Annotated in this window: 51 protein-coding genes (1 of these 51 cut by a window edge); 34 read left to right on the top strand and 17 right to left on the bottom strand. The window is 72.3% G+C overall.

Annotated features, from left to right (window positions below):
* Nucleotides 1-264: 264 nt before the first annotated feature.
* Complete coding sequence (locus ABD299_RS07055) at nucleotides 265-2,277, top strand: thioredoxin domain-containing protein (protein WP_344259648.1); 2,013 nt, start codon at nucleotides 265-267, stop codon at nucleotides 2,275-2,277.
* Nucleotides 2,278-2,356: 79 nt separating this feature from the next.
* Here ABD299_RS07055 and trhA read toward each other — a convergent pair whose 3' ends face one another.
* Nucleotides 2,357-3,097, bottom strand: coding sequence for a PAQR family membrane homeostasis protein TrhA (gene trhA / locus ABD299_RS07050; protein ID WP_344259647.1), 741 nt, complete (start codon nucleotides 3,095-3,097; stop codon nucleotides 2,357-2,359).
* 291 nt (nucleotides 3,098-3,388) lie between these two features.
* Between trhA and ABD299_RS07045 the strand changes: the two genes are divergently transcribed.
* Nucleotides 3,389-5,239, top strand: a complete 1,851-nt coding sequence (locus ABD299_RS07045) for a phosphoenolpyruvate carboxykinase (GTP) (protein ID WP_344259646.1) — start codon at nucleotides 3,389-3,391, stop codon at nucleotides 5,237-5,239.
* A gap of 131 nt (nucleotides 5,240-5,370) precedes the next feature.
* On the opposite strand, the gene ABD299_RS07040 is transcribed toward ABD299_RS07045, so the two are convergent.
* Nucleotides 5,371-6,582, bottom strand: a complete 1,212-nt coding sequence (locus ABD299_RS07040) for a pyridoxal phosphate-dependent aminotransferase (RefSeq protein WP_344259645.1) — start codon at nucleotides 6,580-6,582, stop codon at nucleotides 5,371-5,373.
* Nucleotides 6,583-6,796: 214 nt separating this feature from the next.
* Between ABD299_RS07040 and ABD299_RS07035 the strand changes: the two genes are divergently transcribed.
* A complete protein-coding gene (locus tag ABD299_RS07035) occupies nucleotides 6,797-7,774 on the top strand; it encodes an SDR family oxidoreductase (protein WP_344259644.1) in 978 nt (325 codons plus the stop codon).
* A gap of 31 nt (nucleotides 7,775-7,805) precedes the next feature.
* On the opposite strand, the gene ABD299_RS07030 is transcribed toward ABD299_RS07035, so the two are convergent.
* Genes ABD299_RS07030 through ABD299_RS07015 form a run of 4 tightly spaced genes read right to left on the bottom strand, consistent with a single transcriptional unit; the run spans nucleotide 7,806 to nucleotide 11,591 of the window.
* The gene (locus tag ABD299_RS07030) at nucleotides 7,806-9,359 is read right to left on the bottom strand and encodes an N-acyl-D-amino-acid deacylase family protein (protein WP_344259643.1); all 1,554 of its coding nucleotides are present in this window, start codon (nucleotides 9,357-9,359) and stop codon (nucleotides 7,806-7,808) included.
* Between the two features lie 29 nt (nucleotides 9,360-9,388).
* Complete coding sequence (locus ABD299_RS07025) at nucleotides 9,389-9,793, bottom strand: RidA family protein (protein WP_344259642.1); 405 nt, start codon at nucleotides 9,791-9,793, stop codon at nucleotides 9,389-9,391.
* Nucleotides 9,790-10,554, bottom strand: coding sequence for an IclR family transcriptional regulator (locus ABD299_RS07020; protein WP_344259641.1), 765 nt, complete (start codon nucleotides 10,552-10,554; stop codon nucleotides 9,790-9,792). The genes ABD299_RS07025 and ABD299_RS07020 overlap by 4 nt, the downstream gene beginning before the upstream one ends.
* Nucleotides 10,551-11,591: a sugar kinase gene (locus tag ABD299_RS07015; protein WP_344259640.1), complete on the bottom strand. Its 1,041-nt coding sequence runs from the start codon at nucleotides 11,589-11,591 to the stop codon at nucleotides 10,551-10,553. The genes ABD299_RS07020 and ABD299_RS07015 overlap by 4 nt, the downstream gene beginning before the upstream one ends.
* Nucleotides 11,592-11,754: 163 nt before the next feature.
* Between ABD299_RS07015 and ABD299_RS07010 the strand changes: the two genes are divergently transcribed.
* Nucleotides 11,755-13,047, top strand: coding sequence for a type III PLP-dependent enzyme domain-containing protein (locus tag ABD299_RS07010; RefSeq protein WP_344259639.1), 1,293 nt, complete (start codon nucleotides 11,755-11,757; stop codon nucleotides 13,045-13,047).
* A gap of 38 nt (nucleotides 13,048-13,085) precedes the next feature.
* Here ABD299_RS07010 and ABD299_RS07005 read toward each other — a convergent pair whose 3' ends face one another.
* Together ABD299_RS07005 and ABD299_RS07000 are read right to left on the bottom strand one after the other, a co-directional pair.
* On the bottom strand, nucleotides 13,086-13,901 hold the full coding sequence (locus tag ABD299_RS07005) for an ABC transporter permease (RefSeq protein WP_344259638.1): 816 nt from the start codon (nucleotides 13,899-13,901) through the stop codon (nucleotides 13,086-13,088).
* The gene (locus tag ABD299_RS07000) at nucleotides 13,898-14,869 is read right to left on the bottom strand and encodes an ATP-binding cassette domain-containing protein (RefSeq protein ID WP_344259637.1); all 972 of its coding nucleotides are present in this window, start codon (nucleotides 14,867-14,869) and stop codon (nucleotides 13,898-13,900) included. Before ABD299_RS07000 ends, ABD299_RS07005 begins: the two co-directional genes overlap by 4 nt.
* Before the next feature lie 330 nt (nucleotides 14,870-15,199).
* Between ABD299_RS07000 and ABD299_RS06995 the strand changes: the two genes are divergently transcribed.
* From ABD299_RS06995 to ABD299_RS06940, 12 genes are all read left to right on the top strand, one after another.
* The gene (locus ABD299_RS06995; RefSeq protein ID WP_344259636.1) at nucleotides 15,200-16,087 is read left to right on the top strand and encodes a hypothetical protein; all 888 of its coding nucleotides are present in this window, start codon (nucleotides 15,200-15,202) and stop codon (nucleotides 16,085-16,087) included.
* Between the two features lie 58 nt (nucleotides 16,088-16,145).
* Nucleotides 16,146-16,895: a Flp pilus assembly protein CpaB gene (gene cpaB / locus ABD299_RS06990; RefSeq protein ID WP_344259635.1), complete on the top strand. Its 750-nt coding sequence runs from the start codon at nucleotides 16,146-16,148 to the stop codon at nucleotides 16,893-16,895.
* Nucleotides 16,896-16,907: 12 nt separating this feature from the next.
* The gene (locus ABD299_RS06985; protein WP_344259634.1) at nucleotides 16,908-18,134 is read left to right on the top strand and encodes a CpaE/TadZ family protein; all 1,227 of its coding nucleotides are present in this window, start codon (nucleotides 16,908-16,910) and stop codon (nucleotides 18,132-18,134) included.
* An 89-nt stretch (nucleotides 18,135-18,223) separates the two neighbouring features.
* Nucleotides 18,224-18,556, top strand: a complete 333-nt coding sequence (locus ABD299_RS06980; protein ID WP_344259633.1) for a TadE/TadG family type IV pilus assembly protein — start codon at nucleotides 18,224-18,226, stop codon at nucleotides 18,554-18,556.
* A gap of 3 nt (nucleotides 18,557-18,559) precedes the next feature.
* Nucleotides 18,560-18,955 carry a TadE/TadG family type IV pilus assembly protein gene (locus tag ABD299_RS06975; protein ID WP_344259632.1) on the top strand — a complete coding sequence of 132 codons (396 nt, stop codon included), beginning with the start codon at nucleotides 18,560-18,562 and terminating at the stop codon, nucleotides 18,953-18,955.
* Between the two features lie 64 nt (nucleotides 18,956-19,019).
* Nucleotides 19,020-20,366, top strand: a complete 1,347-nt coding sequence (locus ABD299_RS06970; RefSeq protein WP_344259631.1) for a TadA family conjugal transfer-associated ATPase — start codon at nucleotides 19,020-19,022, stop codon at nucleotides 20,364-20,366.
* Entirely contained in the window at nucleotides 20,363-21,346 is a 984-nt protein-coding gene (locus tag ABD299_RS06965) for a type II secretion system F family protein (protein WP_344259630.1), read from the top strand. The genes ABD299_RS06970 and ABD299_RS06965 overlap by 4 nt, the downstream gene beginning before the upstream one ends.
* A 35-nt stretch (nucleotides 21,347-21,381) precedes the next feature.
* The gene (locus ABD299_RS06960) at nucleotides 21,382-22,272 is read left to right on the top strand and encodes a DUF5936 domain-containing protein (RefSeq protein ID WP_344259629.1); all 891 of its coding nucleotides are present in this window, start codon (nucleotides 21,382-21,384) and stop codon (nucleotides 22,270-22,272) included.
* A 337-nt stretch (nucleotides 22,273-22,609) separates the two neighbouring features.
* Nucleotides 22,610-22,819, top strand: a complete 210-nt coding sequence (locus ABD299_RS06955) for a hypothetical protein (protein WP_344259628.1) — start codon at nucleotides 22,610-22,612, stop codon at nucleotides 22,817-22,819.
* Between the two features lie 41 nt (nucleotides 22,820-22,860).
* The gene (locus ABD299_RS06950; protein ID WP_486388906.1) at nucleotides 22,861-23,394 is read left to right on the top strand and encodes a pilus assembly protein TadG-related protein; all 534 of its coding nucleotides are present in this window, start codon (nucleotides 22,861-22,863) and stop codon (nucleotides 23,392-23,394) included.
* A gap of 36 nt (nucleotides 23,395-23,430) precedes the next feature.
* Nucleotides 23,431-24,048, top strand: a complete 618-nt coding sequence (locus ABD299_RS06945) for a hypothetical protein (RefSeq protein WP_344259626.1) — start codon at nucleotides 23,431-23,433, stop codon at nucleotides 24,046-24,048.
* A gap of 50 nt (nucleotides 24,049-24,098) precedes the next feature.
* Entirely contained in the window at nucleotides 24,099-24,788 is a 690-nt protein-coding gene (locus ABD299_RS06940; RefSeq protein WP_344259625.1) for an OmpA family protein, read from the top strand.
* A 30-nt stretch (nucleotides 24,789-24,818) separates the two neighbouring features.
* Here ABD299_RS06940 and ABD299_RS06935 read toward each other — a convergent pair whose 3' ends face one another.
* Nucleotides 24,819-26,621 (bottom strand): serine/threonine-protein kinase, encoded by a 1,803-nt coding sequence (locus tag ABD299_RS06935; RefSeq protein WP_344259624.1) that lies wholly within the window; start codon nucleotides 26,619-26,621, stop codon nucleotides 24,819-24,821.
* A 236-nt stretch (nucleotides 26,622-26,857) separates the two neighbouring features.
* Here ABD299_RS06935 and ABD299_RS06930 point away from each other — a divergent pair, with 236 nt between their 5' ends.
* The 6 genes from ABD299_RS06930 (at nucleotide 26,858) to ABD299_RS06905 (ending at nucleotide 34,399) form a co-directional block, all read left to right on the top strand.
* Nucleotides 26,858-27,736: a DUF4328 domain-containing protein gene (locus ABD299_RS06930; protein WP_344259623.1), complete on the top strand. Its 879-nt coding sequence runs from the start codon at nucleotides 26,858-26,860 to the stop codon at nucleotides 27,734-27,736.
* A gap of 449 nt (nucleotides 27,737-28,185) precedes the next feature.
* Entirely contained in the window at nucleotides 28,186-28,926 is a 741-nt protein-coding gene (locus ABD299_RS06925; RefSeq protein ID WP_344259622.1) for a prepilin peptidase, read from the top strand.
* Nucleotides 28,927-29,159: 233 nt separating this feature from the next.
* Complete coding sequence (locus ABD299_RS06920; RefSeq protein WP_344259621.1) at nucleotides 29,160-29,936, top strand: isoprenyl transferase; 777 nt, start codon at nucleotides 29,160-29,162, stop codon at nucleotides 29,934-29,936.
* Nucleotides 29,937-30,173: 237 nt separating this feature from the next.
* On the top strand, nucleotides 30,174-31,508 hold the full coding sequence (phoH2, locus tag ABD299_RS06915; RefSeq protein ID WP_344259620.1) for an RNA 5'-3' helicase PhoH2: 1,335 nt from the start codon (nucleotides 30,174-30,176) through the stop codon (nucleotides 31,506-31,508).
* Nucleotides 31,509-32,072: 564 nt separating this feature from the next.
* Complete coding sequence (locus ABD299_RS06910; protein WP_425581268.1) at nucleotides 32,073-32,792, top strand: lytic transglycosylase domain-containing protein; 720 nt, start codon at nucleotides 32,073-32,075, stop codon at nucleotides 32,790-32,792.
* A 125-nt stretch (nucleotides 32,793-32,917) separates the two neighbouring features.
* A complete protein-coding gene (locus ABD299_RS06905; protein ID WP_344259618.1) occupies nucleotides 32,918-34,399 on the top strand; it encodes an AI-2E family transporter in 1,482 nt (493 codons plus the stop codon).
* Between the two features lie 18 nt (nucleotides 34,400-34,417).
* Here the strand turns inward: ABD299_RS06905 and ABD299_RS06900 are convergent, their stop codons facing one another.
* Complete coding sequence (locus tag ABD299_RS06900; RefSeq protein ID WP_344259617.1) at nucleotides 34,418-36,229, bottom strand: alpha/beta hydrolase; 1,812 nt, start codon at nucleotides 36,227-36,229, stop codon at nucleotides 34,418-34,420.
* Nucleotides 36,230-36,487: 258 nt separating this feature from the next.
* Here ABD299_RS06900 and ABD299_RS06895 point away from each other — a divergent pair, with 258 nt between their 5' ends.
* The 9 genes from ABD299_RS06895 (at nucleotide 36,488) to ABD299_RS06855 (ending at nucleotide 47,604) form a co-directional block, all read left to right on the top strand.
* Complete coding sequence (locus ABD299_RS06895) at nucleotides 36,488-37,012, top strand: PadR family transcriptional regulator (RefSeq protein WP_344259616.1); 525 nt, start codon at nucleotides 36,488-36,490, stop codon at nucleotides 37,010-37,012.
* Nucleotides 37,009-37,686: an ABC transporter ATP-binding protein gene (locus ABD299_RS06890; RefSeq protein ID WP_344259615.1), complete on the top strand. Its 678-nt coding sequence runs from the start codon at nucleotides 37,009-37,011 to the stop codon at nucleotides 37,684-37,686. The genes ABD299_RS06895 and ABD299_RS06890 overlap by 4 nt, the downstream gene beginning before the upstream one ends.
* Nucleotides 37,683-40,097 (top strand): FtsX-like permease family protein, encoded by a 2,415-nt coding sequence (locus ABD299_RS06885; RefSeq protein WP_344259614.1) that lies wholly within the window; start codon nucleotides 37,683-37,685, stop codon nucleotides 40,095-40,097. The genes ABD299_RS06890 and ABD299_RS06885 overlap by 4 nt, the downstream gene beginning before the upstream one ends.
* Nucleotides 40,098-40,246: 149 nt before the next feature.
* Complete coding sequence (locus ABD299_RS06880; RefSeq protein WP_344259613.1) at nucleotides 40,247-41,929, top strand: fumarate hydratase; 1,683 nt, start codon at nucleotides 40,247-40,249, stop codon at nucleotides 41,927-41,929.
* A gap of 65 nt (nucleotides 41,930-41,994) precedes the next feature.
* Nucleotides 41,995-43,443: a class II fumarate hydratase gene (locus tag ABD299_RS06875; RefSeq protein ID WP_344259612.1), complete on the top strand. Its 1,449-nt coding sequence runs from the start codon at nucleotides 41,995-41,997 to the stop codon at nucleotides 43,441-43,443.
* Nucleotides 43,444-43,452: 9 nt separating this feature from the next.
* Nucleotides 43,453-44,184, top strand: coding sequence for a cytidylyl-2-hydroxypropylphosphonate hydrolase (gene fomD / locus ABD299_RS06870; protein ID WP_344259611.1), 732 nt, complete (start codon nucleotides 43,453-43,455; stop codon nucleotides 44,182-44,184).
* Between the two features lie 118 nt (nucleotides 44,185-44,302).
* Nucleotides 44,303-46,225 (top strand): ATP-binding SpoIIE family protein phosphatase, encoded by a 1,923-nt coding sequence (locus tag ABD299_RS06865; protein ID WP_344259610.1) that lies wholly within the window; start codon nucleotides 44,303-44,305, stop codon nucleotides 46,223-46,225.
* 171 nt (nucleotides 46,226-46,396) lie between these two features.
* On the top strand, nucleotides 46,397-47,056 hold the full coding sequence (locus tag ABD299_RS06860) for a DUF1707 SHOCT-like domain-containing protein (RefSeq protein ID WP_344259609.1): 660 nt from the start codon (nucleotides 46,397-46,399) through the stop codon (nucleotides 47,054-47,056).
* A gap of 188 nt (nucleotides 47,057-47,244) precedes the next feature.
* A complete protein-coding gene (locus ABD299_RS06855; RefSeq protein WP_344259608.1) occupies nucleotides 47,245-47,604 on the top strand; it encodes a WhiB family transcriptional regulator in 360 nt (119 codons plus the stop codon).
* A 76-nt stretch (nucleotides 47,605-47,680) separates the two neighbouring features.
* On the opposite strand, the gene glpX is transcribed toward ABD299_RS06855, so the two are convergent.
* Nucleotides 47,681-48,712 carry a class II fructose-bisphosphatase gene (glpX, locus tag ABD299_RS06850; protein ID WP_344259607.1) on the bottom strand — a complete coding sequence of 344 codons (1,032 nt, stop codon included), beginning with the start codon at nucleotides 48,710-48,712 and terminating at the stop codon, nucleotides 47,681-47,683.
* A 240-nt stretch (nucleotides 48,713-48,952) separates the two neighbouring features.
* Here glpX and ABD299_RS06845 point away from each other — a divergent pair, with 240 nt between their 5' ends.
* On the top strand, nucleotides 48,953-49,501 hold the full coding sequence (locus ABD299_RS06845; RefSeq protein ID WP_344259606.1) for a DUF4245 domain-containing protein: 549 nt from the start codon (nucleotides 48,953-48,955) through the stop codon (nucleotides 49,499-49,501).
* Nucleotides 49,502-49,557: 56 nt separating this feature from the next.
* On the opposite strand, the gene ABD299_RS06840 is transcribed toward ABD299_RS06845, so the two are convergent.
* Genes ABD299_RS06840 through xseA form a run of 3 tightly spaced genes read right to left on the bottom strand, consistent with a single transcriptional unit; the run spans nucleotide 49,558 to nucleotide 51,709 of the window.
* Nucleotides 49,558-50,151, bottom strand: a complete 594-nt coding sequence (locus tag ABD299_RS06840) for a malonic semialdehyde reductase (RefSeq protein ID WP_344259605.1) — start codon at nucleotides 50,149-50,151, stop codon at nucleotides 49,558-49,560.
* 60 nt (nucleotides 50,152-50,211) lie between these two features.
* On the bottom strand, nucleotides 50,212-50,484 hold the full coding sequence (locus tag ABD299_RS06835; RefSeq protein ID WP_344259604.1) for an exodeoxyribonuclease VII small subunit: 273 nt from the start codon (nucleotides 50,482-50,484) through the stop codon (nucleotides 50,212-50,214).
* A gap of 10 nt (nucleotides 50,485-50,494) precedes the next feature.
* Entirely contained in the window at nucleotides 50,495-51,709 is a 1,215-nt protein-coding gene (xseA, locus tag ABD299_RS06830) for an exodeoxyribonuclease VII large subunit (protein WP_344259603.1), read from the bottom strand.
* A 116-nt stretch (nucleotides 51,710-51,825) separates the two neighbouring features.
* Between xseA and ABD299_RS06825 the strand changes: the two genes are divergently transcribed.
* Nucleotides 51,826-52,815, top strand: a complete 990-nt coding sequence (locus ABD299_RS06825; RefSeq protein WP_344259602.1) for a 4-hydroxy-3-methylbut-2-enyl diphosphate reductase — start codon at nucleotides 51,826-51,828, stop codon at nucleotides 52,813-52,815.
* 52 nt (nucleotides 52,816-52,867) lie between these two features.
* Here ABD299_RS06825 and ABD299_RS06820 read toward each other — a convergent pair whose 3' ends face one another.
* Nucleotides 52,868-53,335, bottom strand: coding sequence for a DUF6542 domain-containing protein (locus ABD299_RS06820; protein WP_344259601.1), 468 nt, complete (start codon nucleotides 53,333-53,335; stop codon nucleotides 52,868-52,870).
* A gap of 120 nt (nucleotides 53,336-53,455) precedes the next feature.
* Between ABD299_RS06820 and ychF the strand changes: the two genes are divergently transcribed.
* Nucleotides 53,456-54,544, top strand: a complete 1,089-nt coding sequence (ychF, locus tag ABD299_RS06815) for a redox-regulated ATPase YchF (RefSeq protein ID WP_344259600.1) — start codon at nucleotides 53,456-53,458, stop codon at nucleotides 54,542-54,544.
* 282 nt (nucleotides 54,545-54,826) lie between these two features.
* On the opposite strand, the gene ABD299_RS06810 is transcribed toward ychF, so the two are convergent.
* A complete protein-coding gene (locus ABD299_RS06810; RefSeq protein ID WP_344259599.1) occupies nucleotides 54,827-55,732 on the bottom strand; it encodes a phosphotransferase family protein in 906 nt (301 codons plus the stop codon).
* A gap of 32 nt (nucleotides 55,733-55,764) precedes the next feature.
* A protein-coding gene (locus ABD299_RS06805; RefSeq protein WP_344259598.1) for an NsdA family TPR-like regulatory protein crosses the window boundary here: on the bottom strand, nucleotides 55,765-56,280 show its end. Its footprint extends 867 nt past the window's final position; only the last 516 of its 1,383 coding nucleotides appear in the window; the start codon falls outside the window, past its right edge — the gene reads right to left on this strand; it ends in the stop codon at nucleotides 55,765-55,767.

Raw genomic sequence — 56,280 nt, 5'->3', positions numbered from 1 at the left:
ATTACAACGAGAAGGCTTGAGGTATCGGCACGGACGAAGGGCTGAGGGCGGGGTCGCGGGGCCGCCCGGGGGTGGCTGCGCCAGGTGCGCAGCTCGATGAAGCTGCCAAGGCGGTCAAGCTGTTGTTCGACCAGGGGCGCCTGTACATGTCGCCGGTGACGGAGGCGCACAGCGTGGCCGCTGTGCAGGCCTCCGACACCGCCACCGTGCGGCCGGGCGGGTGTGGTCCGTGGTGAGGCGGGGGTGGTCCGGCAGGATGGACCCATGGCCAACCGACTCGCCCAAGAGACATCGCCGTACCTGCTGCAGCACGCCGAGAACCCGGTCGACTGGTGGCCCTGGTCGCAGGAGGCGTTCGAGGAGGCCCGGCGGCGGGACGTCCCGGTGCTGCTGAGCGTGGGGTACTCCAGCTGCCACTGGTGCCACGTGATGGCGCACGAGTCCTTCGAGGACGAGGAGACCGCCGAGTACCTCAACGCCCACTTCGTCGCGGTGAAGGTGGACCGCGAGGAACGGCCGGACATCGACTCGGTCTACATGGACGCCGTCCAGGCGGCCACCGGGCAGGGCGGCTGGCCGATGACGGTCTTCATGACCGCCGAGGGCGCGCCCTTCTACTTCGGCACCTACTTCCCGCCCCGGCCCCGGCACGGCCTGTTGTCCTTCCGGCAGGTGCTGGAGGGGGTGCGCTCCGCCTGGACGGACCGGCGGGAGGAGATCGGCCAGGTCGCGGGAAGGATCGCCGGGGAGCTCACCGGGCGCGAGCTGGCCTACGACGCGCCCCGGCCGCCCGGGGACGAGGAGCTGGCCCACGCGCTGCTCGGGCTGAGCCGGGACTTCGACGCCAAGCGCGGCGGCTTCGGCGGGGCGCCCAAGTTCCCGCCTTCCATGGTGCTGGAGTTCCTGCTGCGCCACCACGCGCGCACCGGCTCCCAGGGGGCCCTGGACATGGCCGAGCGGACCTGCGAGGCGATGGCCCGCGGGGGCATCTACGACCAGCTCGGCGGCGGCTTCGCCCGGTACGCGGTCGACGCGACCTGGACTGTCCCGCACTTCGAGAAGATGCTCTACGACAACGCCCTGCTGGGCCGGGTCTACACGCACCTGTGGCGGGCCACCGCCTCGCCGATGGCCCGCCGGGTGGCGCTGGAGACCGCCGACTTCATGGTGCGCGAGCTGGGCACGGACCAGGGCGGCTTCGCCTCGGCCCTGGACGCGGACAGCGAGACTCCCGGCGGGGCCCACGAGGAGGGCGCCTTCTACGTGTGGACGCCCGCCCGGCTCCGGGAGGCGCTCGGAGATGAGGACGGCGGGCGGGCGGCGGAGCTGTTCGGTGTGACGGAAGCCGGCACCTTCGAGAAGGGCGCCTCGGTACTCCGGCTGCCGGGGGAGGAGGCGCCGACGGAGCTGCGGGAGCGGCTGCTGGCCGCGCGGGAGACCCGGCCCCGGCCCGGCAGGGACGGCAAGGTCGTCGCCGCCTGGAACGGGCTGGCGATCGCGGCCCTGGCCGAGACCGGCGCCTGCTTCGACCGCCCCGATCTGGTGGAGGCCGCGGTGGCGGCGGCCGACCTGCTGGTCTCGGTGCACCTGGACGACGACGGGCGGCTGGCCCGGACCTCCCTGGAGGGGAAGCGCGGGTCCAGCGCGGGAGTGCTGGAGGACTACGCCGACACGGCCGAGGGGTTCCTCGCGCTGTACTCGGTGACCGGCGAGGGGGCCTGGCTGGAGCTGGCCGGCATGCTGCTGGAGACCGTCCTCACCCGGTTCTCCAGCCCGGAGGGCGCCCTGTACGACACGGCCGACGACGCCGAGAAGCTCATCCGACGGCCGCAGGATCCCAGCGACGGGGCGACCCCGGCGGGCTGGACGGCGGCGGCGGGGGCACTGCTCTCCTACGCCGCCCACACCGGTAGCGGCAGGCACCGGGAGGCCGCCGAGCAGGCCCTGGGCATCGTCCGCGCGCTGGGCGAGCGCGCCCCCCGGTTCATCGGCTGGGGTCTGGCGGTGGCCGAGGCGGCGGTGGACGGCCCCCGCGAGGTGGCGGTGATCGGTGAGCCGGAGGACCCGGCGACCGCCGAGCTGCACCGGACCGCCCTGCGCTCCACGGCGCCCGGCGCGGTGGTGGCGGTGGGTGCGCCCGGCGACGGTGACGTCTCGCCGCTGCTGGCCGGGCGCGGCCTGCTGGAGGGCCGGCCGGCGGCGTACGTGTGCCGGCACTTCACCTGCTCGGTGCCGACATCGGACGCGCGGACGCTGGCTGAGCAGCTGAGCAGCTGAGCAGCTGAGCAGCTGAGCAGCTGAGCAGCTGAGACGGGGGCGGGGCAGGTCCGCGGTGCCGCGCCCCCGCCCCGCCGTGTCAGGCGTTCTGCTGGGCCACGATGAAGATCGCCACGAAGTGGGTGGCGAACGCGGCCACGGTGAGGGTGTGGAACACCTCGTGGAACCCGAACCAGCGAGGGGACGGGTTGGGGCGCTTGATGCCGTAGATGACGCCGCCCGCGCTGTAGAGCAGGCCGCCGATGACCACCAGGGCGAGCACGGTGATGCCGCCGGCCCGCAGGAAGTCGGGCAGGAAGAACACCGCCGCCCAGCCCATCGCGATGTAGCAGGGCGTGTAGAGCCAGCGCGGCGCGCCGACCCAGAAGACCCGGAAGGCGATGCCCGCCACCGCGGCGGCCCAGATCCCCCACAGCAGCGCCCGGCCGCGGCCCCCGTCGACCAGCAGGATCGCCAGCGGGGTGTAGGTCCCGGCGATGATCAGGAAGATGTTGGCGTGATCCAGCCGGCGCAGGACGGCCTCCAGCCGGGGTGACCAGTTGCCCCGGTGGTAGAGGGCGCTGATGCCGAACAGCAGGCAGGCCGTCAGCGTGTACACGGCGCAGGCGATGCGGCCGCGGGTGCTGTCGGCCAGCGCGGTCAGGAACAGGCCTGCGACGAGTGCGGCGGGGAACATGCCCGCGTGCAGCCATCCCCGCAGCCGCGGCTTGAGGGGGATGACGGCGTCCTTGACGAGGCTGACGGGGTTGACCGATCCGATTTCCTCGGCGGGAACGGCATCCCTGTGCCGCTCGGGTGTGCGTTCGAGTGCGCCAGACATGCGGCCATCGTACTTACGGATCCGTAGGTTTCCGCAGTGTTGCGAAAGGGGGGCACGTGGTACCCGTCACCCCGGCTCCGCTGGACAAAGCGGCCTCGGCAGCGGATCATCTCAAATGAGCGTGGTCGGCACCGGATGAGCGTCACCCACCATGGCGCGGCATCCGGGTCGCAGCCCCCACGGGGCCGTGCGCGCAGCACTGACCTGCTGCCATGTCAGCTGTACATCGGAGAACGCCGGATATGGGTGCGCATATCCGGTGTGACACCCTCAACCCTCTGGAGAGCGATCGTGGCGCTCACTGCGGCTTCCGTCCCCGACGTCCCCCCCGGTCCCACACCGCCGACCCGGCACCGGGAGCTCATCGCCTGGGTCGACGAGATCGCGGCCCTCACCCAGCCCGACCGGATCGTCTGGTGCGACGGCTCCGAGGCCGAGTACCAGCGGCTGTGCGACGAACTGGTCGAGAAGGGCACCTTCACCAAACTCGACCCGGTCAAGCGCCCCAACTCCTACTACGCCGCATCCGACCCCACCGACGTCGCCCGGGTGGAGGACCGCACCTTCATCTGCTCGGAGCGCGAGGAGGACGCCGGCCCCACGAACCACTGGATGGCGCCCTCGCAGATGCGCGAGGTCTTCACCGGCAGCGACGGTGAGGGCGGCCTGTTCCGCGGTTCCATGCGCGGCCGCACCATGTACGTGGTGCCGTTCTGCATGGGCCCGCTGGGCTCTCCGCTGTCCGCCCTCGGCGTGGAGATCACCGACTCCGCCTACGTCGCCGTGGCCATGCGCACCATGACCCGGATGGGCAGCGCCGTTCTGGAGCAGCTCGGCGAGGACGGCACCTTCGTCCGCGCCGTGCACTCCGTCGGCGCCCCGCTCGCCGAGGGCGAGCAGGACGTGCCCTGGCCGTGCAACAGCACCAAGTACATCTCGCACTTCCCCGAGACCCGCGAGATCTGGTCCTTCGGCTCCGGCTACGGCGGCAACGCCCTGCTGGGCAAGAAGTGCTACGCGCTGCGCATCGCCTCCGTCATGGCCCGCGACGAGGGCTGGCTGGCCGAGCACATGCTGATCCTGAAGCTCACCCCGCCGCGCGGCGAGGCCCGCTACGTCGCCGCCGCCTTCCCCTCCGCCTGCGGCAAGACCAACCTCGCCATGCTCGAGCCGACCATCCCCGGCTGGACCGTGGAGACCATCGGCGACGACATCGCCTGGATGCGCTTCGGCGAGGACGGCCGGCTGTACGCCATCAACCCGGAGGCCGGCTTCTTCGGCGTGGCCCCGGGCACCGGCGAGCACACCAACGCCAACGCGATGAAGACGCTGTGGGGCAACGCGGTCTTCACCAACGTCGCCCTCACCGACGACGGCGACGTCTGGTGGGAGGACATGACGGACGAGCCCCCGGCCCACCTGACCGACTGGCGGGGCAACGACTGGACCCCCGCCTCGGACACCCCGGCCGCCCACCCCAACGCCCGCTTCACCGTCCCGGCCTCCCAGTGCCCGACCATCGCACCCGAGTGGGAGGACCCGCGCGGCGTGCCGATCTCGGCGATCCTCTTCGGCGGCCGCCGCGCCACCGCGGTGCCGCTGGTCACCGAGTCCTTCGACTGGCAGCACGGCGTCTTCCTCGGCGCCAACGTCGCCTCCGAGAAGACCGCGGCGGCCGAGGGCACGGTCGGTGAGCTGCGCCGTGACCCGTTCGCCATGCTGCCGTTCTGCGGCTACAACATGGGCGACTACTTCGGCCACTGGCTCCGGATGGGCGCCTCCGCGGACCAGGACAAGCTGCCGAAGATCTACTACGTCAACTGGTTCAAGAAGGACGCCCAGGGCCGCTTCGTGTGGCCCGGCTTCGGCGAGAACAGCCGCGTCCTGAAGTGGATCGTCGAGCGCCTCAACGGCGAGGCCGACGGCGTGGAGACCCCCATCGGCGTGCTGCCGGCCAAGGGCGCCCTGGACACCAAGGGCCTGGACCTGCCCGCCGAGGACCTCGACTTCCTGCTGGAGGTCGACCCCGAGGTCTGGCGCCAGGAAGCCGCTCTGGTCCCCGGCCACCTGGAGACCTTCGGCGACCACACCCCCAAGGAGCTGTGGGACGAGTACCGCGCGCTGGTCGAGCGCCTGGGCTGAGCGCCCCCGCTCCCCCCTCGGCCCGACGGGCCCCGCACAACGGCGTGCGGGGCCCGTCCCCTTCCCCGGGGCTCCCGGGCGCCCCGTGGCCCAGGTGCTCTGTCCTGCGCCGAGGGAGGGCCGGGCCCTGCTCAGTACTGGCTGTAGCCGTCCAGGAAGCGCCCGATCCTCGTGACGGCGTCGGAGAGCTGCTCCACCGGGGGAAGCGTGACGATCCGGAAGTGGTCCGGCTCGGGCCAGTTGAAACCGGTGCCGTGCACGATCATGATCTGCTCGGCGCGCAGCAGATCCAGCACCATCTGGCGGTCGTCCTTGATCTTGTAGACCTTCGGGTCGAGCCGCGGGAACGCGTACAGCGCGCCCTTCGGCTTCACACAGGTCACCCCGGGGATGCTGGTCAGCAGGTCGTAGGTGACGTCCCGCTGCTCGCGGATGCGGCCGCCGGGAAGCACCAGATCCTCGATGGACTGGCGGCCGCCGAGGGCGGCGGCCACCGCGTGCTGGGCCGGCATGTTGGCGCACAGCCGCATGTTGGCCAGGATCGTCAGCCCCTCGATGTAGCTGCCGGCGTGCTCCTTGGGGCCGCACACGGCCATCCAGCCGCAGCGGAACCCGGCCACCCGGTAGTTCTTCGACAGGCCGTTGAAGGTGAGCGTGAGCAGGTCGGGGGCGAGCGAGGCGGTCGGGACGTGTCTCGCGTCGTCGTACAGGATGCGGTCGTAGATCTCGTCGGAGCAGACGACCAGCCGGTGCCGGCGCGCGATCTCCGTCAGCTCGCGCAGCATCTCCTCGCTGTAGACCGCACCGGTGGGATTGTTCGGGTTGATGATCACCAGTGCCTTGGTGCGGTCGGTGATCTTCCGCTCGATGTCGGCGAGGTCGGGCATCCAGTCGGACTGCTCGTCGCAGCGGTAGTGCACCGCCGTCCCCCCGGAGAGGGCGACCGAGGCCGTCCACAGCGGGTAGTCCGGGGCCGGCACCAGCACCTCGTCCCCGTCGTCCAGCAGCGCCTGCATGGACATCTGGATGAGTTCCGAGACGCCGTTGCCCAGGTAGATGTCGTCCACCGACAGCTCGACGCCCTGGGTCTGGTAGTGCTGCATCACCGCCCGCCGGGCGGCCAGCAGGCCCTTGGCGTCCCCGTAGCCGTGCGCGTCGGCGACGTTGCGCAGGATGTCCTCGAGGATCTCCGGCGGGCACTCGAAGCCGAAGGCCGCCGGGTTGCCGGTGTTCAGCTTCAGGATGCGGTGTCCGGCCGCCTCAAGACGCTGCGCCTCCTCGAGCACCGGACCGCGGATCTCGTAGCAGACGTTGGCGAGCTTGGTTGACTGGATCACCTGCATGTCGCCACCTTACGAGCCCGTAACACGGAAAGCGCCGTGTTTTCCGCCACGTGGGCGACGGGCCGCCTCCCGGGAGCCGGCGCACGGCAGCCGCTTTCGGGGGCTTCGCTCCAGAATGTCCCGGCCCCTCGTGGGTACCCGGCGATCCGGCGGCCGGGGACAGCCGGAGGAAGCCGCACCGAAGTGAGCAGTGCCGAATCCGAAAGAGGCGATGATGCGCGTACGCGATTCCGTGGTGGTGGTGACAGGAGCGTCGAGCGGTATCGGCCGGGCCACCGCCGAGGCGTTCGCCCGCAAGGGATGCGCGGTGGTGCTCGCCGCGCGCCGCGCGGAGGCACTGGCGGCGGTCGTCGGTGAGTGCGAGAAGCATCCGGGCGCGCGGGCCCTCGCGGTCCCCACGGACGTCACCGATCCGGACGCCGTCGAGAACCTCGCCCGGCAGGCCGTGCGGCACTTCGGCCGGATCGACGTGTGGGTCAACAACGCCGCCGTGACGGCCTTCGGCACCATCGAGGAAGTCCCGCTGGAGGACATCCGCAAGGTCATGGACACCAATGTCATGGGCTATGTGCACGGGATGCGAGCCGCCCTGCCCGTCATGCGCGGGCAGGGACAGGGAACGATCGTCAACGTCTCCTCCGTGGTCGCGGTCGTCAGCCAGCCCTACACCCCCGCCTACAGCATGTCCAAGGCCGCCATCCGGTCGCTGAGCGCCGGCGTGCGGCAGGAGCTGCGGACCGAGGGCGAGGAGGGGATCCAGGTGTGCACGGTGCTGCCGGCCGCCATCGACACCCCGCTCTTCGAACAGGGCGCCAACTACACGGGCCGCAAGGTGCTGGCGATGCCGCCGGTGTACACGCCCGAGCGGGTCGCCCACGCCATCGTCAAACTGGTCCGCAGGCCCTGCCGCGAGGTGATCGTCGGGACGGCGGGCCACGGGCTGGCGAAGCAGGCGAAGCGGATGCCCGGCCTGGCCGAGAAAGCCATGGCCAGGCAGGTCGACCGCAACCACCTCTCCCGCAAGGAGTCGGCGCCGGTCACCGACGGCAACCTGTTCGAGCCGCTGCCCGGGGAGGGCGCGGCCCACGGCGGCTGGCACGGCAGGCGCCGCACCGCGGTGCGGCGCCTGGTCACGGCGGCGCTGCTGGCCGGCACCGTCGTCCAGGTCGGCCGCCGGGTGCGGTCCCACTGAGCACCCGGCCGGACGCGGCCGGGGCCCTCGCTCAGCGCCCCGGCCGCACCGACCGGCCGGCCAGGACGTCGGTGCGGCGGCCGTCGCGGATCGCGAACCGGCCGTCGATCAGCACGTGCGGGATGCCCGCCGGCAGCGCACGGGGCTCGGCGTACGTCGCCCCCGGCGCGACCGTCTCCGGATCGAAGAGCACCAGGTCGGCACGGTAGCCCTCGTGCACCAGCCCCCGGTCGGGCAGCCGCAGCCGGCGGGCCGGGCGGCCGGTCAGCCGGGCCACGCACTCCTCCAGCGACAGCACGCCCAGCTCCCGCACGTAGCGGCCCAGGTACTGCGGGAAGGTGCCGTGCGCCCGCGGATGCGGCTTGTCCCCCTGGAGGATCCCGTCGCTGCCGCCGGTGTGCGTGCGGTGCCGCATGATGGCCCGCACGTTCCCCTCGTGGCCGACATGCTGCAGAACCGTGGTGCCCAGCCGGTCCCGCAGCAGCAGCCGCCGGGCCTCGGCGAAGCCGGTCAGCCGCCGGCCCACGTGCCCGGACAGCTCCGGGTCGCGCACACCGGAGATCTCGACGTCGGACCAGTCCACCGGCACCCCGTGGCAGCCGTCGGAACCGGTCACCTCCAGCGCGTGCCGGATGGCCGCCGCCGGTCCGTCGTCCCGCAGCCGCCCCAGCAGCGCCTCCGGTCCGCCCTCGTGGGCCCAGCTGGGCAGCAGCGCCGCCAGGCCGGTGCACCCGGCCAGGTAGGGATAAGTGTCCAGGGAGATGTCCGCCCCGGCGGCCAGCTCCTCGTCCAGCAGGTCCAGCAGCTCACCGGCCCGTCCCGCGTTCACGCCGAAGTTCATGGTGGCGTGCGCCAGGTGCAGGGCGCAGCCGGTCTGCCGGGCCAGCCGGGTCATCTCCGCGTACGCCTCCAGCGCGCCGGCGCCGTAGGAGCGGTGGTGCGGGCAGAAGTAACCACCGTGCCCGGCCACCACCTCGCACAGCGCGGCGAGTTCCGCGGTCGGGGCGTACATGCCGGGCGCGTAGGTGAGCCCGGCGGACAGCCCGGCCGCGCCCTCCCGCATCCCCAGGTCGACCAGCCGCCGCATCTCCGCCAGCTCCGGTCCGGTCGCGGGGCGGTTCTCCCAGCCCACGACCAGGGCCCGGACCGTGCCGTGCGGGATCAGATAGGCGGCGTTGACGGCGATGCCCTCGTCCAGTCTGTCCAGGTAGCCGCCGACGCTCCGCCAGTCGAACCGGATGCCGTCGCCGTCGCCGTTCCAGCCGGCGACGGCCTGCCCGACCTCCGCCAGTGTGCGGTCGTCCACCGGCGCGTACGACAGGCCGTCCTGGCCGATGACCTCCAGCGTCACCCCCTGGGCCAGCTTGGCGAGGTGCCCGGGGTCGCGCAGCAGGGCCAGGTCGCTGTGCGCGTGCATGTCGATGAAGCCGGGAGCCAGGACGAGGCCGGTGGCGTCCAGCTGCCGGGCTCCGCCGAGCCGGGGGCCGATCTCGGCGATCCGCCCCCCGGAGATCCGGACATCGGCACGGTAGGACGGGCCCCCGGTTCCGTCGGCTATCCGGGCCCCCCGGACGACTGTGTCCACTCCCTCTCCCGCCTCCCCGTCCGCGCGGCTCAGCCCAGCACGGCCAGCGCGTCGATCTCCACCAGCAGGCCGGCGGGCAGGCCGACATAGACGGTGGTGCGGGCCGCCGGCGGCTGGTCCAGCACGGCGAAGTACTCGTCGTAGATCGCGTTGAACTCGGAGAAGTGGGCGGTGTCGGTGAGGTAGACCCGGACCATCATCGCGTCCTCCCAGCTCGCGCCGCCCTCCTCCAGCACGGCCCGGACGTTCTCCAGGGTCTGGAGGGTCTGCTCGCGCAGCCCCGGGCCCACCGGCTGCGGCGGCCGGCCCTCCTCCGCCGGGCCGAACCCGACCTGGCCGGCGACCTGCAGGATGCCGCCCTTGCGCACGCCGTGCGAGAAGCGGGCGGGCGGAGCGGTGTGGCGGGCGGGGGTGAGGGCGGTCTTGTCGGTCACGAGAGGGTGTCCTTCCTGGGGGTACGGCCGCAGTACTCGGCGCTGACGGCTTCGGCGGTGCGGCGGACCTGCGGAAGCAGCGCCAGGACCTCGGCCTCGCCGGCCACCACGCTCGGCGCGGAGACCGACAGCGCCGCCACCACCCGCCCGTCCGGCCCGCGGACCGGCGCGGCGACGCAGTTGATCGACTCCTCGTGGCCGCCGAGGTCGGCGGCCCAGCCCTGCTCGCGGACCCGGGCCAGTTCGGCGAGCAGCGCCGCCGGCCCGGTGAGGGAGCGGGCCGTGTACCGAGGGTAGCGGAGCCGGTGCGCCAGGGCCCGGCGCTCGGGCTCCGGCAGGTCGGCCAGCAGCAGCTTGGCGACGGCGGCCACCGTCACCGCCACCGGTTTCCCGATGCCGGAGTACATCCGCACCGGGTAGCGGCTCTCCATCTTGTCGATGTAGATCACCGCTTCGTCCTCCCGGACGGCCAGGTGCACGGTGTGTCCGGTCAGCTCGTTCAGAGCGGCCAGGTGCGGGTGGGCGATCTCGCGGACGTCCAGCTGCTCCACCGCCTCCTGGGCGAGAGTGAACAGCCGGGCGCCCAGCCGGTAGCGGTGGTCGGCCTGGCGGTACACCAGCCCGTGCTCGTGCAGGGTGCGCAGCAGCCGCAGGGCGGTGGACTTGTGGGCGTCGATGTGCCGCGCGGTCTCCTCCAGCGTCGCCGGGCCCTGGGCGAGCAGGGGCAGGATGCGCAGCGCGCGGTCCAGACTCTGGCTCATGACGGCTCTCCGTCCGCGGGGCGGGCCGGGGCCGGGACGCCGCCGGTGGTCCAGCCGGGGGCCAGGCGCAGGGCCGCCCAGTCGTCGTCGCCGAGCGCGCACAGCCCGTCGGCGAGCGCCCAAGGGGCGGGCCGGCGGGCCAGGTCGCCGGGGGAGGTGAGCGCGGCGGCGGCCTGCAGGTGGCCGTGGCGCAGCCGGGCGGCCACCGGCAGGCCGCGCAGCAGCGCGGACAGGTAGCCCGCGGCGAACGCGTCGCCCGCGCCGGTCGGGTCGGTCACCTCGACGGCCGGGGCGGGCCGGTGCTCGACCCCGGCGGCGGTGAAGGCGGTGGCACCGGCGGCGTCCTGCTTGACGACCAGTGCGGCGGGTTCCGGCAGCAGGGCCCGCACGGCCCGGGGCCCTCCGGTGGTGCCCCAGGCGGACGCCGCCTCGTCCTCGCCGACGAACACCAGGTCGCAGCGGCGGGCCAGGTCCAGCAGGACCCCCGGGTCCCGGTCCCGCCACAGGGCGGGCCGGAAGTTGACGTCGAAGGACACCAGCGGCCGGCCGGGTGCCGGAGCGGTGAGCCGCCGCAGCAGGGCCAGGCAGCCGTCGGAGAGGGCCGCGGTGATGCCGGTCAGGTGGAGCACCCGGGCTCCCGCCCACGCGGTGGCGTCCACAGTGCCCGGGGACATCGCGGAGGCAGCCGAGCCGGCCCGGTAGTAGGCGGTCCGCGGCGCCGTCCGCTGCCCGCTGCCGTCCGCGGGCCGTCCGGCGGTGCGCAGGTACAGGCCGGTGGGCCGGCGCGGGTCGCGCGTCACCCGGGAGACGTCCACGCCGTGCCGGGAGATCAGGGCGAGCAGACGGTCACCGAGATCGTCGGTGCCGAGCCGGCTGACCCAGCGGACCGGGTGGCCGAGCGCGGCCAGTGCGCAGGCGACGTTGGCCTCCGCGCCGCCGGCGCCCGGGCGGAACGCGGTCGCGTCGCCCAGGGCGGCCGTGCCGCCTTCGGCGGTCAGGACGTACAGGGCCTCGCCCAGGCACACCACCTCGGGCATCTCGGCGTGCTCCCCTCGTTCCGGTGCCGCCGGGCGTTGACCGGCTCTGCGGCGGATGTTAGACAGGGGGCTTCACCAGGCGCAATGAACATTGCGCTATGTGCAACGTCTGTGCCCGGGTCCGTCCGTCGCCACCGTCCCGCCGAACTCTCCGGAGTCACCCATGGCCACCGCACTCGATCAGCTCGCGGACGAGATCGTCGACCACCGGTTCAAGGGGCTGCCTCCCGACGCGGCCGGCCGCACGGTGGGGGAGCTGGCCGCCGAGCGCCGGAATCTGTTCGGAGGCGGCTACCTCACGCCGGTGCTGACGCTCTCCGCGGAGGCGGTCGAGCACAATCTGGCCGCCCTGGAGGGCTTCACCGCCCGGCACGGGCTCGCCTTCGCGCCGCACGGCAAGACCTCGATGGCTCCCCGGCTCTTCCAGCAGCAGCTCGACCGCGGCGCCTGGGGGATCACCCTGGCCGTGCCGCACCAGGTGCGGGTGGCCCGGGCCTTCGGCGTGCCGCGGGTGTTCCTGGCCAACGAGCTGGTGGACCCGGCCGCGCTGACCTGGCTCGCCGCCGAGCAGGACGCGGACCCGGACTTCCGCTGCGTGTGCTACGCGGACTCGGTGCGCGGAGTGGAGCTGATGGACACGGCGCTGCGGGCGGCCGGTGCCCGGCGGCCCGTCGAGGTCGTCGTCGAGCTCGGCTGCCCCGGCGGCCGCACGGGGGTGCGCGGTGCCCGGCAGGCGGAGGAGGTCGCCGACGCCGTCGCGGCGGCCGGCACGCTGCGGTTGTGCGGCGTGGCCGGGTACGAGGGGGAGATTCCCGGTGCCGACGCGGACGCGGTGCGTGCCTGGATGCGGGAGCTGACCACGCTGGCCGTCGCCTTCGACGGGGCGGGACGGTTCGGCCCGGCCGGCGCCGGCACCCCGGGAGCGCCCGGCGAGATCATCGTGAGCGCGGGCGGCAGCGCCTGGTTCGACGTGGTGGCGGAGGTCCTGGGGGAGCTGCCCGAGCTGTCCCGGCCGGTGTGCCGGCTGCTGCGGTCCGGGGCGTACGTGAGCCACGACGACGGCCGGTACCGGGAGGTGACGCCGTTCAACCGGATCCCCGGGGAGGGGTCGCTGCGGCCGGCGTTCCGGCTGTGGACGCAGGTCGTCTCCCGGCCCGAGCCGGGTCTGGCGCTGGTCAACGCCGGGAAGCGGGACATCGCCTACGACCTGGGGATGCCGCAGGTCCAGGCGGTCCGGGACCCGGCGGGCAGCGAGCGGGACGGCGCCGGGCTGCGGGTGGACAGGCTCGCGGACCAGCACGCGTTCGTCCGGTCGGACGGCGGGCAGGCGCCGGACGTGGGTGACTGGCTGGCGCTGGGGATGTCGCACCCGTGCACGATCTTCGAGAAGTGGCCGCTGATCCCGCTGGTCACCGGCGACGGCACGGTGACGGACTACGTCCGCACGTTCTTCTGAGGCTCCGGGCCCGGGCCTCCCGCGGGCCCGGTCCCGGGTCACAGCCGGTGCTTGAGCGCCAGGACCGACAGCGGGGCGAACACCGCGGCGATACCGGCCGCCCACAGCAGGGACTGGATCACCTCGGTGGCCACCGGGCCGCCCTGCAGCAGTCCGCGGCAGGCGTCGGCCAGGATGCTCACCGGATTGGCGTTCACGAAGCCCTGGAGCCAGCCGGGCATGGTCTCGGCGGGCACGAATACGTCGCTGACGAAGGTGAGGGGGAACAGCGCGGTGAAGCCGAAGATCTGGACCCGTTCCGCGTCCTTGGCCAGGATGCCCACCAGCACCGCCACCCAGGAGAAGGCCAGAGCGAAGACCAGCAGCAGCACCACCGTCGCCAGCAGGCCCGGAAGGCCCGGGTCGCCCAGCCGGAATCCCATGATCATCCCGACCGCGAGCACCAGCACGATGGACCAGGTCTGCTTCACCTGGTCCGCCGCGATCCGCCCGGCCAGGGGCGCCCAGCGGGCGATCGGCAGGGCCCGCAGCCGGTCGAAGACGCCCTTGGTGAGGTCCGTGTTCAGCCCCTGGCCCACATACATCGTCACGAACAGCATGTTCATCACGATCAGACCCGGCAGCATGAATGTCAGATAGTCGCTGGTCGAGCCCGCGATCGCGCCGCCGAACACATAGGTGAACAGCAGCACGAACATGATCGGCTGAATGCTGAAGTCGCTCATCTCCCAGGGGTTGTGCCGGACCTGCACCACCGTGCGCCAGGCCAGGGTCATGCTCTGGCGCACGCCGTCCAGCAGCCCCACCCTGGGAGGCAGTTCCGCCGCGGGACGTGTGGTGGTCTCCTGACTCATGACGCACTCCCTTCGGGCGGCCGGTCCTCCGCCTCGTCCGGCGTGGGGCGACCGGTCAGGTGCAGAAAGACCTCGTTGAGACTGGAACCGCGCAGCTCCAGCTCGGTGACGACCACGCCGGCGTCGTCCAGCCGGCGGACCACCGCGGGCAGCAGCGCCGGATCGGACACCCGCGTGCTCACCCGATCGCCCTTGACCAGCACAGTGGCGCCGGTCAGCTCCGCGACCACCGCCCGGACCGTCTCCGTGCCGTCCCCGTCCGCCGGGCGCACGGTCAGCGTCTGGGCGCCGGCCCTGGCCTTGAGGTCCTCCGGGGTGCCGTCGGCGATGACCATGCCCCGGTCGATGACCACGATGCTGTCCGCCAGATGATCGGCCTCGTCCAGATACTGGGTGGTGAGCAGCACCGTGGTGCCCTCGGTGACCAGGCCGCGGATGAGCTCCCACAGGTCGGCGCGGGCCCGCGGGTCCAGGCCCGTGGTGGGCTCGTCCAGGAACAGCACGGGCGGGCGGCCCACCAGACTGGCGGCCAGGTCCAGCCGCCGGTGCATGCCGCCGGAGTACGTCTGGACCGCCCGGGAGGCGGCCTCGGCCAGCTCGAACCGGTCGAGCAGTTCCCGGGCCCGCTGCTTGGCCTCGGCCCGGGGGAACCCCAGCAGCCGGCCGATCAGCAGCAGATTCTCCAGGCCGGTGAGCTGCGGGTCCACCGAGGCGTACTGGCCGGTGAGCCCGATCAGCTGCCGCACCCGGTGCGCGTCGCGGCACACGTCGTGACCCTTGACCGTCGCCCGGCCCTCGTCGGGCTCCAGCAGGGTGGCCAGCACCCGTACGGCGGTGGTCTTCCCCGCGCCGTTCGGCCCGAGCATTCCGAGCACCGTGCCGGGCGGGACGGCCAGATCCACCCCGGCCAGCGCCGTGGTCTCGCCGAACCTCTTGACCAGCCCTTCCGCCCAGATCGCATTGTCCATGGCAAGACACCTTCATCTCGTGGCACATCCCACTATGCGGGGCGAGCCGGGCGCGACGCGACTTGGCGCGCGGGGCCGGACACACGTACGCCGCCGCGCGACCCGCGCGAGAAGCCCTCGCACGGCGCTCGTGGCAGGCGAGCGCCCAGGAGATACGCCCGGCACAACGGACGGACGGCCGGGGCGGACGCGCAGGCGGCGCCCGCCCTCACGGCCGTGCGGAAACCGGAGGCTTCGCTGCGACGCTGTTCTCCGCGGCAGTGCTGTCGATAAGCTGACCGACCGGCAGACATCCACAGGACACGGGCAGTTCGGCCCGGGGGGAGCGGCATGCCCATCGCCATCGCGGTGACCAGCGCCGACCTGGTGCTCACGGCCACCGACCAGCACACCCCCGGTGCCCACGTCCTGAGCCCGCCCGAGGGGCAGGACTTCGCCGGCGCCCTCGCCGAGATGGGCCGGCTGCTGGACCGGCAGGGCTACTGCGTCGCCGTCTACCCCGCCTCCACCCCGCCGGCCCACGTCCGGCGGATGCACGCGGTGCGGGCCATGCTGGAGTCCGACCGGATCGCGCTGCTCCCCAGCGGCCTGCCCCCGCTGGGCACCGCCGTCCTGGTGCGGCAGCTCCGCCAGCTGTCCGTGTGCGACTTCAGCCCCGGCGTGCTGGGCGCGGCGGTCCGGCTCCTGGCGCACTACATCTACGCCGGCGCGCTGCTGCCCTCCGCGAACCGTCTGGACCGCCTTCCCGTCGAACTGCCCCGCACCCGCAGCAAACCGGGCAGCGGCCCGTGCGCCGTACTCGCCGCCCCCAACCGCCAGCTGGTGCGGGCCGGGGGCGAGGTCACCCCGGCCGGCCCGCAGTTCGCCACCTCCCTGACCTACGCCGCCGGCCAGGCCGCCAGCGACTGGGTCACCGGGCGGCTCGCCCGCCAGTGGCAGGTCCAGGCCCTGCACCCGGTCCCGCTGCCCGCCGAGTCCGCCGCCTGGTGGGGAACCGGCAAGCTCGTCGAGTTCGCCGCCGCCGTGCCCGAGGTGTCCCTGCTCTACCAGATGGTCGGTTCGATGCGGCAGGAGGCCTGCCACTGGTGCGGGCTGGCGCTCATCGGTGACCGCTGCGCCTTCTGCTCCTGCCCCGTGGTGCCGCCCGAGCAGCGCCGGCAGCAGGCCGCGCTGAAACCCGCCGACCGCCGCGCCCTGGCCCCCGGCAGCGGCAACTGACGCAAGTCCACCCCCGCTGCCACGATTTCGCACGCGACCGAAGAGGTAGACAGGCCCTATGAACGCTCGTCAGCGACGCGGCACCATCCTGCTGGTCGTCTCCGCCCTGCTCGCCCTCGGTGCATTCGCCGCGGTGCTCGCGGTGATCAGCGACGTCGAGTCGAAGGTCGGCCCGGAGGCCACCGCGTACGAGCTGGCCCAGGACATGGAACCCCACCAGGAGTTCCGGCCCGAGCACGTGCGGGAGGTCAGCATGCCCGAGCGCTACATACCGCGATCGGCCGTCACCGATCTCGCCGAGCTCGAGGGCAAGGTGGCCCTCACACCCCTCCGGGAGGGCTCCCTGCTGCAGACGGACATGATGTCCGACCGCCCTGAGCTGGAGCCGGGCCGCCAGGAGATCGCCATCATGATCGACGCCGCGACCGGCGTGGCCGGCAAGATCTATCCCGGCGCCACCATCAACATGTACGCGGCCTACCGCGTGACCGACCGCAGCGGGGACGACGACGAGGAGTTCGAGATCGTCCGTCTCATGGTCAACAACGCGACCGTCATCGAGGTGGGCGACCTCACCGAGACCGACGAGGACCGCACCCGCCGCCAGGTGGTGCCCATCACCTTCTCCCTGGACAACACCGACGCCCACCGCGTCACCTTCGCCGAAGCCTTCGCCGAACAGGTACGGCTGGCGCTGGTCGCACCCGGCGACGAGGAGGACATCCCGGAGAGCGAGCGGACCTACACCATCATCGGCGACATCCTCGGCAGCCCTCATGCCCCTGTCGCGGACCTCTTCCAGGACTGAGAGCGGCACACGATGACCACGCGCATCCTTCCCGCGGTGAGCGATCCGGACGCCGCCCGGGCCATGATCAACTTGCTGAGCCAGCTGCCCGGTACCGAGCCGATGCGCTCCGCCCCCGACTCCACCGCACTGCTGGACACCCTCGCCACCCTCTCCCACGAGTCCGTCGGTGACCTGCCCGAAGTCGTGCTGGTCCACGAACAGATCGGGCCGCTGCCGGCGCTGGAACTGATCCGCGAGGTCGCCCTGCGCTTCCCCGCCGTCGGTGTCGTGCTCGTCTCCGCCGACCCCACGGCGGGCCTCTACTCGGCCGCCATGGACGCCGGCGCCCGGGGCCTGGCCGGCATCCCCCTCACCTACGACGAACTCGCCGCCCGGGTCGGCGCCGCCGCCCAGTGGGCCGCGGGCATGCGCCGCCACCTCGGGGGAGCGGAGATCGCCCCCGCCGGCCCCGGCGGCCGCCTCGTCACGGTCTCCGGAGCCAAGGGCGGCGTGGGCGCGACCCTGCTCGCCGGACAACTGGCGCTGGCCGCCCAGACCTCCGGACCGGAGGAACGCCGCACCATCCTGATCGACCTGGACCTGCTCGCCGGGGACGTCGGCTCCTACTTCGACGTGCAGTTCCGCCGCTCGGTGGCCGACCTCGCCGGGATCACGGACATCTCCCCCCAGCTGCTGGCCGAAGCGGTCTTCGTGCACGAGACGGGACTGTCGATGCTCCTGGCACCCGCCGAGGGCGAACGCGGCGAGGACGTCAGCGAGACCACCGTCCGGCACCTGCTCACCGCCGTCCGCGCCCGCTACGACGTGGTCGTCGTGGACTGCGGCTCCCAGATGCACAGCGCCGGCGCCACCGCCGTCGAGACCGCCGACACCGCCCTCCTGGTCACCACCCCCGACGTGATCTCGGTGCGCGCCGTCAACCGCCTGGTCCGCATGTGGGACCGGCTGCAGATCCGCAAGGCGGAGAACACCCTGACGGTGGTGAACCGGCTCGGCCGCAGCGGGCACATCCAGCCCGAGCTCATCGCCCGGATCACCGGCACGACCGTCGCCCGCAGCGTCATCCCGGCCAACTTCCGCGAACTCCAGGAGGCCCAGGACGCCGGCCGCATCCAGGACCTGGACGAACGCGGGCCGGTCCGCCGCGGCATGTGGGCGCTGGCCGCCGAACTGGGCCTGGCCGCCCCGCCGCAGGCCCCCGCCGGCCTCGGCCGCCGGAAGGGGAAACGCCCATGACACCGCAACCGCCCCCCACCGGGGCCGCCCTCCCCGCCCCGGGCGAAGCACCGGACCGCCCGGCCGGGCGCCGTGACCGCGGGGCCGTCATGATCGAATTCGCAGGCATGTTCCCACTGATCCTGCTGATGATGGCGGTCATCTGGCAGTGCATCCTCATCGGTTACACCTTCTCCCTGGCCGGCAACGCCGCCGACCAGGGCGCCCGGGCGGCCGCCGCCGCGCGCGGCGACCCGCAGGGCGCCTGCCACGCCGCCGCCACCCGGCACCTGCCTCCCGCCTGGCAGGCCGACGTGTCCTGCCCCCTGCGCGGACCGGTGCGCACCGCCGAGGTGGCGCTGCGCGTCCCGGTGCTGTTCCCCGGAGCCCTGAACCTGCCGTTCACCGTGCGGGGCACCGCGGGCGCCGCGGAGGAGGGCTGAGCCATGCGCACCCCGTACCGGGCCGCCCGGCCCGCACCGGCCCGCCGGTCCCCGCGCTCCGACCGCGGGGCGACCGCCGTCGAGTTCGCCGGCTGGCTGCCCCTGCTCGTCCTCGTCGCGCTGGCCGCCCTGCAGCTCGGGTTCATCGGCTACGCCGCCCAGCAGGCCGGCTCCGCCGCCCGGGCCGCCGCGCGCGTCGCCTCCCAGCAGGAGACCGAGGACCAGTACCAGTCGGCCGGCCGGGCAGCGGCCAGCAGCTGGCTCCAGGTCGCCTTCACCCGGCAGCCGTGCGGCGAGGAGGTCACCGTGACCGCGAGCGTCACCGTCCCCTCCGTCCTGCCGTTCATGGGAGGCGCGCTGGGAGAAGCCAGCAAGTCCGTGACGATGCCGTGCGACTGACCGGGCGGCAGGAGCAGACAGCCGGCCGGTGCCCCCCGGGAACCGGCCGAGTGAGGAGTGAGCGATGGGCCTGAGGTCCCGTATCCCGGCCCGGGAGGAGCCGGCCGCGGCCGGTGTGGGCGACAGCAGGCTGGTGGCCGTCTACCGGGCCAAGCTGCTTCAGGAGATCGACCTGGCCGAGATGTCCTCACTGGCCATGGCCGACCGCCGGGACCGGCTCGAACGCGTCCTCGGCCACATCCTCAGCCGCGAGGGACCGGTGCTCTCCCCTCAGCAGCGCGCGCTGCTCATCCGGCGCGTCGTCGACGAGGCACTGGGCCTGGGCATCCTGGAACCGCTGCTGGAGGACCCCTCGGTCACCGAGATCATGGTCAACGGCCCCGAGCAGATCTTCGTCGAGCGCTCCGGGCGCGTCGAGCAACTGCCGATGCGCTTCGCCTCCGAGGAACAGCTCATGCAGACCATCGAGCGGATCGTGTCCACCGTCAACCGCCGGGTGGACGAGTCCAACCCGATGGTCGACGCCCGCCTGCCCAGCGGGGAACGCGTCAACGTCATCATCCCCCCGCTGTCCCTCAGCGGCGCCACCCTCACCATCCGGCGCTTCCCCCGCGCCTACACGCTGCCCGAACTCGTCGGGTTCGGCAGCGTCGACGACCACCTGGTGCTCCTGCTGGCCGGCCTGGTCCGGGCGAAGTTCAACATCATCGTCTCGGGCGGCACCGGCTCGGGGAAGACGACCCTCCTCAACGCGCTCAGCGCGCTCATCCCGGAGGGCGAGCGCATCGTCACCGTGGAGGACGCGGCCGAACTCCAGCTCCAGCAGAACCACGTCATCCGCCTGGAGTCCAGGCCCCCCAACGTCGAGGGCAAGGGCGAAGTCACCATCCGGGACCTGGTGCGCAACTCCCTGCGGATGAGGCCGGACCGCATCATCGTCGGCGAGGTCCGCGGCGGCGAGACGCTGGACATGCTCCAGGCCATGTCCACCGGCCACGACGGATCGCTCGCCACCGTCCACGCCAACAACGCCGAGGACGCGCTGATGCGCCTGCAGACCCTCGCCTCGATGTCCGAACTGCAGGTGCCCTTCGAGGCCTTGCGCGACCAGATCAACAGCGCCGTGGACATCCTCGTCCAGCTGGTGCGCCACCCGGACGGCACCCGCCGCGTCGCCGAGGTCGCCGCGCTGGTCAGCAACGGCCGGGAGCCGTTCCGCACCGCTACCGTCGCCCGCTTCCGGGCCGAACCGATGGACAGGGACGGCAAGGTGAACGGCAGCTTCGAACACCTCCCCGTCCCGCGCGAGGTCGCCGACCGGCTGCGCCTGGCCGGAGAACAGGTCCCGCAGGCCTTCGGTGCCCGCCCCGAGGCCCTCCGGCCGCACGTGCCCAGGCCCGGTATCCGGTGAGCCCGCTCGCACAGCTCGCGCTCGGGCTCACCCTGCTCGCCACGGTCGTGGCCATCGCCGGCATTCAGCTGTACACGTCCGGCAGGGCACGCCGGCGCGCCCTGCTGAACCGGCTCGCCGGCCCCGACCCGGCCCCGGCCGACCCTCTGCCCACAGCACTGGTGCTCGCCGGGCAGCGGCCCGAGGAGACCCGCCGACGCCGCTTCGGCGCCGTGGACCGCAGACTGCGCGGTACCACACTCGGCCGGGGTCTGCACACCAGACTCCGGGCCACCGGTCTGGACCTGACACCCGGCGAGTACGCCGTCTACGTTCTCACCGTCGTCGCCGCCCTGTGGCTGATCGGTGCCGCGGCGCTCGCCCCGTTCTTCGGACCCGTCTTCGCGCTGATCGGTCTCTGGGCCGGCAACGCCTTCCTGAACTGGCAACGCGTCAAGCGCACCGAGCGATTCATCAACCAGCTGCCCGAACTGTCCCGGCTCATCGCCAACGGCACCGCCGCCGGACTGGCGCTGCGCACTGCCCTGGCCATGGCCGCGGAGGAGATGGACGACCCGGCCGGTGCCGAACTCGCCACCGTGGCCGACCAGCTCGCCGTCGGCCGGCCCCTGGAGGAGGCCCTGGGCGAACTCGGCGAACGGCTGCCCTCCCGTGAGCTGAACGTCCTGGTCACCACCCTCATCCTCGCCAACCGGGCGGGCGGCACCATCGTCGCCTCGCTGCGCAATCTGACCGCGACGCTGGAGGAACGCAAGGAGACCCGGCGCGAGGTGCGCACCATGCTCGCCGAGATCAACGCCACCGCGGTGACCGTCCCGCTGCTCGGGCTCGGCGCCCTGCTGATGATCGGCACCATGGCCCCCGGGGCACTGGAGCGGGTCACCTCCAGCGGCGTCGGCCAGCTCGCCATGGCTGTCGCGCTCGGCATGTACGCCGTCGGGTTCGTCGTGGTGCGCCGGTTCGGCCGGATCGATGTCTGACCGCGGCCCGGTGCCGCTGAGGAGGAACACACGACATGTGGGGTCTGCTGCTCGGGCTCGTGATGGGGGCCGCCGTCTTCGGCATGCTCAAGGGCCTGCGCATGATCCGCTCGTCGGCACCACTGCCCGCGGACCTGCAACTCGCGCTGGAGATCGGGTCCAGCCGGGTGTCGGCGGGAGGGTCGGCGATCGACCGGATGGGCATGAGGTACGCCCCCACCGTGCTGCGGCTGATGGGGCAGAAGGCCGTGGACCGCAAGCGGCGGCGCATCGACCAGGCGGGCAACCCCGGAGGCCTGACCATCGACCGGTACGCCGCACGGCGGGCCGTCTACGGGGCGTTCGGACTGTTCGCCGCCTTCGTGTTCTTCGTCAGCGGCTGGCCCCTCTTCGGGCTGTTCGCCCTGGCTTTCGGGGTGTTCGCGGCCGACGCGGTGATCTGGCAGGGAGTGCGGGAACGCAAGGAGGTCATCGAACGCACCCTTCCGGACTTCCTGGACGTCCTCGCCGTGGTGGTCTCCGCGGGCCTCGGTTTCCGGCAGGCGCTGGAGCGCGTCTCGGCCCGATACGAGGGGCCGTGGGCGGACGAGATCCGCATCACCCTGCGGCAGATGGACATGGGTGTCTCCCGGCGGCAGGCGTTCGACGAACTGCGCCGCCGCAACGACTCCGAGGCGGTCAACCAGTTCGTCACGGCCCTCCAGCAGGGGGAGGAACTGGGCGCGCCCATTGCCGACACCCTCATCCAGATCGCCGACGACATGCGTCGCACCGACGCCCAGAACGCCCGGCGGCGTGCCGCGAAGGCCATCCCCAAGGCCACCATGGCCACCCTGGTCTTCATGGTTCCCGCCACCATGATCATCATCATCACCGGCATGATCCTCGGCTCCGGCACGGACTTCACCGGCATCCTCGGCGACTGAGGGAACTGACGGCGACCCGGCCGCCGGGCCACGTCGGCCCTCGTCCCCGTGGGTGCCTCGTGTTGTTGATGGCGCATCATCACCGCATGGGGTGTCTGTCGAGTGACTCTCTGCCCAACTGCTTCCGGTTGTGGGACAGTCAGTCCGGAAGGTGTTGGGCAGGCCCGCTGAGAGGGGGCGAGCGTGGTGTACCCCGGCTTCAACCGGTCGACGGCAGGGCAGAGTCACCCCCAGCACCCCGTACCCGGATGCGTCGGACAGCAGTACCGTATGAACCGGCGGACAAGGGGCGCGGGCGGGACATCCCGCCCAGGTCCGAGCGGAGAAGAGAGGCACCATGAAAAGGTACCTTCGGAAGTGGAGACACGCCGTCGGCACGCGACTGCGGGGCCGGGAGGCCGACCGCGGCGCCGGCTTCGTGGAGTACGCCGGCCTCCTGGTGCTGATAGCCCTGGTCGTGGTGGCCGTCTTCAGTCTGGGGATCGACGACCTGGTGGCCAATGCCGTGCAGAGGGCAGTGAACCAGATCACAGGCGGGGGCGGATAGCCGACGGTTCTCGCGGGGCAGCGTTTCCGCTGTACATCTGGATGGTGAGCGGCCTTCTGCTCATCGCCTTCCTCTTCTTTGTCTTTGCGCAAGCGGCCTTCACTCGCAGCGGTGCGCAGTCTGCTGCGGACGCTGCCGCCCTCGCTGCGGCTCACGAGGCGAGGGACCGCCTGCACGAACGCTTCGTCGAGGCGTTGGAAGGTGAGGAGAATCTCGACGAAGTGCTGGACGCCCGGGACTTCGCGGTCGTTACGGCATGCAGCGAGGCGGCTCCCCGACTGGCGGGCCGCAACAATGCGGATGTGATCTCCTGTACTCCGGTCGGCGAGCGTACCGGCTACACGGTCGGCGTCGAGACGAGGTACACGGTGGGCCGGTCGGTCCTGCCAGGCACCGAGACGCAGACAGCCCAGGCGCAGGCCACTGCAGTTCTCGAGCCTCTTTGCGAGGCCACCACTGAGGAAGACGATCACATCGAACTGAGCTGCGAGGAAGGGGACTGGACCTTCGCGCCGGATGACGAAGACGCTCGCCCCGAGCCTCGTGATCTCTTCCAGGTTCACTTGGAAGACTGACCGCTGACGAGTTGAGTTCCCTAAGGACAATCATCGATGGACCTTCGTGACAGCAAGTCCCGTCTTATCCTGATCATTATCGGGCTCGGAGCGGCCTTGGTTATTGCCGTGGCCAGTTGCGGCGGTTCCGGAGGTGACAACGACGGGGCGGACAACTCGACCAGTGGCGCTGAGACACCGGAGGACGACGGCAAGGCCAACGATGGGTCCGGTGCGGACGATCGGACAGCACCTGCTGAAGGTGATGAGTCGCCGATTCTTGCCGAGATCTCCGATGGGGGCACAGTCTCGTTGACCGTCAACTCAGCCGTCCGGGAAGAGGGTGGGTTCCTGACAGTTGCCGGGACTCTCACCAACCAGAGTTCGGAGAACTTCTTCGACCGCCGTTGGAGGGGGGAGGAGAACGAACTGGCCAACAACGGTTTCTCGATGGCCGGGGCCGCGGTCACGGACAAGATCGAAGGCAAGCGCCACCTCATCCTCCGGGATACCTCGGGACGATGCCTTTGCACGCAGTTCGGTTCGGACGGGATCGATCCCGGCGAGACCGTTTCGTGGTTCGCGCAGTTCCCCGCACCTGCGGAGAGCACCAGCGAAGTCGACTTCCAGGTCGCTGATCTTCCGCCCGCCACCATCGACATCTCCCAGAGGTGACTATGTCTGCGCTTTCCGTGCATTCCGTACGACGTTGCGCCCGTGGTGCGGTGATCGCCGCCGCATGTGGTGCGTTGGTCGGCATGACGACGTCCGCGCTGGCCGACGACGGGGAGGAGTTCGAGCAGCCGCCTGGCTACGAGGCGCCTCCGGTCCCTGAGATCGATGCCAACTCGCCGGGCCTCAAGTTGGGAGACGGCGCCACGCTCGCCGAGCCCCGAGTCCTGGACATCAAGTTCGTGACGGAAGACCTCGGGAGTGCGACACCGGCCCCGGAGACAGGGACCGGTGAGGACAGCAGCGGTGACGGCGGGAACCCGGGCGGGGGAGGCGGAGGGCCGGAAAGCATCGGCGGCGAGCAGCGAGAGGAGCGCACCGGAGGACAGCGCAAGTTCACGCTGCAGACCGACGTGATCTTCGGCAAGGACAGCGATGAGGTTTCGCCCGAGACACGGGAGGCACTGAAGGAGGTCGCCGCCGCCATCGACGAGTCCAGGCCGGAACGGGTCAATGTCTTCGGTTTCACGGACAATCTCGGTTCGTACGAGCACGGCATCGGCCTGTCGAACAACCGGGCCAAGAACACGCATGAGGTGTTGGTCGAACTGCTCAACGACCCCTCGGGCATCGAGTTCAACGTGCGGGGCTACAGCGAGGACTACCCGCTGTACGACAATGCGACCGAGGAGGGTCGGCAGAAGAACCGCAGAGTGGAGATTTCCTGGCCCAGCGGGAACTGACTTTCGTCGGCGCCTTCCGGAGGGGGCCTCTCACTCCTGAGGGGTCCACCGCGTAGCTGTCATCGTGTAGGAGCGGAGGTCCTCGTTGTGCGGGTCCGCCTGCACCCGGTCGATCCGGAGGAGGACCAGACTCTTCTCCCTGGTCTCTGCGCAGATCGCCGTGCTTTCCCGGAGTGTTCTGTCCTCCAGGATGTCGTCCACGGGGATGGGGTTGGGCAGGGTGGCTGAGCGTGCGGCCTCGAAGCACTGCTCGGGCGTCGGCGAAAGGGTGTCCACAGCGCCGGCGTGGAGATCCTTGTGAAAGGAGATTCCCTGGTCGAGCAGCCCTTCGTGGTCACAGTGGATGTACCGGATGTCGTTCTCGTCCCGCCTGTCGTCCATGCTGCCCGACCGGACCCCTGTGGTGACGGTGAGTGTGTCCAGCCGGACCGTTGTCAGATCAGCACCGAGACAGTCCCGGACCACCTGCTGGGTCTCCCGGTGGAAGCGGGGAGCCTTGATGATCAACTCGACGTCGCTCTCGGCCAGGCGGTAGGCGGAGTCGGAGTCCGGCTGCCCGTCCGGGTCCGGGGCCGTGCCGGGGGACTCCGCGGCGTCCGTGTCGGCCGGGCCCTCGGGGGCCGAGGCTTCCGTTTCGGCGGGGGGAGTGGTGTTGCCGACGGCCTCGCCCGCACGGTCGCCGGCGTCCTCACTGCTGTCGCCGAGGAGGAAGTACGTCGCCGCGCCGCCGAGTACGGCGGTCGCCACGGCGGGCGCGGCGAGGAGCGCGGCGGTCCGACGGGCGCCGCGGGCCGGCGGTGAGGCGGGCGGGGACTGCGGAGTGTCGCCCGGGGCCATGGGGGCAGCGGCGGGCGGCGCGCCGGGGGTGCGCGGGGGCTGTCCGTCGGAGGCGAGCTGTGCGGCCGGTGGGGGAGGAGCCTGGGTGCGCCGGGCGACCTCGGCCGCCACCGGTGCGGGCAGCCACCCTTCCCGGCGCCGGAGATCACCGTCCGGGAGCAGCGCCCGGCACATCTCGATCACCTGTGCCGGCTGGGGACGCTGGGACGGATCCTTGGCGAGGCAGGCGTGGATCAGGTCGAGCAGTCCTGCCGGGGTTCCGGACAGGTCGGGCGCCTCCTGGACGATGCGGTACATCACCGCGTGCGCCGTGCCCTCGCCGAACGGGTGGCCGCCGGTGGCCGCGTGGTGGGCGATCAGACCCAGGGCGAAGACGTCCGCCGCCGGGGTGGCGGAGACCCCGGTCACCTGCTCCGGCGCCATGTAGGCAGGGGTGCCGACCCGGACGTCGGACCCGGTCAGCGGAGTGGTGTCGGCGGCCCGGGCGATGCCGAAGTCGATCACCTTGGGCCCGTCCGCCGACAGCAGTACGTTCCCCGGCTTCAGGTCCCGGTGGATGACTCCCGCCGCGTGGATGGACTGCAGGGCCTCGGCGACGCCCGCGGCCAGCAGCAGCACCGTGGGCAGGGGCAGCCTGCCGTGTGTCCGCACGGCGTCCGCGAGCGACAGCCCGGGGATGTAGGCGGTGGCGAGCCACGGCGCCGCACCCTCCGTGTTGCTGTCCAGCACCGGCACCGTGTAGAGCCCCTGCACCCGTCGCGCCGCCTTGACCTCCTGGGCGAACCGGCGGCGGAACTCCGGATCCTCGGCGAACTCCGCGCGCACGACCTTGACCGCGATCGGCTGGCCGCCGCGGGTGTAGGACAGATAGACGCTTCCCATCCCGCCCGACCCGAGCCGGGCCCGCAGTTCGTACCCCGCCACCTCACGGGGGTCGGCCGGTCCCAGCGGACTGTACGGCGGTGGTGCGGCGTGTGGCGAGTCGTACGGTGCCATGCTTCCCCCCTGCGTTCGCAGGCAACACGAAAAACGTTCCCGCGCATGGTAGTTGCCCGGTACGGCAGCCGGGGTCACGGGCGGGAGGAGGTGCCGCGGCGTGGCCCGCCGGTGCTGTCATGGACGATGCTGGGGCGAGGCGAGGGGAGAGACCGATACGCTGCTGGAACTGCCGGTCCGGGCCTGCGGACGGGACGACCGGTGTCTGCGCCCGGTGTGCTGGAGCGCGCGGCCATGTGAGCCCACGCCCGTGGGCCTGGCTGGTGACGGTACTGCTGGCCGGGTGTGTCGTGGCGGCCGGGCACCGGATCCTGGCCGCCCGCGAAATGCTGGCGCACCTGGACACAGCCGGACGGCCCGGCACGGCCGGCGGCACGGTGGAGCGGTATCTCGCGCAGCGGGAGGCGCTGGTCGCCGAGGACGTCAGGGTCTCCGGTCTGGTCGAGGCGGCGACACTGCCGCACCTGGCCGTGCTCGTCGCGGCGTGCTGTGCCTTCCTGATGTGGTTCCGCCGGGTGCGGCTCAACGCCGAACTCTTCGCGCCGCGGGCGCACCGGGTGCCGCGCACCTGGCTGGTCGGCGGCTGGCTGGTGCCGGGGCTGAATCTCTACCTTCCCCGGCGCATCACCGAGGACATCTGGCGGGCGAGTCGGCCGCGGTCCCCCGATGGCGACGAGCCGGCTCCGGTCCGGCGGACGGTCGTCCATCTGTGGTGGGTGCTGTGGGCCGCGGCCTTCCTGACCGGTGCCAACAGCATGCGGATGTACTGGGAGACGCAACCCCGGATGGGAAGCAGGCTTGCCTCGGAGGCGGTGCCGGCGGCGGCACCGGTGGAGGGCGCCCTCCGGCATCTCGTCGTGGCGGACGCGCTCCTGGCCGCCTGTTCGGTGGCAGCCGCTCTCCTGGTGTGGAAGCTGAGCCGGATGCAGCAGAGGCTGCTTCTCCAGGGACCGCCTGCCGGACCCGTGGAGCCCGGCACGGGGGACCTCAACCGCGCACAACTCGTCGGCCGGGTCGTGGCCCGGTGGTCGGCGGAGACGGACGGTGTGCCGCGACCGGACCGCCCGGCGGGGAGAACCGGCCGGTTCCGGAACCCAGGACGGTCCGTGGGCTGATGCCCGGCACATGAGCCGGGCATCGGACGGGCTTCCGCCGGGTGGTACCGCCGGGTCGGGAGCGGATGGCCTCGTGCGGGAGGACGTGCGTGCCTGTCCGGTGCCCCGTGGGCTGTTCTCCCCTCTGCCCGGCGGAGGGGACCAGAGCTTCCCACTCTGTTGAACCTGTGGTGACCTGCGGGAAACCGTGCGTACACGACGGTGGATCAGGGGAAGGTCAGGGCTCGACGGGCCCGGTGTGTGCGGTATGGTTCCCCCCGTGTCGGCACCAGTCGGCACTCCTTGACGCCAGCGCCGCCATTCCCACCCCGGCGGCGGCTGGCGGGGCGGACCGTGAGCCACCCCCCCCGCTCCGGTCCTGCCTCTTTCGAGGCCGGTCTGCCCTCTCCCCCCACCTGGGCAGGCCGGCCCGCCAAATCCTCCGTGCCGGTGCCCCGTACGCTCGGCGCGTGCATCTTCTGATTGCCGCCGCCGCGGCGGTGTACGGCGCAGCCGTCGGCCTGTTGCTGGTGCGTCCCGCCTACCGGCTGTCCGTGGAGCCCGAGGAGTCCTGGCGTGCCGCGTGTCCCGCCGGCCATCCGCTGACCGGACCGCTCCGTGGCTGGCTGGGGGGTGCCCGGTGCGGCGACTGCGCGCCGCCCGGTGGCTACGGAGGCCGGGCACCCCGGTTCGCCGTTCCGACCGCGGGCTGCTGCGCGGCGCTGGCCGCAGCCGCCGGGCCCCGCCCGGAGCTGGCCGTCTGGCTTCTGGCCGCTCCGGTGGTGGTGCTGCTGGCGGCGGTGGATCTGCGGGTGCAGCGGCTTCCCGACGTCCTCACCCTGCCGCTGGCCGTCGCCGTGCCGGCCGGCCTGGGGGCAGCCGCGCTGCTGCCGGAGGCGGCGGGCAGCTGGCCGCGGGCGCTGCTCGGCGGCCTGGTTCTGGGCGCCGGTTACTTCCTGCTGTTCCTCGTCAATCCCCGTGGCATGGGGTTCGGGGACGTCAAGCTGGCCCTCGCCCTCGGGGCGGCTCTGGGGTGGTACGGCTGGGACGTGCTGTTCGCCGGGACGTTCGGCGGGTTCCTGCTGGCCGCCGGCTACGGGGGCTGGCTGATGGCGGCGCGCGGGGCGAGCCGCCGGACGGCAGTGCCGTTCGGCCCGTTCATGGCTCTCGGGGCGTTGGCCGGACTGATGCTGGGAGGACTCGCCGCGTAATTATTTCCCCGGATGCACCCAGCACGGCCGTGGATGCGTTACGGTGGAAACCCCCCCTCGGGCCGGTCCGTATCCCCCCCCACGGACCGGCCCGCTTTTTCTTTCCCGCGTCCGTGTCCTCGCCGGCCACCGCCGCGGCCGGGATTCCACCAGGTGGACGGCGCGGCAGTACAGTGCAGGGATCGAGGCGCCGGTCCGGCAGCCGGTGCGCATGGAGGGGCTGAACACACGCGATGAACGCGATCAGGACGACGCTGCGCCGGCTGGCCGTGAAGCTGTACGCGCGGCGGGTGGAGGGCCGCCTCGACACCGACCGCGCCCCCAAGCACATCGGTGTCATCCTCGACGGGAACCGCCGGTGGGCCAAGGCGGCCGGCGGCACCACCAAGGAGGGGCACGAGGCGGGCGCGGCCAAGATCCAGGAGCTGCTGGGCTGGTGCGAGGAGACGGACGTCGAGGTGGTGACGCTCTGGCTGCTCTCCACCGACAACCTGAACCGGCCGCAGGAGGAACTGGTCCCGTTGCTGTCCATCGTCGAGGGGGCGGTGCGCGATCTCGCGCAGGACGGCCGCTGGCGGGTGCATCACGTCGGCACGCTGGACGGGCTTCCCGAACGGACCCGCCGGGTTCTGCGGGAGGCCGAGGAACTCGCCGGGAACCGGGACGGGATACTGGTCAATGTCGCGGTCGGCTACGGCGGTCGCCAGGAGATCACCGACGCGGTCCGTTCCCTGCTCGCCAAGCGCGCCGCCGACGGCCAGACCCTGGAAGAGGTGGCCGAAACCCTTGAGGTCGAGGACATCGCCGAGCACCTGTACACGCGCGGGCAGCCCGACCCCGACCTGGTGATCCGCACCAGTGGCGAGCAGCGCCTGTCCGGCTTCATGCTCTGGCAGAGCGCCCACTCGGAGTACTACTTCTGCGAGGTCTACTGGCCCGCCTTCCGCAAGGTGGACTTCCTGCGGGCGCTGCGGGACTACGCCGCGCGGCACCGGAGGTACGGCACCTGACGGGCCGGCAGCACGCGGCCGTACCGGCGGCCGGCCGGGGCGTTTAACCGCGGCTGATCACTGGGCATATCTCCCGCGGGTCCGCGCATATGCGAGGACCCGCCGGGAGGCCCGATTGCGCACCACGCAGTTCGCGAAGGGCCGGTCCGCGGCCCGCGCTCGGGTCCGGTCCGGCCAGACCCCCGGCGCCCGGCGCGCCGGGACGCCGCTACCTCTTCCGAGGGGGTTCGTCCTCACGTGGTGACCAGCAAGAAGCGCCCGGACGCCAGGCGCATGTATGTCCTCGACACCAGTGTTCTGCTCGCCGATCCGTCGGCGATGACGCGCTTCGACGAACACGAGGTGGTCCTGCCCGTCGTCGTCATCTCCGAACTGGAGGCGAAACGGCACCATCCCGAGCTCGGCTACTTCGCCCGGCAGGCGCTGCGGCGGCTGGACGAGTACCGCGTGCGGCACGGCCGGCTCGACACGCCGCTGCCGATCGGTGATCTCGGCGGCACCCTGAGGGTCGAACTGAACCACTCGGATCCGGCCATACTTCCCAGAGCGATGCTCAACGACCGGGGCGGGCTCGGTGACAACGACACGCGGATTCTGGCCGTCGCCCGCAACCTCCAGGCGGAGGGGCACGACGTCACGGTGGTCTCCAAGGACCTGCCGCTGCGGATCAAGGCGTCGTCGATCGGCCTGGCGGCCGAGGAGTACCGGGCGGAACTGGCCATCACCGACTCCGGCTGGACGGGCATGGCGGAGATCACCCTGCCGGGCGAGGCCGTCGACGAGCTGTTCGCCGCCGAGACGGTGGACGATCCGCTGGCCGCCGGGCTCCCGGTGCATACCGGGCTGGTCATCTCCTCGGAGAAGGGCCGCGCGCTGGGCCGGGTGACGGCCGACGGCCGCATCAGGCTGGTGCGCGGCGACCGGGAGGCGTTCGGTATCCACGGGCGCAGCGCCGAGCAGCGCGTCGCCCTCGACCTGCTGCTCGATCCGGACGTGGGCATCGTCTCGATGGGCGGCCGGGCGGGCACCGGCAAGTCGGCGCTGGCCCTGTGCGCCGGGCTGGAGGCGGTGCTGGAGCGGCGTCAGCACCGCAAGGTGATGGTCTTCCGGCCGCTGTACGCGGTGGGCGGGCAGGACCTGGGCTATCTGCCGGGCTCCGAGGCCGAGAAGATGAGCCCGTGGGCGCAGGCGGTCTTCGACACGCTCTCTGCGGTGACGAGCCGTGAGGTGATCGAGGAGGTGGTGGCGCGCGGCATGCTGGAGGTGCTGCCGCTCACCCACATCCGGGGCCGGTCGCTGCATGACGCGTTCGTGATCGTCGACGAGGCGCAGTCCCTGGAGCGCAATGTTCTGCTGACCGTGCTCTCGCGGATCGGCCAGGACTCCCGGGTGGTGCTGACGCACGACGTGGCGCAGCGGGACAACCTGCGGGTGGGCCGGTACGACGGTGTGGTGGCGGTGGTCGAGAAGCTGAAGGGGCACCCGCTGTTCGCCCACGTGACCCTGAACCGCTCGGAGAGGTCTCCGATCGCCGCCCTGGTCACCGAAATGCTGGAGGAGGGCCGCATCTAGCGCCGGGCGCGAACCCGCGCCGCGGGCCGGTGTCCGCCCGCCCCGACAGGGCGGGCGGACACGTGTGTGCGGGGGGCGCGCGGCGGTTCGGTCACTCCGGCGGGCGGTGGACCGAGGGGGCTTTCCGGGAGAAGAGGCCGATACGGTACAACCGGCCGAAAGGGTCCATTCGCGGTGAACGGGGTGGTACTGTCGCAGGTCGTCGGGGGGTTGCCCGCCGGTTGGTCAACCCCTGCTGATTCTCCGGGGAATGGCAACCCCAAACGCCATGTGAGCTTTCCCACACTGAGCTGAATTGCCTCGGACTGGTCGTGTCCGGCAGTGTGTGCGTCTGTCAGGCCCCGCATACGGCACCGCTGCCCGCGACGGCAGCGGAAGCGCACCGGACGGACAACTGAACAGATGCCCGCCGTATGCCGCCCGAAGAACCACGCGGACCCCGCGCAACGCCGCTCGGGGTCCCACGGGCCAGTGCCTCCCGTGACCGGACAGAGGGAGGCCCGTGTCAGGGGCACGATTGCGCCCGCGGGGTCACCCGGGCGGGCGATGTTGGAAGGAAACCGTGTGAGCCGGATTTCGGTCCGGGGATTCGCAGTGGCTTCTGCTACCGCGGTAACGACCGTCGGTGCGGCCGTCGGCGTTGCCTCGGGAGACGAGCAAGGCGGTACCTACGACCTGGAGGTCGTCGCCGCCGACGCAACGCTGCTTGCCGAGATACCCGCTGGACAGAATGCCCAGCTGCACACTGCGTCCCTTTCGGTTCAGGCCGAGACGCAGTCCACCGCCGCCGACGCGGCGGTGAAGAGGGCCGCGGAGGAGTCCGCGCGCAAGAAGGCGGCTGAGGACGCGGCGGCCAAGAAGGCGGCTGCCGAGCAGGCGGCCAAGGAGAAGGCCGAGCGCGAGCGCGCCGAGCGGGAGGCCGCCGAGGCGGCCAGCCGCAGCAGTGAGCGGACCGACATCGCGTCGGCGTCGGCGCCGGTGCAGTCCTCCTACACCAAGGCCGAGATCCAGGCGATCGCCCGCGGGATCGTCGCCGCCGACCAGTTCCAGTGCTTCTCCGACATCGTCGAGCGCGAGAGCGGCTGGAACCACAGAGCTACCAACCCCTCATCGGGGGCCTACGGTCTGATGCAGGCGCTGCCCGGGTCCAAGATGGCCTCGGCGGGCGCCGACTGGCAGACCAACCCGGCCACGCAGATCAGGTGGGGCGTCAAGTACATGAACGAGCGCTACGGCAGCCCCTGCGGCGCCTGGCAGTTCTGGCAGGCCAACCACTGGTACTGACGGACCCGGTACCGGCACAGCGAAGGTCCCCGNCCCCTTCCCCGTGCCGGGAGGTGCCGTGCCGGCGGCCGCACAGGGTAACGTCGGGCGCGCCGGGTGAGGAAACCGGGGGCGGAGGGAACGGAATGTCACGACTGAACCGGCTCAGAGCCGGTTTGGGGCGCGTCGGCCTGCGGCTGGAGGCGTACCGCAGGGCGGCCGAGCGCGAGCGGGATCGCCGGGAGCGCGAGGCCGAGGAACGCGCCGTTGCCGAGGCGCACGCCCCGTCCCCGCCCCCCGCCTCCTTCCCGGCCCGCACCCGCCGCACGGTGGTGACCGACGCCCTGCCGCCCGCACCGGACCCGGAGGCCGCCGGCGGGGCCGGTGATGTCCCGCCGCCTCCCGGCGGGACGCCGGCCGAGCAGCGGCCGGCTCCGGCCGAGGCGCTGCCGTGGGGGGTGCGGGTGGCGGCCGAGGCGGGGTGGCGGCTGCTCGTGCTGGCGGCCGTGGTGTGGGTGCTCATCCAGGCGGTGAGCGCCGTCAGCCTCATCGTGATCGCCTTCGCCGCCGGCTTGCTGGTCACCGCGCTGCTGCAGCCGATGGTCGGCCGGCTCAAGAGGTGGGGGGTCGGCCGCGGGGCCGCCACGGCCATCACCTCGCTCGGTGGATTCGGTGTGATCGGGCTGAGCGGCTGGTTCGTCGTATGGCAGGTCATGGAGAACATCGACGACCTGGTGCAGAGCGTCCAGGAGGGTATCGACGAGTTCCGCAACTGGCTGCTGGAGAGCCCCTTCGGCGTCACCGACGACCAACTGAACGAGGTCGTCGACAATCTCAACGCCTGGATCGGGGACAACAGCGCGGCGCTGACCTCTGCCGGGTTCGAGGGCGTCACCTATCTCGTGCAGTTCCTGACCGGAGCCGGTATCGCGCTGTTCGTGGTGCTCTTCCTGCTCTACGACGGCCGCAACATCTGGTACTGGTTCCTGAAGTTCATCCCCGCCGCGGCCCGCGAGGGGGTGGCCGGGGCCGGACCCCGCGCCTGGATCACGCTCACCGGTTATGTGCGCGGTACTGTCCTGGTGGCGCTCATCGACGCCGTCGGGATCTGGATCGGTCTGTACTTCCTGGATGTCCCGATGGCGGTGCCGCTGGCGGTCATCGTCTTCCTCTCGGCCTTTGTGCCGATCGTGGGCGCCATCGCCTCGGGCGCGCTGGCCACGGTGGTGGCGTTCGTCACCGACGGGTTCGTGACGGCGATGCTGGTGCTGATGGTGGTGCTGATCGTCCAGCAGGTGGAGAGCCAGATCCTCCAGCCCTTCATCCTGGGCCGGATGGTGCGGGTCCACCCGCTGGCGGTGGTGCTCTCGGTGACCGGTGGCACCCTGCTGGCGGGCATCCCGGGTGCGGTGGTGGCGGTGCCGCTGGTGGCGGTGGTCAACACGGTGGTGACCTATCTGCGCGCCTATCACGCGGGCGCGGCCATGAGGCTGGCCCCCTCCCGCGCCGGGGCCACCATCGCGCCGCTGGCGCCGACACCTCCCCGTCCGTCGCGCGACCGGGACGAGGAGGCGCCGCGGCCGGAGACCGGACCGGGGAGCGGGGGCGACGGCGAGGAGCGCGGCTAGGCGGGAGCGGGCCGGGGTTCACTCGGGCGTCCCGGCCCAGCCGGACCGTGGCGGATGACGCTCCTCCAGCAGGTGCTTGAGCCGGGAGGTGTCCTCGGCGGTCCAGCCCGCGGGCGGGATGATCACCGCCCACGCGTCCACGGGGTTCGAGCCGTACCGGTGGCCGTGCGGGGCCGGCGCCCCGTAGGAGACGGCCATGTCCACCGTGGTCTGCCAGAAGGTGACGAAGGGGAACCAGTCGACGGCCGAGGTGACATCGGGCCCCAAGGGCTCCCGCAGCCACTCCGGGCGCTGGAAGAGCAGCCGGGGCGACCACCAGACCACCGGGTCCGAGGCGTTCTGCAGGTAGACGACCCGAGGGTGCTCCCACGGAGCGCCCGGCGGCAGCCGCAGGTCCTGCTCGGGGAACTGCCCGAAGCGCACGTGCCTGCCCCCGTCGTGGACCGGCCGCCACACGGGGCTGCCAGGATCGCGGCCCGCGGTCAGCTCGCGGTGCAGGGGGCTGCCGTCCGGCGGGCCGATGAGCAGCGCGCCGTCGGTTCTGGCCAGCATGTCGTCCAGGCTGTCGAAGGAGTCCTCGATGGCGGTGACGGCGAGGCTCTCCCCGAAGACCACGAGCTTGGGGCGCCGTTCCTCCGGCTCCTGTTCCCAGCGTGCGTGTACGGCATCGGTCAGCGCCCGGGTCGCCTCGCCCGCCTCCTCGCGGTCGACGACGAACGAAGCCCAGCTCGGCAGGTAGGAGTACTGCATGGTGACCACGGCGGTGTCCCCGCCGTACATGTACTCCAGTGCTTCGACGGTGGTCGGGTTCACCCACCCGGTGCCCGTCGTGCCCGCGATGGCGAGCACCGAGCGGTCGAAGGCGCCGGTGCGCTCCAGTTCCCGCACGGCCAGCTCCGCGCCCTCCCGGTATCCGTCGTAGGCGGCCCGGCCGACGTACACCCGCACCGGCTCGGTCGCAGGCGACGCGGTGAAGGCGGAGATCTCGTCCCGGGAGAGCACCTTCCCGGTGAAGGTCCGGCCCTTGTTGCCGAGGTCCTCCCAGGCGATGAGCGAGTCCGGGCTGCCGGAGACGAGAGGGGAGTAGGGCCGCAGTACGCCGGGATCGGTGCTGCGGTCCTTGGCCGCGGCGATGCGGTCGGCGATCTCCAGGATGCCCCGGTCGAAGACCACGTCACGGGTGCCGAACACGACAATGGCGCTGCTCAGCAGCAGCCCCAGGGCCACGGCCACCGGCCAGGGGACGAACCGCCCCAGCAGCCGCATCAGGGTCCGGGTGCCCAGCCGGATCACCCTGGCGGTCAGCAGCAGCGCCCCCGCGGTGGCCAGGGCGATCAGAGTGATCATCAGGGAGTGCCAGGTGAGTGTGGGGGGCAGTTCCTGGAGCCGGCGCAGCTCGCGCTGCATGTCGGCGCTGCGTGACAGCAGGAAGATGACCAGCGGCGGGGAGATCAGGTAGAAGGCGAGCCAGGCACGGGCGCGCAGGACCGGGCCGGGGTGCCAGGGCAGGGCCATCCGGGCCAGCGTGCTCAGCAGCGCGCCCAGACCGTAGCCGATGGCCGCGGTGATGCCGCCGATGACCCCCTGGAAGTACCAGGGCCGGGGGACCAGCGACGGCGTGAGCGAGAGCCAGAAGAAGAAGGTGGCGACCAGACAGGCCGTCAGATCGGGCCAGCGGCGGACCAGCCAGTCGGACGACGGGCGCTCCCAGAAAGGCTGGTTCAGGACGGTCCTCGCGCGCTGCCCCGCCCGCCGGGCCGCCGCCCGGCCCGCGGAGCGCCCGGGACCCGGCCGGGGTCCGGACATGACTTCCCCCGCGGTCTGCAGCATGGACTTGTCTCCCCCGACCCCTCGGCCTTCGGTGAGCGTGCCGTGTGTGAGCCCTCACGCTAAGGGATGGGACGCGGCCACGGGGCACCGGCGTTGCCTCCGCCGCCGGCCGCCACCCGGCGGCCGGCGGGTGAGCCGGGCCGGGGCCGGGCCGGACGAGGGCCTCACCCTGCGGGGACGGGCTGCCCGGACGTGTGCACGAGAAGTAGAGACGGCATGTATACACGGCAGGTATACATCTCATGTATAGTCGCCGCCATGTCCATCAGTCACACGCTCCTCGGCCTGCTGGAAGGCGGACCGCGGCACGGCTACGACCTCAAGCGCGCCTTCGACCGCCGCTTCGGCAACGACCGCCCGCTGCACTACGGGCAGGTCTACTCGACGATGTCCCGACTCCTGAAGAACGGCCTGGTCGAGGTCGACGGCATCGAGGCCGGAGAAGGCCCCGAGCGCAAGCGCTACGCCATCACCGAGGCCGGCATCACCGATGTCGCGCAGTGGCTCGCCCGGCCCGAGAAGCCCGAGCCCTACCTCCAGAGCACGCTGTACACCAAGGTCGTCCTCGCCCTGCTCTCCGGGCGCGACGCCGCCGCGCTGCTCGACACCCAGCGGGCCGAGCACCTGCGGCTGATGCGCGAGCTCACCCGCCGCAAGAGCGGCGGCGACCTCGCCGACCAGCTCATCTGCGATCACGCCCTGTTCCATCTCGAAGCCGACCTGCGCTGGCTGGAGCTGACCGCCGCGCGCCTGGACCGGCTCGCCTCGGAGGTCCGCGCATGACACCCCTGCTCACCGCCACGGACCTGCACAAGTCCTACGGCAGCACGCCCGCCCTGGCCGGCGCCTCGTTCGCCGTGGCCGCCGGAGAGGTCGTCGCCGTCATGGGCCCCTCCGGCTCCGGCAAGTCCACCCTGCTGCACTGCCTGGCCGGCATCGTCCTGCCCGACTCGGGAGCCGTCCACTACGCCGGGCGCGAGCTGTCCGCGCTCTCCGACTCCGGACGCAGCGCGCTGCGCCGCTCCGACTTCGGGTTCGTGTTCCAGTTCGGCCAGCTCGTCCCCGAACTGACCTGCCTGGAGAACGCGGCGCTGCCGCTCCGCCTGGCCGGTGCGGGCCGCAAGGAGGCCGAGGCGCGGGCCGCCGGGTGGCTGGAGCGGCTGGAGGTCGACGACGTCCGCCACCACCGCCCCGGCCAGGTCTCCGGCGGGCAGGGCCAGCGCGTCGCCGTCGCCCGGGCGCTGGTCAACAACCCCAGGGTGCTCTTCGCCGACGAACCCACCGGAGCCCTGGACTCGCTCAACGGCGAACGGGTGATGGAACTGCTCACCCAGGCGGCCCGGGAGGCCGGCAGCGCCGTCGTCCTGGTCACCCACGAGTCCAGGGTCGCCGCCTACTCCGACCGCGAGGTCGTCGTCCGTGACGGGAAGTCCCGGGATCTGGCGGGCGCCGTATGACCGCCACCGAGGAACGCACCCGGCCGCCTGTCGCCGTCCCCGACGGCGACGGGTCCGGGCCGGCCGGGCTGCGCCGCTGGGCCGCCGATCTGCTGATGGGCGTCCGCTTCGCGCTGGCCGGGGGCCGGGAGGGCTGGGCCCGCACCCTGCTGACCGCGGTCGGCACGGGCCTGGGAGTGGCGGTGCTGCTGCTGGCCGCCGCCGTGCCCACCATGCTCGACGCCCGGGACCAGCGGACCGAGAGCCGGGAGAACTGGGGCATCGGGCAGGAATTCCTGGAACCCGGGCCGGACACCCTGGTCTACGGGCACATCGACACCGGCTACCGGCACGAGGCCGTCCGCGGCCGGGTGCTGAACCCCGACGGCGCCCGCCCTCCCCTCCCGCCCGGCCTGCGGGAGATCCCCGCCCACGGCGAGATGGTGGTCTCGCCCGCCCTGCGGGACCTGCTCACCTCGCCGGACGGCGAACTCCTGCGCGAGCGCCTGCACTGGCCGGTGGCCGGAACGATCGGTGACGATGGGCTGGCCGGACCGGGAGAGCTCGCCTTCTACCTGGGTGCGGACATCACCCCCGGCGACGCCGACGCCTACCGCATCGACACCTTCGACACCGGCGGCAACGTGAGCCCTCCGCTCAACGCCGAACTGCTGCTGCTGGTCATCGTGGTCTGTGTGGTCCTGCTCGTGCCGGTGGGGGCATTCGTCGCCATGGCCGTCCGGCTCGGCGGGGAACGCCGCGACAAGCGGCTGGCGGCTCTGCGGCTGGTCGGGGCCGACACCGCGATGACCCATCGGATCGCGTCCGGCGAGGCACTGGTGGGAGCGCTGCTGGGCCTTGTCCTGGGGGCGGTGTTCTTCGTGCTCGGGCAGCAGTCGATCTCCGGGATACGGCTGTCCTCCCTCAGCGTCTTCCCCTCGGACGTCACGCCGCACCCGCTGATCGCCGCCCTGATCCTGCTCGCCGTCCCCGTCTGCGCGGTGGCCGTCACCATCGGCGCCCTGCGTCGCATCTCCATAGAGCCGCTCGGCGTGGTGCGCAACGCCGAACCGCGCCGGCGCCGGCTGTGGTGGAGGCTGCTGCTGCCGGCGGCCGGACTGCTTCTGCTGATGCCGCTGTTCGGCGAGGTCGACGCCACGCAGACCTCGGTGGACACCTGGCAGATCACCGCCGGGATCGTCGCCCTGCTGATCGGTGTCACGGCGGTGCTGCCCTGGCTGGTGGAGACCGTCGTCCGGCGACTGCGCGGCGGGCCGCTCCCGCTCCAGATGGCCGGCCGCAGACTCCAGCTGGACAGCGGCACGGCGGCCCGCGCGGTCAGCGGCATCACCGTGGCCGTGGCCGGAGCCATCGCGGTGCAGATGCTGCTCGGCCCGGTGGCCATGGGCCACACCGAGGAGACCGGACAGGACCTCGACCGGGCGGACGCCCTGGTGTACACCAGGGACGCCGACCCGGACCGGATGCCGGAGCTGGCCGCCGAGGTCGCCTCCCTCCCCGGGGTCACCGCCACCCTGGGCACCGTCACCGCACATGCCTTCATCCCCGCGGAGCACAATGAGGAGGACTACCTCTCGGTCACTCTCACCATCGCCGACTGCGCCACGCTCGCCGAGCTGGCCCGCCTGCCGGACGGCGGCTGCCGGGAGGGCGACGTGTTCCTCGTCAACGGCTCCGACGTGGGCGTGGATGTGGAGCCCGGCACGGAACTGAACCTCGCCCCGCCGCGGTGGTCCCTGGACGGCACCCTCATCCCCACGGATCCGCAGATGTGGACCGTGCCCGGGAACGCCGCGGAGGCCACCGCACGGCTCAGCCCGATGGGGGACCACACCTACGGAGTACTGGCCACCCCCTCGGCCGTGGACACCGGCCGGATGACCGACAGCAGCGTCTCGGTGCTGGTGAAGCTCGACCGTTCCGAGCCCGACGCCGTGGAGCACCTCCGGAACACCGCGGCCGGGTACTCCCTCGGCACCAGGGTCTCGGAGATGCGGAGCACCGAAGTGGATTCCGCTTTCGCCTCGATCCGGAAGGCGTTCCACGCGGGGGCCGTCGTGGTGCTGCTGCTCATCGGCTCGACGCTGCTGGTCTCCACCCTGGAACAGCTGCGTGAGCGGCGGCGGCTGCTGTCCGTGCTGGACGCCTTCGGGACGCCGCGGTCGGTGCTGGGGCTGTCCGTCCTCTGGCAGACGGTGCTGCCCGTGGCACTGGGGATGACACTGGCGGTGGCCGGAGGCATCGGCCTCGGCGCGGTCCTGCTGAAGATGATCTCCCAGCCGGTCAGCGTCGACATCGCCGGCCTGGCGGTCATGGCAGGGATGGGAGCGGGGGTGGTCGTGCTGGTCACGGCGGTCAGCCTGCCGGTTCTGTGGCGCATGATGCGCGCGGAGGGGCTGCGCACCGAGTGACCGCGGGGGCGGAGGCCGGGCCCTTCCGGCCTCCGCCCTTCCGGCCGCCCCGCCGCGAAGTGCGCGCGAAGGTGGCGTACCCCACGGCGCCCGCCCGCCGGGGCGTTCTACTCTGGGGGCGCCGTCCGGTCCGTCGAGGGAGATGACCCATGCCCGAGTTCGCCTACACCGACCTGCTTCCCGTGGGCGAGGACACCACCCCGTACCGGCTGGTGACCGCCGAGGGCGTCAGCACCTTCGAGGCCGGGGGGCGGACCTTCCTGCGGGTGGAGCCCGAGGCGCTGCGGAAGCTGGCCGCCGAGGCGCTGCACGACATCTCGCACTACCTGCGGCCCGGGCACCTGGCGCAGCTGCGCCGCATCCTGGACGACCCGGAGGCCTCCCCGAACGACCGGTTCGTCGCCCTGGACCTGCTGAAGAACGCCAACATCTCCGCCGCGGGCGTGCTTCCGATGTGCCAGGACACCGGCACGGCCATCGTGATGGGCAAGCGGGGCCAGAACGTGCTGACCGCCGGCCGGGACGAGGAGGCGCTCTCCCGGGGCATCTACGACGCCTACACCCAGCTCAACCTGCGGTACTCGCAGATGGCCCCGCTCACCATGTGGGAGGAGCGGAACACCGGCACCAACCTGCCGGCCCAGATCGAGCTGTACGCGACCGACGGCGACGCCTACCGCTTCCTCTTCATGGCCAAGGGCGGCGGCTCGGCCAACAAGTCCTTCCTGTTCCAGGAGACCAAGGCGGTGCTCAACGAGGCGTCCCTGATGCGCTTCCTGGAGCAGAAGATCCGCTCCCTGGGCACGGCCGCCTGCCCGCCGTACCACCTGGCCGTGGTGGTGGGCGGCACGTCCGCCGAGTACGCGCTGAAGACCGCCAAGTACGCCTCCGCCCACTACCTCGACGAGCTGCCGGCCGCCGGCTCCGCGACGGGACACGGGTTCCGCGACCGGGAGCTGGAGGAGAAGGTCTTCCGGCTCACCCAGCAGATCGGCATCGGCGCTCAGTTCGGCGGCAAGTACTTCTGCCACGACGTGCGGGTGGTCCGGCTGCCGCGGCACGGGGCGTCCTGCCCCGTCGCGATCGCGGTCTCCTGCTCGGCCGACCGGCAGGCCAGGGCGAAGATCACCGCCGAGGGCGTCTTCCTGGAGCAGCTGGAGAAGGACCCGGCGCGCTTCCTGCCGGAGACCACCGAGGCCGAGCTGGTCAGCGGGGCCGGCGCCGACCAGGGCGGCGACGTGGTGCGCATCGACCTCAACCGGCCGATGTCCGAGATCCGCGAGGAGCTGAGCAGGCACCCGGTGAAGACCCGGCTGTCGCTGACCGGCCCGCTGGTGGTCGCCCGCGACATCGCACACGCCAAGATCAAGGAGCGGCTGGACGCCGGCGAGGAGATGCCGCACTATCTGCGCGACCACGCCGTCTACTACGCCGGCCCGGCCAAGACCCCGGAGGGTTACGCCTCCGGTTCCTTCGGCCCGACCACCGCCGGGCGGATGGACGCCTATGTCGAGCAGTTCCAGGCCGCCGGCGGTTCCCTCGTGATGCTGGCCAAGGGCAACCGCTCCCAGCAGGTGACCGACGCGTGCGCGGCGCACGGCGGGTTCTACCTCGGCTCGATCGGCGGGCCGGCCGCCCGGCTGGCCCAGGACTGCATCAAGAAGGTCGAGGTGCTGGAGTACCCCGAGCTGGGCATGGAGGCGGTCTGGCGGATCGAGGTCGAGGACTTCCCGGCCTTCGTCGTGGTGGACGACAAGGGCAATGACTTCTTCGCGCCGGACGACGCCGGGCAGACCTTCGTGACGTCCATCCCGGTGCGGCCCGCGACGTAACGGGCCGACGGGCGGGCGTGTTCCTTCCCCGGGCGGGACTGCCCGGGGAAGGTAGATTCGTCCCCATGAGCGGCACGAGCGAGCACCGGATCGAACACGACTCGATGGGCGCGGTGCGGGTGCCCGCCGATGCCAAGTGGAGGGCGCAGACCCAGCGCGCCGTGGAGAACTTCCCGGTCTCCGGGCAGCGGCTGGAGCGCGACCACATCGCCGCGCTCGCCCGGATCAAGGCGGCGGCGGCCACCGTCAACGCCCGGCTGGGCGTCCTGGACCGGGAGCGGGCCGCCGCCATCGCGGCCGCCGCCGGCGAGGTCGCGGAGGGACACTGGGACGACCAGTTCCCGGTGGACGTCTTCCAGACCGGCTCGGGCACCTCGTCCAACATGAACATGAACGAGGTGGTGGCGACGCTGGCCGCCGAGCGGCTGGGCACCGATGTCCACCCCAACGATCACGTCAACGCCAGTCAGTCCTCCAACGACGTCTTCCCCTCCTCGATCCACATCGCGGCCACCGACGCCGTCACCCACCGGCTCGTACCCGCACTGGTCCGTCTCGCGGAGGCGCTGGAGCGCAAGAGCGAGGAGTTCGCCGAGGTGGTGAAGGCGGGGCGCACGCACCTGATGGACGCGACCCCCGTCACCCTCGGCCAGGAGTTCGGGGGCTACGCCGCGCAGGTGCGGCTGGGCGTGGAGCGGCTGCGGGCCGTGCTGCCCCGGCTCGCCGAACTGCCGCTGGGCGCCACCGCCGTGGGCACCGGCATCAACACCCCGCCCGGCTTCCCGGCCGAGGTGATCTCCGAGCTGGCCCGGGCCACCGGACTGCCGCTGACCGAGGCCCGCGACCATTTCGAGGCCCAGGGCGCCAGGGACGCCCTGGTCGAGACCTCCGGCCAGCTGCGGACCGTCGCCGTCTCCCTGACCAAGATCTGCAACGACCTGCGGTGGATGGCCTCGGGGCCGCGCACCGGCCTCGCCGAGATCACCCTGCCCGACCTGCAGCCCGGTTCGTCGATCATGCCCGGCAAGGTGAACCCGGTGATCCCCGAGGTGGTGCTGATGGTCGGCGCGCAGGTCACCGGGAACGACGCCGCGGTCGCCGCGGCGGGTGCCTCCGGGAGCTTCGAGCTCAACGTGATGCTGCCGCTGATGGGCAAGAACCTGCTGGAGTCGGTGCGGCTGCTCACCAACGCCTCCCGGCTGCTGGCGGACCGGACTGTGGACGGCATCACCGCGGACACCGGACGCTGCCGCGAGTACGCGGAGTCCTCGCCCGCCGTGGTGACCCCCCTCAACCGGTATCTCGGGTACGAGGAGGCGGCCCGGATCGCCAAGCGGGCGATGGAGGAGCGCACGACCATCCGACAGGCGGTGCTGGACGCCGGTCATGTGGAGAGCGGACGGCTCACCGAGGAGGAGCTGGACCGGGCGCTGGACGTGCTGCGCATGACCCGGCCCCTGAGCCGTCCGGGTGATCTGCCGGGACGTGCCCCCAAGGGTCCTGGGTGCGCCTAAACTTCGCATATGCCGACGAACTCCGAGAAGGGTGCCGCGGCCCGGGCGCCCGGACGCTGGCGGCCCGGGGAACACATTCTGTGGCGGTACCGGGCGAACGGCACCGGTGAGGTGCACATCTGCCGTCCCGTCACCGTCGTCCGCGACAGCGACGACCTGCTGGCCGTGTGGATGGCGCCGGGCACCGAGTGCGTCCGGCCGGAGCTCGCGGACGGCACCCCGGTGCACGCCGAGCCGCTGGCGACCAGGTACACCAAGCCGCGCACCACGGTGGTGAGCCGCTGGAGCGGGGCCGGGGTGCTGAAGCTCGCCCGTCCCGGCGAGCCGTGGTCGGTGTGGCTGTTCTGGGAGCCGGGCTGGCGCTTCCGGAACTGGTACGTCAACCTCGAGGAGCCCCGGGTGCGCTGGCCGGGCGGTGTGGACTCCGAGGACCACTTCCTCGATCTGTCCGTCTATCCGGACCGCAGCCGCCGGTGGCACGACGAGGACGAGTTCGACCAGGCGCGGCGGGCCGGGCTGCTCGGTGACGACCAGGCCCGGCGCATCCGGGAAGCGGGGGAGGAGGCCGCCCGGCTGGTGGATGCCTGGGGCCGTCCGTTCTCCGAGGACTGGCCGTCCTGGCGGCCCGATCCCGGCTGGGCGGTCCCCCGGCTGCCGGCCGACTGGCACCGTCCCGTCCGCGCGCGGCACGCGGTGCCGGGCGCCGGGGCGCGGGCGCCGCGGCGCCCGGGAACGGGCTGATGGGGCCCGGTAAGCCGTGGAGGGGTGCCCCGGCGCGGGTGCCAACCGTAGGATCGTGCTCCACGACCATCGCATCACGGCGCAACCCGCCGACACCGCATGCCAGTTCCCCGCTCGGATGGACGGACATCCCCTCGTGACGGACCCGACCCCACCACCACCCGTGGCTCGTACGGCGGACGCCACCGCGCACACCGACGGCTCGGCGATTCCGCATGCCCGCCCCGAGCAGGGCCCCGCGGCACACGAACCGGTCCGGCCCGGTGGCCCGCCTGAGAGAAGCGCCCGGCACAGACCTTCCGGGGCGGAATTCGGCTCGCTCGAGGGCGAACGGCTGCGCTTCGTGGGCTCGGCGACCCGGCGCATCGCCCGCGGCATCGACCTGGACGAGACCGTCCTGGGTCTGTGCCGGGCCAGCGTGCCCACCTTCTCCGACGCGATCCTGGTCTACCTGAGCGAGCCCCTGCTGATCGGCGACGAGCAGCCGGTGAGTCCGCAGGTTCTCAAGCTCCGCCGCACCGACCGCATCCCGGTCGCGCTGGTGCCCGGCGGCGAGGGGACCGGTGGCGCACGGCCCCGGTCCTTCCCGCTGCCGGCCGGGTCGGCCCCGCTGGGCTCCTGCACGGTGCGCGGCAACGGCCCGCTGGCGGAGGTGCTGCGGGGCGTGCGGCCCGTCTTCACCGATTCGGGTGTGCCGCGCGCCGCGCTGCGCGAACTGTCCGGGAGCGAGCTGCTGCCGGAGAGCCGCCGGGCGGTGCTGGCGCCGCTGCGCGGGCGGCGTCGGGTGATAGGGGCGGCCGTCTTCCTGCGCAGGCCGGAGCGTGAGCCGTTCGGCGAGGAGGACCTCCAGGTGGCCGCGCAGCTGGCCACCCACTCGGCACTGGGCGTGGACAAGGCGATCCTGTACGACCGCGAGGCGTCGATCGCCGACGAACTGCAGCGCACCATGCTGCCCGATGAGCTGCCGCAGCCCACCGGTGTGCGGCTGGCCAGCCGGTATCTGCCCGCGGCGCAGTCCGCCCGGGTCGGCGGGGACTGGTACGACGCGATCCCGCTGCCCGGCAGCCGGGTGGCCCTGGTGGTGGGCGACGTGATGGGCCACTCGACCACCTCCGCCGCGATCATGGGGCAGCTCCGGACGACCGTGCAGACCCTGGCCGGACTCGACCTTCCCCCGCAGGAGGTCCTGCACCACCTGGACGAGCAGGCCCAGCGGCTGGGCCAGGACCGCATGGCGACCTGCCTGTACGCGGTGTACGACCCGGTCGCCCACCGCATCACCGCGGCGAACGCCGGCCACCCGCCGCCCGTGCTGCTGTATCCGGACAGCAGCACGGACCTCGTGCAGCTGCCGCCGAACGCTCCGATCGGCGTCGGCGGCGTCGACTTCGAGACCGTGGAGTTCGACGCACCGGCCGGCGCCACGCTCGTGCTGTACACCGACGGCCTGGTGGAGTCCCGGACCCGGGACATCTGGGCCGGCGTGGAGCACCTGCGGGAGAAGCTGACCGAGACGGTCCGGCTGACCAGGCCCGATGCCGCGGCCCCGCTGGAGCCGCTGTGCGACGAGGTGCTGGACATCGTGGGCCCGGGGGACCGGGACGACGACATCGCCCTGCTCGCCGCGCGCTTCGAGGGCATCGCTCCCCAGGACGTGGCGGTCACCGAGCTCGAACCGCGCGCGGAGTCGGTGCGCGAGGCGCGCAGGCTGGTGCGCGCCATGCTGGCGGACTGGGACCTGGGGGAGATCGAGGAGTCGGTGGAGCTCCTGGTCAGCGAGGTGGTCACCAATGCCGTGCGGTATGCCGAGCGTCCGGTGACGCTGCGGCTGCTGCGCACCGATGTGGTGCGCTGCGAGGTCGGCGACGACGTGCCGCAGCTGCCCCGGATGAGGCAGGCCGGTCCTGCCGACGAGGGCGGACGCGGCCTGTACCTGGTGCAGCGGCTGGCACGCCGCTGGGGGGCGACCCGGCTGGGCACCGGCAAGCTCGTCTGGTTCGAGGTGGCGTGTCCGGCCCCGTCGGCGCCGGCGCAGTCCTGACCACCGTGGCGCGGGGCTCGCCGGCGCCGGCCCGCTCCGGCGCACAGAGGCGCGACGGGCCGACAGGAGCGCGCGGGGCCGGCTCCGTGGCGCGGGGGACGGCGTGCGGCGTGACGTCTGTCCGTTCCACACCCCTGTTCGCGATGTATCGCGATTGGGTAGGCTGGCCGCGTGAGTGCTGAGCGCGCGCCCTCCGTGGCGCTGGAGAAGTCCACCCCGCCCCGCCCGGCGCAGCCCGTCCGGGCCTCCGACGCGGACCGCGACCGGATCGCGGACCTCCTCGGGCAGGCGCTGGCCGAGGGCCGGCTCGACGCCGAGGAGCACGCGGAACGCGTCGACGCGGTCTACCGGGCGAAGACCCTCGCGGAGCTCGACCGCCTGATCCGGGATCTTCCGGCGGGCCAGGGCGCGGTACCCAGGCCCGGGCCGGGGCCCGCGGCCGGCCCGGCGGCAGGCCCCGGGGCGCGGTCGCAGAACGTGATCGCGGTACTCGGGGGTGCCACCCGGCGGGGGCGCCGCCGGGTCGGCGGTGCGATCAATGTGGTGGCGTTCTGCGGCGGGGTGGACCTCGACCTCACCGAGGCGGTCTTCGAGCAGCCGCAGGTCGTCGTCACCGTGCTGGCGCTGTGCGGCGGAGTGGACATCACCGTGCCGGAGAACGTGGCGCTGCGCGGTGCGGGCAGCGGAATTCTCGGCGGATTCGACGTGGGGGAGACCGAGGCCACGGACCCGGACGCCCCCGTGGTGATCGTCAGAGGGGTGGCTGTCTGCGGCGGGGTGGACGCAAGGCCGGTCCCCGGCAAACGGGTGAAGAACCTGCGCGAGGGCTGACGCTCCGGGGGGCGAGGCGCGAGTGGGCCAACACCGTGTGCATAAGCGTGCGTACAGCGGGTAGGCCTCCGTGGACCATCACTCGTATGGCCGCAGGTGGGATGATGAGCATCGCGGTGCAGAGCGAGACGGGTGAGGGTCCTACAGCCGAGCAGAGCGACACCGTAGCCGTCGTCAGGAGTTTGACCGTGCTGCAACCGCCACAGGAGCCTCAGTGGTCCACAGCCGTCCCCGTACAGCGCTCACCGCAGGATCTCGCGGGTCCCTGGCACGCGGAGGCCGCGTGCCGACGGGATGAGGCCGGGTTGTTCTTCGCTCCCTCCCAGGAGCCCACCGCCTCCCGCCTTTCCCGGGAGCAAGCCGCGAAGTCGGTGTGCTCGCGGTGCCCGGTGCTCGTGGAGTGCCGGGAGCACGCCCTCCTCCAACCGGAGCCCTACGGGGTCTGGGGCGGGCTCACGGCCGCGGAGCGCCGGGTGGTGCTCAGCCGCCGGCGCCGCCGGGAGGCCGCCGAGGCCACCGCCCAGCGGGACGTGACCCGGATCGCCTGAGCCGGGCGCTCCCGGTCCTGTCCCGTGGGAACCACCGGTGCGGCGGCTGCCCGCCCCACCGGTGGCCGCGCGGAGGTCACGTGCCGCGGTCGAAGTCCACCGCGCTGTAGGCCCGGAGCTTGGCCAGCCGGTGCTGGGAGTCGATCCGCCGGATGGTGCCCGAACGCGAACGCATCACCAGCGACTGCGTGGTAGCGGTGTCGCCGCGGTAGCGGACACCCCGCAGCAGGTCGCCGTCGGTGATGCCGGTTGCGACGAAGAAGACGTTCTCGCCCCGGACCAGGTCGTCGGTGTGCAGCACCCGGTCGAGGTCGTGCCCGGCATCGAGCGCGGCGCGCCGCTCGGCCTCGTCCTTGGGCCACAGCTTGCCCTGGATGGTGCCGCCCAGGCACTTGATGGCGCACGCCGCGATGATGCCTTCGGGGGTGCCGCCGATGCCCAGCAGCAGGTCGACCCCGGCCTCCTCGCGCGCGCTCATGATGGCCCCGGCCACGTCGCCGTCCTGGATGAACTTGATGCGCGCGCCGCTCTCGCGGACCTCCCGCACGAGGTCCTCGTGGCGCGGGCGGTCCAGGATGACCACCGTCACGTCCTCCGGGGTGCCGCCCTTGGCCTTGGCTACGCGGCGCACGTTCACCGCGGGGGGCGCGTCGATGTCCACGAACTCGGCCGCTTCCGGCCCGGTGGCCAGCTTGTTCATGTAGAACACGGCGCTCGGGTCGAACATCGAGCCGCGCTCGGCGACGGCGAGCACGGAGACGGCGTTGGACATGCCCTTGGCGGTGAGGGTGGTGCCCTCCACCGGGTCCACCGCCACGTCGCACTCGGCGCCCGAGCCGTCCCCGACCCGTTCGCCGTTGTAGAGCATCGGCGCCTCGTCCTTCTCGCCCTCGCCGATGACGACCACGCCGTTCATCGAGACAGTGGAGACAAGAGTGCGCATCGCCCGGACCGCGGCGCCGTCGGCGCCGTTCTTGTCGCCGCGGCCGACCCACCGTCCGGAGGCCATCGCGCCGGCTTCGGTGACCCGGACGAGCTCCAGGGCGAGGTTCCGGTCGGGTGCTTCGGGGCTGACCTCGAGTGCGGGCGGAAGATGGTTGTCGGTCATCGGTTCGCACCTTTCTGCACGGCGGGGCCGTGGAATGAGGGTGCTCACGACTCTATCGGGCGTTGATACAAGTGAGCATGTCGGCCTACGGATGAGCGCCCCGATTCGTTCCGCCACGTCCGGAAGGGCCGGTGGTGGTGCGGATGTTCCGCCGGAGGCGGGGGTGGCTGCGGGGCCCGCCCGCGGATGCGGGACCATGGGTGCGTGGCACGTGAGAGCGATGCGGCGGGAAGTGCGCCGGTGACGAGGTCCAAGCAGGCCGCCAAGAGCGTCCGGGACATGCTGCTGTCCATGGCGGTGGTCTGCGCGGGCGCCTTCTTCATCTTCCTCTTCCTCCCCAACGATCCCGATCAGGACCCGGTGCGGCCCGTCCAGTACGAGGTCGAGGCGGTCACGGCGTCGCGGGCGGCGCCCTACGAACTGCTCGCGCCCGAGGGGCTGTCCGAGGAGTGGCGGGCCACCTCGGTGCGCTACCGCCACCAGGGGGAGCACGGCGCCACCTGGCGGGTCGGCTTCATGGACCCGGACAACGAGTACGCCTCGGTCCACCAGGCCGACGGTCCCGCCGACGCGTTCGTCGCGGCCGTGACCCACGAGGCCGAGGCCACCGGGGAGACCGTGCGGATCGCGGGCGAGGAGTGGGCCTACCACGAGGGGCCCAAGTACGACGCCCTGGTGCTCCGGTCCCCGGACGTGACCACGGTGGTCACGGGGACCGCTCCCTTCGAGAGGCTGGAGCACCTGGCCGCCGCGCTGGCTCCGCGCCCCGGGGCCGTCCCGGCGGACTGACGGCACTCCGCCCGCCCGCCCGCGGCCCCCGGGCCGCCGCGCCTTCCCGCAGGCGCTCAGAGGGTGACGGCCGCTTCCTCGAAGGACAGCCGCGGGCCGCGCGGGCGGTAGGCGTCCGGGCCGGGCTTGCCCGCGTTGACCACCAGCAGCACCCTCTGGCTGCCGTCGCCGAAGAACTCCTTGTTGATCCCCTCGGCGTCGAACCCGGTCATGGGGCCGGCGGCCAGCCCGGCGGCCCGCAGGCCCAGCAGGAAGTAGCCCGCCTGGAGCGTGGCGTTCATGCCGCCCGAGCGCTCCCGGGCCGCCGGCTCGGCGAACGCGCCGTCCTTGAGTCCGGGCACCGCGGGGAAGAGCGTGGGCAGCTTCCGGTGGAACTCCAGGTCCACCGAGAGGATGACCGTCATCGGCGCGGTGGCCGTCTTGGCCTGGTTGCCCGGCGACATGTGCGGGAGCAGCCGCTGCCTGGCCTCGGGGGACCGCAGCAGCGTCAGCCGCAGGGGCGACTGGTTGAACGCGGTCGGGGCCAGCTTGATCAGGTCGTAGACCGCGCGGATGGCGTCCTCGCCCACCGGCTCGCCGGTGAACGTCTTCGGGGTGTGGGCCTCGCGGAAGAGCAGGTCCAGGGCGGCGTCGTCGAGGGCGAAGGGCATGAGGACCTCTCGTATGGTTGAACGTTCTACGACAAGCCTAGGTGCCCCTCCGGCCGCACATCAACCGGCTGCCGCCGGTCCCTCCCCGTCCGCCTCCGAGGCGGCCCCGGCACGGACCGCCTCCGCGTCCTCCCCGGCCAGCGCCGCGTCCAGCCGCTCCCGGGCCCCCTGCAGCCAGCGCTCGCAGATCCGCGCCAGCTCCTCGCCGCGCTCCCACAGCGCCAGCGACTCCTCCAGCGTGATCCCGCCGTTCTCCAGCCGCCGGACCACATCGATCAGCTCGTCGCGCGCCTGCTCGTAGCTCAGCGCCGCATCGGTGTCGGTTTCGGTCATGCGGGCCACCCTACGCACGCTCGGTGACAGTCACCCGGAATCCGCCCTCCGCGACCCGGGCGTCCAGCTCCTCGCCCGGCGCCACCTCGTCCGCCGACCGCACCGCCCGGCCGTCGGCCCGCTGCAGCACCGCGTACCCGCGGCGCAGCGTCTGCGCCGGGGACAGCGCGACCACCCGGGCCCGGGTGTGCACCAGATCGGCCTCGGCCCGCTCCAGCAGATGCCCCAGCACCCGGCGGCAGCGCCCCGTCAGCGCCGCCAGCTCCTCCGAGCGCCGCTCCACCATCCCGTACGGGTCCGCCAGCACCGGACGGCTCCGCGCGGCCGCCAGGCCCCGCTCCTCGCGGTCCATGAACGACTCCAGCACCCAGCGGGCCCGCTCCCGCAGCTGACCCACCCGGGCCAGCTCCTCCCCGACATCCGGCACCGTCCGCTTCGCCGCGTCCGTCGGCGTGGACGCCCGCACATCGGCCACCAGATCCAGCAGCGGCGCGTCCGGCTCGTGCCCGATCGCCGAGACCACCGGCGTGGTGCACGCCGCCACCGTCCGCACCAGCTCCTCGTCGGAGAACGGCAGCAGATCCTCCACGCTGCCCCCGCCGCGCGCCACGATGATGACGTCCACCGCCGGATCCGCGTCCAGCTCCCGCACCGCCGCGATCACCTGCGGAACCGCGTGCACCCCCTGCACCGCCACGTTGCGCACCGCGAAGCGCACCGCCGGCCAGCGCAGCCGGGCGTTCTCCAGCACGTCCCGCTCGGCGGCCGACGCCCGGCCCGTCACCAGGCCCACGCACTGCGGCAGGAACGGCAGCCGACGCTTGCGCTCCGGAGCGAACAGGCCCTCGGCGGCCAGCGACCGCTTCAGCTGCTCCAGCCGCGCCAGCAGCTCACCCACCCCCACCGCCCGGATCTCCGCGGCGCGCAGCGACAGCTGGCCGCGCGGCGCGTACCACTCCGGCTTGCCGTGCACCACCACCCGCGCGCCCTCGCCCACCACGTCGGCCACCCGGTCGAAGACCGCCCGGAAGCAGGTGACCGTCAGCGAGATGTCCCGCGAGGGGTCCCGGAGCGTCAGGAACACCACGCCGGCCCCCGGACGCCGCGAGAGCTGGGTGATCTGCCCCTCCACCCAGACCGCGCCGAGCCGGTCGATCCACCCCCCGATGAGCCGGGACACCTCTCCGACGGGAATCGGAGCCTCCGGAGACGTCTGCGCAGCCATGGGGGCAACGCTAACGCCGCCCGCCGACACCCGTCCTCGCGCCCGCGCACCGGACGCCGGGTGCGCCCCGCCCGCGGCCCGGCACCTGTCCGGCCGGGCGCCGGTACGCCCGTACGATGGACGCCATGAGTGCTTCGAACGCCCGCCGGGTCCTGCTCGCCGCCCCCCGGGGCTACTGCGCCGGGGTGGACCGGGCCGTGATCGCCGTGGAACAGGCCCTGGAGCAGTACGGGGCCCCGATCTATGTGCGGCACGAGATCGTGCACAACAAGTACGTCGTGCAGAGCCTGGAGAAGAAGGGCGCCATCTTCGTCGAGGAGACCGAAGAGGTCCCCGAGGGCGAGATCGTCATCTTCTCCGCGCACGGGGTCGCCCCCGTGGTGCACGAGGAGGCCGAGCGCGGCAAGCTCGCCACCATCGACGCGACCTGCCCGCTGGTCACCAAGGTCCACAAGGAGGCCGTCCGGTTCGCCAAGGACGACTACGACATCCTCCTGATCGGCCACGAGGGCCACGAAGAGGTGATCGGCACCAGCGGCGAGGCCCCCGACCACATCCAGCTGGTGGACGGCCCGGAGGGCGTGGACGGCGTCGAGGTGCGCGACCCGGAGAAGGTCGTCTGGCTCTCCCAGACCACGCTGTCGGTGGACGAGACGATGGAGACCGTCGAGGCGCTCCAGCAGCGCTTCCCCAAGCTCATCAGCCCGCCCAGCGACGACATCTGCTACGCCACGCAGAACCGGCAGACCGCCATCAAGCAGATCGCGGCGGAGTCCGACCTGGTGCTCGTCGTCGGCTCGAAGAACTCCTCCAACTCCGCCAGGATGGTCGAGGTCGCCCTGGGCGCGGGAGCGAAGGCCGGATACCTGGTCGACAACGCCTCGGAGATCGACGAGTCCTGGCTGGAGGGTGTGAGCACCATCGGCCTGTCCTCCGGGGCCTCGGTGCCGGACATCCTGGTCGAGGGCGTCCTGGAATGGCTGGCCGAGCGCGGCTGGTCCGACGTGGAGGTGGTCCGCCCGATGGAGGAGCACATCCAGTTCTCCCTCCCCAAGGAGCTGCGGCGCGACCTGCGCGCCGAGGCCGCCGAGAAGGTCCGCGCCTGACATCCGCGACGAGCGCCCCGTCCGCCGCGCGGCACCTCCGGCGGGCGGGGCGTCAGCGCACCGGGCTGCCTGCCCGCTGCCGTCGGCGGGCCCGCAGCGCCGCCCTGACCAGCACGGCCGCAGCGGCGGCGAGGGTCCCGGCGTAGAGCCAGGGGGCGCGCAGAGCCAGCTCGGCCGGGAACCGGGACGGCCCGGTCTCCACGGCCAGGCCCAGGGCGAAGGCCAGGGGCGCGGCGACCGGGGCGCAGAGCAGGTCGGCGGGCCGGACCCACACGGCCGCGGCGACGGCCGCGAGGAGAAAGAGCGCACCGGCCAGGACCGGCCCGGTGTCCGCCCAGCGGCCGGCGAGCCCCGCGGTCACCATCACGGCGCAGGCGAGCACCCCGCAGCCCAGGCCGGTCAGCCGGGCGCGCGGCAGCGGGCGCCGGGCAGGCCGGGAGGAGCGGCGGGGGAGGCAGCCGGAGGGCGGCGCGGCGGGCGCCGGACGGGTCCGGGGAGCCGGTTGCGTACGGTGGGGCACAAGGTCCAACGATGCCGCGATCATGGTCGCGGCGGGCGAGGGACACGCCAGGTGTCCCCGGACGCTTAGACTGGACCGCTGACCGCCACCACCGCCCCTCACGTCCCCGGGAAGTCCTACGTGTCGCTCACGATCGGAATCGTCGGCCTGCCGAATGTCGGCAAGTCGACGCTCTTCAACGCCCTGACCAAGAACGACGTGCTGGCGGCCAACTATCCGTTCGCCACCATCGAGCCCAACATCGGCGTGGTCGGGGTGCCCGACCCGCGTCTGGACAGGCTCGCCGAGATCTTCGGCTCGCAGCGGGTGCTCCCTGCCACGGTGGACTTCGTGGACATCGCCGGCATCGTGCGGGGCGCCAGCGAGGGCGAGGGGCTGGGCAACAAGTTCCTGGCGAACATCCGCGAGTCCGACGCGATCTGCCAGGTCATCCGGGCCTTCCAGGACGAGAACGTCGTGCACGTCGACGGCCGGATCTCGCCCAAGAGCGACATCGAGACGATCGACACCGAGCTGATCCTCGCCGATCTCCAGACCATCGAGAAGGTGCTGCCCCGGCTCCAGAAGGAGGCCCGGGTCAAGAAGGACAAGCAGCCGGTGGTCAAGGCGGTCGAGGAGGCCAAGGCCATCCTGGAGGACGGCCGTACCCTGTTCTCCGCCGGGATCGCTCAGGGCAGCGAGCGTGCCGAGCCGCTGTACGAGCTGCACCTGCTGACCGTCAAGCCCTTCCTGTACGTCTTCAACGTGGACGAGGACGAGCTGGCCGACGAGGCGTTCAAGGAGGAGCAGCGCGCGCTGGTCGCCCCGGCCGAGGCGGTCTTCCTCAACGCCAAGCTGGAGTCCGACCTCGGCGAGCTGGACGACGAGGAGGCCCTGGAGCTGCTGCAGTCCGTCGGCCAGGAAGAGCCGGGCCTGGCGACCCTCGCCCGCGCGGGCTTCGAGACCCTGGGCCTGCAGACCTACCTCACGGCCGGCCCCAAGGAGGCCCGGGCCTGGACGATCCCGAAGGGCGCCACCGCCCCCGAGGCGGCCGGTGTGATCCACACCGACTTCCAGAAGGGATTCATCAAGGCGGAGGTCATCTCCTTCGACGACCTGGTCGACGCGGGCTCCGTCGCCGAGGCCCGCGCCCGGGGCAAGGCCCGCATGGAGGGCAAGGACTACGTCATGCAGGACGGCGACGTCGTCGAGTTCCGCTTCAACGTGTAGGCCCCGCCATACTGCGGATTGGACGATTTAGCGACTCGCAGGTCAAACGGGGTCGGCCCATATGGGGGCCGACCCCGTTCGCGTGCCCGCGGCCGGATCCCGGCTGGATGGGCTGACGGCTCGTCACCTGTCGCCATCCGTGGCTATCGGTACGCCGGCTGGATTACGGGTGGATCGCGCTGAACGATGGCGCTGGACGGGAAGTCATTGCGAGGGGGCGCGAACGTGTGCCGACCCGGGGTCCGTGGCCGGCGCCATGCCTGTCCCGGACGGCGTCGTGCTTCACAGGATGTTCCACCGAAGATCGGTGTTCTCTTCGATCAGGCCCTCGATGCGGCGTATGACCTCGGCACGGCTTTCCGGCGCGTGTGAGATCTTCCGGGCGTTTGTGGTGATCATGCGGAGCTCGCGCAGGTCGCGGAGCGTCGGGTATCCCTCCCATGTCGTGACGTCGTGCCCGTAGGACTTGGCGAAGTCGCGGTAGTGCTCGGTTCCGTAGCCGAAGCGCCTGCAGTGGATCTCGATGGTGACGAGGTCCCATTCCCGGTGTCCCCAGGCGACCGTGTCCCAGTCGCACAGGACGGCGCTGTTGCCGTGGTGCAGGGCATTGCGGTGCTGCGGGTCCCCTTGGATGGCGGTCTTGGGATGCAGGAACTGCACGCCGGGCAGCTCTTCCGCGTGCTTGTCCACTCGTGCGGACAGTGCGTCGATGAGCGGGGTGGGCACGTCGGTGATGCGGGTGATCGAAGACCTGATGGCGGTGACGTTGTCCCGCTCGGGGAGCTCGACCGGCGGGGTGCCGAGGTTGTGGAGGGCGTACAGCGGAGCTGCGAGCTGTTCCGCCTGGACGGGGTGTGGCGGCTGGGGCAGGTGGGTCCAGAAGGTGACGGCGTGACCGTCCACGACCACGGGTTGCTCGGCCGCGATCGGGTGGAGGGGGGCCGTGGGGAAGTCCTGTTCCATCAGCCATCGCACGAAGCGCACCGTCCTGAGGGCATCGGTCTGTGGGCTGCCGCGTCGGGCAATCTTCACCACCACCGGTTCTCTGTCGAGGAGAACCACTGCGTTTGTGTGTCCACGCAAGACACGGGCGTCGGTGGCATCGAGGCCGGCGACGGCGCAGGCGCGCCGCAGGACTTCATCCATGTGTGCCGGCTGGAAGCCGCCGATGGTATTGACCGATGTCATGAGATCAGGCTGAGGGACGACAGGTTGTTCTGTCACATGTGGCTGCTGGGGAATTGGAGGAGTTCTCCCAGTTCTCTCGCCGCTGTGACCCGCCGGTTGGCACCTGGGAGCTGGTCGATCACATGCCGTGCGCGTGCGCTGAGAATGGGGGTGCGGTGCTCCTCGGGAACCTGGAGGTACGCCGCAGTCGCGAGTTGGCACGCTTCGGTGGCGCTGCGGTCGCGTGCCAGGCAGATCGCGGCCTCCAGGCGCAGCAGGGCCGGGTCGATGCCCGCGCGAGTGGGGTAGAGAGACAGGGCTTCTTCCTGGACCCGACGGGCTTCCGAGACGTGTCCTGACGCGGTGAACGTGCCGCTGAGGTAGAGCAGGAACCGTCGCAGCGGAAAGGCGAACGCGTCATCGTCGCTCTGTGGGGCTAGCTGGTCGAAGATGCCACGGGCGTCCCTGACTCTGGCGGCGGCCTCGCTCCGGTTGCCCTGCAGCGCGAGCGCGCGTGCCTCTGCGGCGACCGCGAAGGCGGCGGTGGGGGAGGGCTTGCCGCGCGTCAT

It is taken from the genome of Streptomyces sodiiphilus (assembly GCF_039529215.1).
GTDB classification, from domain to species: Bacteria; Actinomycetota; Actinomycetes; order Streptomycetales; family Streptomycetaceae; genus Streptomyces; species Streptomyces sodiiphilus.
This window is presented reverse-complemented; position numbering and strand designations above follow the sequence as displayed.

Bases quoted from the DNA above. Each gene is read 5' to 3' on its own strand.
- ABD299_RS07055 (WP_344259648.1), top strand. From the start codon at position 265: ATGGCCAACCGACTCGCCCAAGAGACATCGCCGTACCTGCTGCAGCAC.
- trhA (WP_344259647.1), bottom strand. From the start codon at position 3,097: ATGTCTGGCGCACTCGAACGCACACCCGAGCGGCACAGGGATGCCGTT.
- ABD299_RS07040 (WP_344259645.1), bottom strand. From the start codon at position 6,582: ATGCAGGTGATCCAGTCAACCAAGCTCGCCAACGTCTGCTACGAGATC.
- ABD299_RS07035 (WP_344259644.1), top strand. From the start codon at position 6,797: ATGCGCGTACGCGATTCCGTGGTGGTGGTGACAGGAGCGTCGAGCGGT.
- ABD299_RS07020 (WP_344259641.1), bottom strand. From the start codon at position 10,554: ATGAGCCAGAGTCTGGACCGCGCGCTGCGCATCCTGCCCCTGCTCGCC.
- ABD299_RS07015 (WP_344259640.1), bottom strand. From the start codon at position 11,591: ATGCCCGAGGTGGTGTGCCTGGGCGAGGCCCTGTACGTCCTGACCGCC.
- ABD299_RS07010 (WP_344259639.1), top strand. From the start codon at position 11,755: ATGGCCACCGCACTCGATCAGCTCGCGGACGAGATCGTCGACCACCGG.
- ABD299_RS07005 (WP_344259638.1), bottom strand. From the start codon at position 13,901: ATGAGTCAGGAGACCACCACACGTCCCGCGGCGGAACTGCCTCCCAGG.
- ABD299_RS07000 (WP_344259637.1), bottom strand. From the start codon at position 14,869: ATGGACAATGCGATCTGGGCGGAAGGGCTGGTCAAGAGGTTCGGCGAG.
- ABD299_RS06995 (WP_344259636.1), top strand. From the start codon at position 15,200: ATGCCCATCGCCATCGCGGTGACCAGCGCCGACCTGGTGCTCACGGCC.
- cpaB (WP_344259635.1), top strand. From the start codon at position 16,146: ATGAACGCTCGTCAGCGACGCGGCACCATCCTGCTGGTCGTCTCCGCC.
- ABD299_RS06985 (WP_344259634.1), top strand. From the start codon at position 16,908: ATGACCACGCGCATCCTTCCCGCGGTGAGCGATCCGGACGCCGCCCGG.
- ABD299_RS06980 (WP_344259633.1), top strand. From the start codon at position 18,224: ATGATCGAATTCGCAGGCATGTTCCCACTGATCCTGCTGATGATGGCG.
- ABD299_RS06975 (WP_344259632.1), top strand. From the start codon at position 18,560: ATGCGCACCCCGTACCGGGCCGCCCGGCCCGCACCGGCCCGCCGGTCC.
- ABD299_RS06970 (WP_344259631.1), top strand. From the start codon at position 19,020: ATGGGCCTGAGGTCCCGTATCCCGGCCCGGGAGGAGCCGGCCGCGGCC.
- ABD299_RS06960 (WP_344259629.1), top strand. From the start codon at position 21,382: ATGTGGGGTCTGCTGCTCGGGCTCGTGATGGGGGCCGCCGTCTTCGGC.
- ABD299_RS06955 (WP_344259628.1), top strand. From the start codon at position 22,610: ATGAAAAGGTACCTTCGGAAGTGGAGACACGCCGTCGGCACGCGACTG.
- ABD299_RS06950 (WP_486388906.1), top strand. From the start codon at position 22,861: ATGGTGAGCGGCCTTCTGCTCATCGCCTTCCTCTTCTTTGTCTTTGCG.
- ABD299_RS06945 (WP_344259626.1), top strand. From the start codon at position 23,431: ATGGACCTTCGTGACAGCAAGTCCCGTCTTATCCTGATCATTATCGGG.
- ABD299_RS06935 (WP_344259624.1), bottom strand. From the start codon at position 26,621: ATGGCACCGTACGACTCGCCACACGCCGCACCACCGCCGTACAGTCCG.
- ABD299_RS06920 (WP_344259621.1), top strand. From the start codon at position 29,160: ATGAACGCGATCAGGACGACGCTGCGCCGGCTGGCCGTGAAGCTGTAC.
- ABD299_RS06905 (WP_344259618.1), top strand. From the start codon at position 32,918: ATGTCACGACTGAACCGGCTCAGAGCCGGTTTGGGGCGCGTCGGCCTG.
- ABD299_RS06900 (WP_344259617.1), bottom strand. From the start codon at position 36,229: ATGCTGCAGACCGCGGGGGAAGTCATGTCCGGACCCCGGCCGGGTCCC.
- ABD299_RS06895 (WP_344259616.1), top strand. From the start codon at position 36,488: ATGTCCATCAGTCACACGCTCCTCGGCCTGCTGGAAGGCGGACCGCGG.
- ABD299_RS06890 (WP_344259615.1), top strand. From the start codon at position 37,009: ATGACACCCCTGCTCACCGCCACGGACCTGCACAAGTCCTACGGCAGC.
- ABD299_RS06885 (WP_344259614.1), top strand. From the start codon at position 37,683: ATGACCGCCACCGAGGAACGCACCCGGCCGCCTGTCGCCGTCCCCGAC.
- ABD299_RS06880 (WP_344259613.1), top strand. From the start codon at position 40,247: ATGCCCGAGTTCGCCTACACCGACCTGCTTCCCGTGGGCGAGGACACC.
- ABD299_RS06875 (WP_344259612.1), top strand. From the start codon at position 41,995: ATGAGCGGCACGAGCGAGCACCGGATCGAACACGACTCGATGGGCGCG.
- fomD (WP_344259611.1), top strand. From the start codon at position 43,453: ATGCCGACGAACTCCGAGAAGGGTGCCGCGGCCCGGGCGCCCGGACGC.
- ABD299_RS06865 (WP_344259610.1), top strand. From the start codon at position 44,303: ATGGACGGACATCCCCTCGTGACGGACCCGACCCCACCACCACCCGTG.
- glpX (WP_344259607.1), bottom strand. From the start codon at position 48,712: ATGACCGACAACCATCTTCCGCCCGCACTCGAGGTCAGCCCCGAAGCA.
- ABD299_RS06840 (WP_344259605.1), bottom strand. From the start codon at position 50,151: ATGCCCTTCGCCCTCGACGACGCCGCCCTGGACCTGCTCTTCCGCGAG.
- ABD299_RS06835 (WP_344259604.1), bottom strand. From the start codon at position 50,484: ATGACCGAAACCGACACCGATGCGGCGCTGAGCTACGAGCAGGCGCGC.
- xseA (WP_344259603.1), bottom strand. From the start codon at position 51,709: ATGGCTGCGCAGACGTCTCCGGAGGCTCCGATTCCCGTCGGAGAGGTG.
- ABD299_RS06825 (WP_344259602.1), top strand. From the start codon at position 51,826: ATGGACGCCATGAGTGCTTCGAACGCCCGCCGGGTCCTGCTCGCCGCC.
- ABD299_RS06810 (WP_344259599.1), bottom strand. From the start codon at position 55,732: ATGACATCGGTCAATACCATCGGCGGCTTCCAGCCGGCACACATGGAT.